This is a genomic window from Kitasatospora sp. NPDC057595 (genome assembly GCF_042800875.1).
In the GTDB taxonomy this organism is placed as follows: Bacteria; Actinomycetota; Actinomycetes; order Streptomycetales; family Streptomycetaceae; genus Kitasatospora.
Map to the genome: position 1 here is coordinate 1 of NZ_JBHVGL010000036.1, position 42,648 is coordinate 42,648.

24 protein-coding genes, 1 tRNA gene and 1 pseudogene are annotated in these 42,648 nt (G+C 70.9%); 12 read left to right on the forward strand and 14 right to left on the reverse strand.

Annotated elements, in window-relative coordinates; all coding sequences use genetic code 11:
* Nucleotides 1–772: 772 nt before the first annotated feature.
* From ACFU9E_RS33570 to ACFU9E_RS33580, 3 genes and pseudogenes are all read left to right on the forward strand, one after another.
* Nucleotides 773–985: pseudogene (locus ACFU9E_RS33570) on the forward strand (Arm DNA-binding domain-containing protein); the annotation flags it as partial.
* 9 nt (nucleotides 986–994) lie between these two features.
* On the forward strand, nucleotides 995–2,014 hold the full coding sequence (gene xerC / locus ACFU9E_RS33575) for a tyrosine recombinase XerC (RefSeq protein ID WP_380680512.1): 1,020 nt from the start codon (nucleotides 995–997) through the stop codon (nucleotides 2,012–2,014).
* Between the two features lie 60 nt (nucleotides 2,015–2,074).
* Nucleotides 2,075–2,638 carry a hypothetical protein gene (locus tag ACFU9E_RS33580; protein WP_380680510.1) on the forward strand — a complete coding sequence of 188 codons (564 nt, stop codon included), beginning with the start codon at nucleotides 2,075–2,077 and terminating at the stop codon, nucleotides 2,636–2,638.
* A 24-nt stretch (nucleotides 2,639–2,662) separates the two neighbouring features.
* On the opposite strand, the gene ACFU9E_RS33585 is transcribed toward ACFU9E_RS33580, so the two are convergent.
* From ACFU9E_RS33585 to ACFU9E_RS33595, 3 genes are all read right to left on the reverse strand, one after another.
* Nucleotides 2,663–6,823, reverse strand: a complete 4,161-nt coding sequence (locus ACFU9E_RS33585) for an Eco57I restriction-modification methylase domain-containing protein (protein WP_380680507.1) — start codon at nucleotides 6,821–6,823, stop codon at nucleotides 2,663–2,665.
* Nucleotides 6,820–9,774, reverse strand: a complete 2,955-nt coding sequence (locus ACFU9E_RS33590) for a helicase-related protein (protein WP_380680504.1) — start codon at nucleotides 9,772–9,774, stop codon at nucleotides 6,820–6,822. Before ACFU9E_RS33590 ends, ACFU9E_RS33585 begins: the two co-directional genes overlap by 4 nt.
* A 121-nt stretch (nucleotides 9,775–9,895) precedes the next feature.
* A complete protein-coding gene (locus tag ACFU9E_RS33595) occupies nucleotides 9,896–15,166 on the reverse strand; it encodes a DEAD/DEAH box helicase (RefSeq protein ID WP_380680501.1) in 5,271 nt (1,756 codons plus the stop codon).
* 223 nt (nucleotides 15,167–15,389) lie between these two features.
* Between ACFU9E_RS33595 and ACFU9E_RS33600 the strand changes: the two genes are divergently transcribed.
* Entirely contained in the window at nucleotides 15,390–16,403 is a 1,014-nt protein-coding gene (locus ACFU9E_RS33600) for a serine/threonine-protein kinase (protein WP_380680498.1), read from the forward strand.
* A gap of 179 nt (nucleotides 16,404–16,582) precedes the next feature.
* Nucleotides 16,583–18,634 carry an N-6 DNA methylase gene (locus ACFU9E_RS33605; protein WP_380680495.1) on the forward strand — a complete coding sequence of 684 codons (2,052 nt, stop codon included), beginning with the start codon at nucleotides 16,583–16,585 and terminating at the stop codon, nucleotides 18,632–18,634.
* Between the two features lie 28 nt (nucleotides 18,635–18,662).
* Here the strand turns inward: ACFU9E_RS33605 and ACFU9E_RS33610 are convergent, their stop codons facing one another.
* Nucleotides 18,663–20,117: a protein kinase gene (locus ACFU9E_RS33610; protein ID WP_380680493.1), complete on the reverse strand. Its 1,455-nt coding sequence runs from the start codon at nucleotides 20,115–20,117 to the stop codon at nucleotides 18,663–18,665.
* 207 nt (nucleotides 20,118–20,324) lie between these two features.
* Between ACFU9E_RS33610 and ACFU9E_RS33615 the strand changes: the two genes are divergently transcribed.
* The 4 genes from ACFU9E_RS33615 to ACFU9E_RS33630 all read left to right on the forward strand — a co-directional run bounded on the left by ACFU9E_RS33615 (nucleotide 20,325) and on the right by ACFU9E_RS33630 (nucleotide 30,223).
* Nucleotides 20,325–22,070, forward strand: coding sequence for a PD-(D/E)XK nuclease family protein (locus ACFU9E_RS33615; RefSeq protein WP_380680490.1), 1,746 nt, complete (start codon nucleotides 20,325–20,327; stop codon nucleotides 22,068–22,070).
* A complete protein-coding gene (locus tag ACFU9E_RS33620; RefSeq protein ID WP_380680487.1) occupies nucleotides 22,063–23,334 on the forward strand; it encodes a hypothetical protein in 1,272 nt (423 codons plus the stop codon). Before ACFU9E_RS33615 ends, ACFU9E_RS33620 begins: the two co-directional genes overlap by 8 nt.
* Nucleotides 23,327–27,094 (forward strand): hypothetical protein, encoded by a 3,768-nt coding sequence (locus tag ACFU9E_RS33625; protein WP_380680484.1) that lies wholly within the window; start codon nucleotides 23,327–23,329, stop codon nucleotides 27,092–27,094. The genes ACFU9E_RS33620 and ACFU9E_RS33625 overlap by 8 nt, the downstream gene beginning before the upstream one ends.
* A gap of 81 nt (nucleotides 27,095–27,175) precedes the next feature.
* Entirely contained in the window at nucleotides 27,176–30,223 is a 3,048-nt protein-coding gene (locus tag ACFU9E_RS33630) for a pPIWI_RE module domain-containing protein (protein WP_380680481.1), read from the forward strand.
* A gap of 124 nt (nucleotides 30,224–30,347) precedes the next feature.
* On the opposite strand, the gene ACFU9E_RS33635 is transcribed toward ACFU9E_RS33630, so the two are convergent.
* Nucleotides 30,348–30,677: an IS3 family transposase gene (locus ACFU9E_RS33635; RefSeq protein WP_380680478.1), complete on the reverse strand. Its 330-nt coding sequence runs from the start codon at nucleotides 30,675–30,677 to the stop codon at nucleotides 30,348–30,350.
* Nucleotides 30,674–31,021, reverse strand: coding sequence for a transposase (locus ACFU9E_RS33640; RefSeq protein ID WP_380680475.1), 348 nt, complete (start codon nucleotides 31,019–31,021; stop codon nucleotides 30,674–30,676). Before ACFU9E_RS33640 ends, ACFU9E_RS33635 begins: the two co-directional genes overlap by 4 nt.
* Nucleotides 31,022–31,852: 831 nt before the next feature.
* Here ACFU9E_RS33640 and ACFU9E_RS33645 point away from each other — a divergent pair.
* Entirely contained in the window at nucleotides 31,853–32,974 is a 1,122-nt protein-coding gene (locus ACFU9E_RS33645) for a tyrosine-type recombinase/integrase (protein WP_380680473.1), read from the forward strand.
* Nucleotides 32,975–33,324: 350 nt separating this feature from the next.
* On the opposite strand, the gene ACFU9E_RS33650 is transcribed toward ACFU9E_RS33645, so the two are convergent.
* The 8 genes from ACFU9E_RS33650 to ACFU9E_RS33685 form a co-directional block, all read right to left on the reverse strand.
* Nucleotides 33,325–33,398, reverse strand: a tRNA-Pro gene (locus ACFU9E_RS33650).
* A gap of 136 nt (nucleotides 33,399–33,534) precedes the next feature.
* Nucleotides 33,535–34,854, reverse strand: coding sequence for an MFS transporter (locus tag ACFU9E_RS33655; RefSeq protein ID WP_380680470.1), 1,320 nt, complete (start codon nucleotides 34,852–34,854; stop codon nucleotides 33,535–33,537).
* Between the two features lie 91 nt (nucleotides 34,855–34,945).
* Entirely contained in the window at nucleotides 34,946–35,425 is a 480-nt protein-coding gene (locus ACFU9E_RS33660) for a MarR family winged helix-turn-helix transcriptional regulator (RefSeq protein WP_380680468.1), read from the reverse strand.
* Between the two features lie 309 nt (nucleotides 35,426–35,734).
* A complete protein-coding gene (locus ACFU9E_RS33665) occupies nucleotides 35,735–36,010 on the reverse strand; it encodes a nitroreductase/quinone reductase family protein (protein WP_380680465.1) in 276 nt (91 codons plus the stop codon).
* A 398-nt stretch (nucleotides 36,011–36,408) separates the two neighbouring features.
* On the reverse strand, nucleotides 36,409–37,200 hold the full coding sequence (locus ACFU9E_RS33670; RefSeq protein ID WP_380680462.1) for a DUF1684 domain-containing protein: 792 nt from the start codon (nucleotides 37,198–37,200) through the stop codon (nucleotides 36,409–36,411).
* Nucleotides 37,201–37,390: 190 nt separating this feature from the next.
* Nucleotides 37,391–38,251 (reverse strand): acyl-CoA thioesterase, encoded by an 861-nt coding sequence (locus tag ACFU9E_RS33675; protein WP_380680459.1) that lies wholly within the window; start codon nucleotides 38,249–38,251, stop codon nucleotides 37,391–37,393.
* A 242-nt stretch (nucleotides 38,252–38,493) separates the two neighbouring features.
* Nucleotides 38,494–39,183, reverse strand: coding sequence for an alpha-ketoglutarate-dependent dioxygenase AlkB family protein (locus tag ACFU9E_RS33680; protein WP_380680456.1), 690 nt, complete (start codon nucleotides 39,181–39,183; stop codon nucleotides 38,494–38,496).
* A gap of 181 nt (nucleotides 39,184–39,364) precedes the next feature.
* Nucleotides 39,365–40,141 (reverse strand): transglycosylase family protein, encoded by a 777-nt coding sequence (locus ACFU9E_RS33685; RefSeq protein WP_380680453.1) that lies wholly within the window; start codon nucleotides 40,139–40,141, stop codon nucleotides 39,365–39,367.
* Between the two features lie 632 nt (nucleotides 40,142–40,773).
* Here ACFU9E_RS33685 and ACFU9E_RS33690 point away from each other — a divergent pair.
* Together ACFU9E_RS33690 and ACFU9E_RS33695 are read left to right on the forward strand one after the other, a co-directional pair.
* Entirely contained in the window at nucleotides 40,774–41,622 is an 849-nt protein-coding gene (locus tag ACFU9E_RS33690; protein ID WP_380680450.1) for a hypothetical protein, read from the forward strand.
* 113 nt (nucleotides 41,623–41,735) lie between these two features.
* Nucleotides 41,736–42,536: a hypothetical protein gene (locus tag ACFU9E_RS33695; protein WP_380680447.1), complete on the forward strand. Its 801-nt coding sequence runs from the start codon at nucleotides 41,736–41,738 to the stop codon at nucleotides 42,534–42,536.
* Nucleotides 42,537–42,648: the final 112 nt, after the last annotated feature.

A 42,648-nucleotide genomic window follows, 5' to 3' on the forward strand; every position in this document is an offset into this window, starting at 1 on the left:
CCGTTCCTATCATTTCGATAAGAACGGCCTCCGACCTGCAGAAATGCCGGTCGGGACGACAGGATTTGAACCTGCGACCCCTTGACCCCCAGCAGGAAGGGTTTCCCTATTCCTGCCTGAAATGCACTCACACACACGTCGTGCGTGTGCAGATTAGCACGTTTCGCGCTCCTCGTGCGGCAGCGCGCATGACGTGTGGTCCCCAGCTGGTCCCCAGGCCAGGGGCTTGACGGAGGGTCCGGGTGGCGTTCATATCTCCAGGGTAGCGCCACTCCAGCCGTGGATCCAGAGATTCCCGCGGATCGCCCAGGACGTCACCGGACAGAGGCCCGGCATCGCGGAGTTAAATCAATCCGACCCGAGCCGAAAGTCAGCCAGAATGGCCGCATCAAACCCAGACCCCATCTATCTCAACGAAATTCTCGGGGCTCGCTGTGGCGTATTCCGAGGGCCGGTCCGAGGCTCGGCGCCACCGCACCGCACGTGCTCCGGGTTGTACGAGCCCAACAGCCCACGGCCAACCGGCAGACCGCCTTCTCCTGGTCCCGCCGCCGCTCTTCGAAGCGGCGCCCCCGTGCGGGCCGACGCTGCGCGATCAAGCTGCCTTACCCACCGAACGCGCTCCGCGATCACCCTCGCGGCGTGTCGCCAGCGCGTGTCCCGGCCAGTCGATCTCGCTGTGCTCCACGCCCCGCCCCGCACGCTCTGCCGACTCACCCACCACTCCCGCAACTCTGGACACGCCATCACCACTTGGTTCGAGGAGGAGCCCATGGCGCAGTGTCCCAAGCGTGGTCGGGTGTATCGGCGGTGCGGGTGCAAGGACGGCAACACCGGGAAGCAGTTGGGTTCGTGGTGTCCGCGGCTGGCCGCCGATACGGCGCACGGCAGGTGGACGTACGCGGTGGACCTGGCGAGGGAGGACGGCAAGCGTCGGACTCGGCGACGGGGCGGGTTCGCCAGCCGGGCGGAGGCGGCCCGGGAGATGGCGCGGGTGCTGGATGCCGAGTACCGGGGCGTGTACGAGGATCGCACGCTGCGCGTCGGCCTGTTCCTGTACGAGTGGCTGGAGTCGAAGCGGCCAGCGCTGGCGCCGAACACCTGGGCAGGCTACCGGGCGTGCATCGAGCGCGACCTGGTCCCGGCGTTCGGCGGCATGCTGCTCCTCGACCTGCGGCCCAAGCACATCGACGCCTGGGTAAGCACGCAGATCGCCGCCGGCCGCGGGCGCACCACCGTTCACCACGCGGTGGCCATGCTGCGCAACGCCCTGAACCACGCGGTGCGGACGTGGCGGCTGCGCTACAACCCGGCCAAGCACTCCGTCCCGCCCAAGCCCCGTGCTGCGGTGCGTACTTGCTGGACTCCCGACCAGGCGGCGGCGTTCCTCCGCCACAACGCGGAGCACTACGCGGACCGGCTCACCGACCTGTTCGAGGTCATGCTCGGCACCGGCATGCGCCGCGGCGAGATTCTCGCCCTGCACTGGTCCGACGTCCACTTCATGGACCGCAAGCTCTACGTCCGCTGGACCCTAACCGCCGTGAACAACGGGAAGATCCACCTCGGCGAACCCAAGACCGAAGCCAGCCGCGCCTGGATCAGCCTCTCTCCCCGAGTGATGGCCGCCCTCCACCGCCAGGCAGCCCTCCAGATGGCCACCCATCTCAACAGCCGATTGGAAGGCCTGGTCTTCACCCGCCCAGACGGAGAGCCCCTGCGCCCCCAGTGGGTCCTCGAGCAACTCCGCAAACGCACCGCCGAACTCGACCTGCCTCGTATCGGCCTGCACGACCTGCGCCACACCGCGGCCAGCATCATGATCGCCGCCGGCATCCCCCTCGCCGTCGTCTCCAAGACCCTGCGCCACTCCAACCTCGCCATCACCGTCGACCTCTACGGCCACCTACTCAAGGACTCCGCCGACGAAGCCGTCGTAGCCCTGGCCGCCGCGCTTGACCGCGCTGATGCCGGACGCGAGCGGATCCCTCGGAGCTTGTGCCGGGCTGCGTAGGCCGCCTGAGCTTCAAACCAGTTGGCAGTGCGGCTGGTTGTACCAGGCGAACGCCGGAGCATGCAGGCCGATCCTGGGCGCGCCGCAGCCGACGCCGTTCACACAGTCCAGCTGATCCCCGAACAGCGAGGCATCTCCGCCGGCCAGAACGCGGAGGAGATCTGTCGGGCGGAGCAGGCCGCGCGCAGTGCCCTGGAAGGCAGGGTTCGTACCATCCTGGAGAAGCTGCTGGAGATCTGCCGGTACGTGACCACCAGGGAGGACCCCCGCAGCGGATGGCTACGTGTCGTCGCCACGGAGCACGGCCACAATCAAGGGACGAGAACCAACTCTGTCGGTGCCAAGACCCTTCGCCAAGCGCTGTCCGATCTCGATCTCGCCTTCACTTCCCTGGAAGACGACTTCAACGAGCAGGTCCAGATCGAGATCAAGGGAGTCGGCTTCTCCGAGCTCCGCAAGGACATCAATATCCGGATTCACACAGCCGAGAAGATCGTCAAAGTAATCCGCACCAGGCTCACGAAGATGCGCACCGGCGTCGCCCGGATCGGCGTGAAGCTGGACTGGAAGCCCAAGAACGAGTGGGCCGGGTTCGTCACGGACCTCGGGCAGGACGGCTTCTGACCGACCTACCCGAGGTGGCCGTATTCAGGCTTCGTGACGCGGGCCCTTCCCCGGCGGCGGGTCGAGTACGGTTCGGTACTCGTCGCCGGTCTCGCGGGCCTCCTCCATACGGTCGTAGATGTCGAGGATGAGGTCCTTGGTGCGGTAGGCGCCGCCGTGGGCGGCCTCGTCCCGCTTCTTGACAGTGGGGAATGCATCCATCACATACTCCACGTCCGCTCGGCTGATTCCGTAAGCGTGGAACATGGCCGCATCCAGCTCCCCGCGGAGCAGTTCGCGGCGCGCCTCGTCCCACCGGTAAGGAGCTCCTTCGTCCCCGTAGTCCTTGCCGAAGGCGGCCATGTCATGCGAGGTATAGGAGAGTTCCAGTACACGCGGAGTTAGCCAGTCCGCCAACCGCTCTTCCCCCGAGGCGCTGAACGGCAGCACCGCGTCCAGTGGCGGCACCGGGAACTGCATGACGTAACCGTAGGTCATCGAGGTACCGGCGACCTTCTGCCGGACGACGTAGTCGAAGGCGAACGACGCCACCACCCCGCTGAGCGCGGCGGCATCGGTTTCCACGAACATGAGCGGGAACTTGTGGCCGACGCCGAAGGCCGGGAGAGGCGTCCCGATCATGGTGCGGGTGTCCGTGGAACGGGCTACGTCCCGCCACCCCATCAGCCACCCCTTCCACCACTTGCGCTCAGCCAGCCGCGTCTCCACCCCCGCCCACATGATTCGGTTGCCCTTCTTGTCCCGCTTCCCCGAGTCCAGGTCGAACTCCGGCACCCAGTATCGAGGCATCGGAGCGAAGTCCGGATCGTCGTGTTGTTCCGGCGTCACGCGCGGGAGCGTGCCGACGTTGGCCTGGGCCTGGGTCTGGCCCTCGTACGTACCGAGGCGGTGGTCAAAGTGGTGGAGCATCTTCGCCTCGTACAGGGGCAGATAGCGGCGCGTCTTCCCCTCTTCGCCGATGCGCGTGAAGACGTTGCCGGTCAACTGCCAGCCCTCGTCAGCCAGTTCCTGCTTGCCCTTGAACAGGTGGGAGTCGTTGGACATGTGGAACATGGTCATGAACGTCAGACCCCACGGGTTGGTCCCGCCCCAGCCGTTCTCGTCCGGCTCCTTCATCAGCACCGGGACTCGGCGGTAGATCCCGAGGGTGATCTCCGCGTCCCGCCGGGTGCGGAACACCGGAAGCGTGCCCGTGTTGGGGTTGACCAGCAGGATCTCCTCCGGGGGCATGGCGAACCGCCGGCCGTCCAGGTCCTCCATGTACCGGGTGCCGAAGGCGAAGGACGCCTCGTCGACGCGCGCGCCGACGCCGGTGACGGTGAACAGGGAGAAACGCACGGAGTGGTGCACGTCCCGGCTGAGGATGAACGCCTCGTTCTCGAAGTCCAGGAACGACGCGAGCCGCGCCGTACGCACCAGGTCCGAGAAGAACGGCGCCGTCGTCGCGTCGGTGGCGATACCCGTCGGCAGGACCAGGCCCAGCCGGCCCGTCGGCGCGATGCCCAGCGAGGCCGCCTCGGCGAAGACGGCGTACGTGTTGACGTCGCCCCGTCCGGCCAGCGGAAAGCGGCCCGAGTCGCGCAGCAGATGGCTGACGCCCTCGGAGAGGCGGCGCGCGGCGATGAACTCGGTGTGCAGCGTGCAGTCCGTCTCCTCCTCGCTCTGGGCCAGCGCGTCGATCATGCGCTCGCGGACCGCCTTGTTCGCTGCGTTCGCGATCTTCTCGTCACGGGTGGCGAAGAACTCCTGTTCCTGCAGCTTGACCCGCTCCCACGGCGGATTCCCCAGCACACAACTGAACCCGCCCTTCCACCCAGTCCGCTCGTCCACCCCCGGCGCCTTCGCATTCGCCGGAACCCGGAACACCTCCGGGAACTCCAGATGCCAGTGGAAGAACCGGTACTCCTCCCGCAGCCGTACGACCTCCTCCACCGTGCCGTGCGGCAGGCTCGCGCCACCCTCCTCGGAGTGCAGCGCGAGCAGCGACCTCGTGGTCAGCGCGGGCGGCGTCACCGACTTCGTCTTCTTCCAGACGAACGCCGCGCACCACGCGTCGGCCAGCTCAAGTGCCCGGGTGTAGTCCGGGGAGGTGGTCAGCTCCCGATACGCCTTGGCCTGGTTCTGGACGTCCTCCAGCTCCTGCGAGTTCGTGCCCGTGATCGCCGAGACCTTCTCACCGAACTCCGCGTTGGACTCGGCCAGCACTTCCTCCTCCGCGAACAGCGCGTCCTGGTTCACCCCGTGGCGCAGCGCGACCTTCCACGCCGTCCGCTCCGCGGCGTTGCGCTTCCTCAGGTCGGTGACGTGCTTCGGCTCGTCGCCCTCCAGCGGCTTGAACGCATCGTCCGGCAGGCCCTCGGCCAGCAACTTCGGCGTCGTGCCCAGCAACCCGTTGCCGTGCTTGATGTGGGCGTCGAGGAAGGTGAGCGGCCGACCCGGCTCCATCGCCTCGATCCACAGGGACACCTTGGCCAGCTCCACAGCCATCTTGTTGAGGTCGACGCCGTATACGCACCGCGCGATCACGTCGCGCAGCGCGTGCCGTACGTCCTCGGCGCTCGGCTCGGGGTCGTCCGTGCGGATCTCGGCGAGGCGGCGGGCGATACGGCGGGCGGCGGCGACCAGGAAGTGGCCGGAGCCGCAGGCGGGGTCGCACACCGTCAGGGCGAGCAGCGCGTCCTCGCGCTCCTTCTTCGTCGTACCGGAGCGGACGGCCTGCTCGATGACCGGGTCGAGCGCGGAGTCGAGGAGGCAGTCGATGAGGGGGGACGGGGTGTAGTAGGAGCCGGAGGTCTTGCGGTCGTTGCCGTCCAGCTTGGCCAATACGTACTCGTTGCCCTCGCCAAGGCGCGGCTCCAGTTCGAGCAGGGACTCGTACACCGAGCCGAGCTCGTCGGCACCGAGGTGGCGGTAGTCGACCTTGCGGGGGCGGCCCAGCTTGGCGTCGTACACCTCGGACAGGGCATGTACGGCCTCGTACAGGGACTGGTTGGACAGGCTAAGGCCGTCCAGGATCGCGTCCGTGGCCGTGGGCTCGAACAGGCCGCCCAGCGCCGGGAGTCCGAGTTCCGGGCGGCCACCGGGAGTACCGAGGCCCTCGATGACCAGCCGCAGCGCCTGCCACTGGTCGCCGTGAAGGGTGCCGGTGCGGCGGGCGACGCGGCGCAGGCGGGCCGTAGAGAAGTACTTCTCGTACGTCTCGCGGGCCTTCTCGGTGGCGTCGGGGTGCAGGAGCAGGTCGCGGTCCTCGGTGACGAAGAGGAACAGCAGGCGGTAGGCGAGGCGCAGCAGGGCCGGGTGGAGGTCGTCGCGGACGTTCTTGTCGCGGGTGCGCAGGGCGTCGCGTAGGCCGGCGTTGTCGGGGTGGGCGATCAGGCCCGTGCCGATCACGGTCAGGGCCTTCTCGACGCCCTTGCGGAGTTCCTTCAGGGCGCGGGTGCCGCTATCGATGGCCTCGGTGCGCCACTTCTCCAGGGGGCAGGTCGCGGCCGGCTCGCCCTCGGCACGGGGCTCGAAGCGGGTGCGGTGCAGCAGGCGCCATAGGAGGACGAAGTCGTCGGAGCGGTCGCCGTCGAAAATCGCCTGGAGGTCGAACTCGATGAACGCGGCGCCGGTGAGGGACGCGGACTCGCGCAGCAGGCGCAGCTGGCAGCCGTTGGAGAGGACGCCCCAGAGGGTGGAGTCCGCCGAGCGGTTGAGGTACTCCTGCACCATCGACTGGGGGGCCTGCTTGGCCAGTTCAGTGGTACGCGTATCGAGGGGGACGTTCCAGCCGGTGAGGTGGACGGGGACGTGCGCCCAGCGGTGGCTGACCTCGAAGTCCTTCTCGCCGTCGTGGGAGGGCAGGCCGGGCGCGGGGACGGGGGTGAGGGCGCCGAAGCCGAGCTGCTCGAAGAGGGGCAGCAACCAGCGTTCGGTGGTGACGCCGACCGCGTGCACGCCAGGGTCGGCGTCGGCACCGTCGCGGGCCAGGGCGTCCTGGTAGGCGGCCCACACCCCGCGCAGGTAGCCCCAGGAGCGCTCGGCGGCGTCCCGTACCGAGTCGCCCTTGGCGTACAGGCGGTAGTCGGCGGGCTTGGAGCCGGTCTGCTCCTTGCCCTCCTTGATCCGGACCAGGAGGTCGTATGGCAGGAGGCCGCCGACGGTGGCGACGGTGTCGGTGACGAGGGTCCTGGCGGTGCTCATGCGCCCACTCCCTGGGAGAACGTCGGGGCCGGGCGGTAGTGGTACACGCCCAGGATGTCCGGGTCGCCCTGGGGGACGACCTTCAGGCCGGCGAGACGGGCGCGGGAGGCGGTGCGGACCCTGCGGTGCGAGGCCTCCAGGTTGCGACCCAACTCGGCCGACTGGTCTCGCAGTTCGGGCATGATCGCGGACAGGGCGGTCAGGATCTCGGCGATGTGCTCGGTGGCGAACTTCGGGTCGGTGTTCTGTGTGGCGCGGGCTTCGAGGAGGGCCACGGCCTCGTCCTCCGGAAGCCACTCTGGGGCGTCGGGCCTGCCGCGGTAAGCGACCACTCGGGCGTCCTCGGCGAGCTGCTCGCGCACCGAGCCGTCACGGGCGGGCAGGTTCAGCTGGAAGCGGTGGCGCACCAGCAGGAGCGTGGTGTTCCGCTCCACGGCCTTCGTACGGATGACTCCGCAACGGCGCGCCGGGCGCTGCCATTCCGGGACCTTGCCGGCGTCGTCCAGGGCCGCGTCCAGGACGAAGCGGGCGACGGCGGCGACCACCGGGTCCGTGCGGGTGAGGGCGGCCTCGCCGCGCGGGGCGCTGGGGGCGTCGTGGAAGACGACCGGGCGGGGGTGGCGGGGGCCGAGCGCGTGCGAGACGGTGTCGCGCAGGCCCAGCGGGAGGGCGTCGGTGTGCGCGGTGAAGCCGCCCTGCTTCGTGGCGGCGGGCATGCCGCGCAGGGCACCCAGGGCGCGGCGGGTGAAATCCCGTACCTCCTCGCCGGTACCGAGCGCGGCACGGACCTCGTCGACCTCGGCCGCCACCTCGGCCTTCTTGATGGTGAGCTGGGCGTACCGGGAGCGGTAGCGCTTCTCCCGCTCGGCGGAGGACTGCCAGGCGATCTCCAGCTGCTCGGCCACCTCCTCCTGCGCGAACAGCCCCTCCTGCTCGTACACCGGCCGCTCGCCGCGCAGGATCAGGCCCTCGAACACGGCCTGCATGGCGCTCTCGGACTCCTGCGGCACGGGCACGGAGATGCCGGTGACCCGGCGGATGCGCTCGTGCTTGCGGAGCAGGACGTTGAGGACGATGCCGTCGACCGGGTTGTCGGCGCCGTACAGGGTGAGCGCCTTGACGATGTCGGTGCGCTGACCGAAGCGGTCCACGCGGCCCTCGCGCTGCTCGTGGCGGGTCGGGTTCCACGCGAGGTCGTAGTGGACGACGGCGTCGAAGGACTCCTGGAGGTTGACACCCTCGGAGAGGCAGTCGGTGGCGACTAGGACGCGGCGCTCGGGCGCGGGGTTGCCTTCCTCGTCGGTGCCGGTCAGCTCGGCGATGCGGGTGACCCGCTGGTCGGGCGAGAGTCCGCCGGTCACGGAGGCCACCGCGACCAGGTGCTCGGTGCCCTTCTTGTTGAGGACCTTCTTGAGGTGGTCGGCCACGTAGTCGGCGGTCGCGATATAGCGGCAGAAGACGATGGGCCGGTAACCCTTGTCGAGGAGGTCGGAGACGGTGGTGATCAGCTTCTTCAGCTTGGCGTCGCGGGTCGGGCCGTAGAGCTTCTTGGCCGATTCGGCCATGGCGACCAGGCGGGCCCTCTCCTCGTCGTCGGCCTCGGTGCCGGTGGCCGCGGCTCCGGTGGCCGTGGGGAGGCGGGTGCCCGGTACAGCGTCCGCGGACTCGGGGGTCTCGCTGTCGGCCGGGTCGGAGACGGTGCGCTCCCCGGTGCGGTCCGCCTCGGCGGGGGTGTCCGCCTCCTCGACGCCGGCGCGCGTGTTCAGGGACTGCACGGCGGCGGCCGGGGAGGAGGACAGCGTGCGCAGCAGGGCGAGGGTCGACCACCAGCGCTGACGCTGCTGGAGGGCGCCGTCGGCCGCGCGTACGGTCTCGCGGGCGTAGGACAGGACCTCGTCGAGGAGCGTCTTGTAGTCGCGGTGCAGGGTGTAGGCGGTCTCGGCGGTGTCCCGGGAGGACGGGAAGTGCGCACCGTCCTGGAAGTCCTCGCGGATGTCGGCGCGGCGGCGCTGCACGAAGAACTCAGCGAGCAGCCTGCGGCCCGCGTCGGTGTCGAGGGGAGCGGCGGCCAGACGGTCGTCGAGCAGGCCGATCAGACGGCGGAAGGGCTCTTCCTTGCCGCTGTGCGGAGTGGCCGTCACGAGGAGGAGGTGGCGGTCGGTCCGGTCGGCGAGGGCGCGCAGCAGCGCGTACCGCTGCTGGGAGGAGCGGGCGGACGCGCCGACCGTGGTGTCGGAGACGCAGGAGTGCGCCTCGTCGACGATCACCAGGTCGGGGCAGTTTCGCAGAAAGTCCTCCCGGTGGCGGGGGGACTTGATGAAGTCGGTGGAGACGACGTACGCGCCGTCAGGGCGGAACACCGACTGGCCGTACGGGGTCTCGCGCACCAGACGGCCGATCGTGGACGGCAGCACGAGACGAGCGTCCACGCCGAACTTGCCGTACAGCTCGGCCCGCCACTGCTCGGCCAAGGCGGGCGAGCACAGCACAACCAGGCCTCGGGCATCACCCTGCGCCAGCAGCTCGGCGGCGATCAGCCCGGCCTCCACCGTCTTGCCGATGCCGACGTCGTCGGCGATCAGCAGCCGGACGGTGTCCTGGCGCAGCGCCATCAACAGCGGCACAAGCTGGTACGGGCGGGGGTCGACGGCGATCGAGGCGAGCGACCGGAAGGGGCCCGCGCCGGAGCGAAAGCCGATGCGCAGGGCGGTGCGCAGCAACCCGGCCGCCTGCTGGTCGCCCAGGTCGGAGGGAGTGGGCGGGGCGAAGGTGGCGGGGACGACGGTCTCCAGGCCGGGTAGGACGCCCGCGATGTCGTCGTCGGCGCCGCCGAGCGGGCGCAAAACGAGGAGGTCGGGTGTGGAGTCGGGCAGCACGACCCACTCGCGGCCCCGGGCGTGGACGAGGGAGCCGACGGCGTATTGCCGGGTCGACTGGGCGGCGGTGGTCATGCGGGCCTTCCGGGTCGGGGCGGTAGGGGTCGTTCGGGCGGGTCGGCCGGAGCAGTGGCCGGAGCACTCGTCGGCGGGCCGCGGGAGGGGGCGGGCCGATGGGGTCCGCCCCTCCCCGAGGTCAGCGGCGCGCGTCGCCGAACACCGAAGGGTAGTCGGCGACGGCCTTCGACCAGTCGTCGTCGTAGCGGATGCGGATGACCTCCCAGCCGATCTCCTTCAGCCGCTCGGCGGCCTCCTCGTCACGCAGGGTCGTCTCGGCGTGGTCGTGGTGCGGGCCGTCGACGAAGACCGCGACGGGGCCGAAGGAGGTGTCGTAGACGAAGTCCGGCTTGGACAGGGCCGCGCTCAGCCTGACCTGCTGGTGGTCGGGCAGGCGGTGGCCGTGGGTCCTGAGGTAGGCGACGAATCGCTCCTCCAGGGAGGAGTCGGCGCCCTCAATGAGCACGTCGGCCTGCTCGTCGCGGCTGCGGCCCGCATGGCTGGAGCCGACCTCGCCGCCCGCGAAGTCCATCAGCAGCTGCTTCACCAGGTGGCGGTCGATCATCCGATGGTGGCGCTGGTTGCCGAAGGAGAGCAGGCAGTCGTAGCAGCCCTTCTCGCACGGGTCGCCATTGCGCTTCTCGGCTCCCCGGTCGCGCCCGACCTGGTCGAAGTGCGCGATCTTCAGGGCCCGGCCGGCGGCGCGGGCAAGCGCGTCGGGCTCGGCCTGGAGGCGACGCAGGACGCCCGCGCCGCCCTCGGCGCTCTCGATGAACAGCAGCCGCTCGCGGGGCCCGTCATGCGGCGGCAGCTCCTCGGTGTCCAGCTCGGAGTCCTCCAGCTGGAACTCGGCCTCGATGCCCCGCTCCAGCGCGTACTGAAGGGTGATCGCGGTGTCCTTGTCGACGGGGGCCGCGAGCTTGAGGACGAGGATGTTGCGGGTGTCCTGGACGTACGGGATGACGGGGACCTTGCGCACGACCTTCTCCGCGTCGGCGAGGCCCTCGTCCTCCACCGGGGTCTCCCGGCCGGGCGCGCTCGTGCTCGGCCTGCCGGTGGAGCCGGCCAGCCACTGACCGGTGACCGGGTCGAGCCAGAAGCCGATGTCACCCTTGGCGACCGAGCGGCGGTAGCCCAGGTTGGTGAGACGGACGGTGGCGCTGTCGCCGTAGACCAGTTCGGCAAGGAGGCGGCCGGCCGCGGCCTTCGCCTCGGCGCGCAGCGAACCGTCCCGGCCGTCCTCATGCTGCTTGAAACGGTAGGAGATCTCCACCGCGTAGCCCGTGCGCTGGCGCTCCTCCTCGTCGGAGGAGATCCGGTCGCGCCGGTGGGTGAAGACAGTGTGCAGGTGCAGCAACCCGGTACGGGGGTCGCCGTACGAGGTGCCGCAGCCCAGGCAGGTGTCCTCGCGCCGCTCCTCGGGGGACAGATAACCGCAGCCCTGGCACACCTTGGCACTCTCGGTGGTCAGTTCGCCGCTGGTGTCCGGCGGCAGCTGCACCCGGTCCACCTTGAACCGGCTGCCCTCGTGGTAGATCAGCGCGCCCGGCCCGAACTCGCGGATCGCGATGAACCGGGACCGCTGGAGGTAGTCGCCGTCGTAGCCGCGGCTGGTGCGGCCGGTGCCGGGGATGTACGCGGCGAGCGGGAGCCGGGGGAAGGAGTAGCCGGGCAGGAAGCCCTCGGAGGCGAAGTAGCGGTACGGGTAGAAGTCGGACAGCACCGTGCGCTCGCCTCCCTGCCTGTTCTCCAGAAGGGCGATCTGGTTCTCCGCCTGGGCGCGGCGGCGGACGGCTTGAGCCTGGGAGCGGCCGGTCGCCGTGCGGTTGCGGATGTTGTCGTGCTGGATCTCCCGCTCCTCCAGGGCCTTGCGGTAGAGGTTACGCCAGCGTCCGCACTTCTCGTCGAAACGGCCGGGGGCCTTGGCGACGGTGTCCTCCAGCCACTGCTCGTGCCACCAGGACGTCTCGCGCAGGGCGTCGACGCAGCCCGCGAGGACGGTGCGGGCCCGCAGGAGGGCGCGCTGCTGGGCGGCCGAGCCGCCGATCTGCTCCCGCACCCCGGGCAGCAGCTCCAGCGAGGGGGTCTTGCCGTCGGTGTCGAGGATCTTGGTCATGGTGCGGCCGAGTTCTAGGCGGGTCTCGGCGAGCCAGATGGCGTGCACGTGCGAGGCGAGCAGGTCCTCGTTGGCCAGGTCGAGGCGGGGCGCGGCGACGGTGCCCGCGACCATCTGGTCGGAGCGGGTGAAGTAGTACTGGTCATGGCTGTTGCCGGTCGCGCAGTACGTGGTGACCAGCGCGGGCTGGCCCGAGCGGCCCGCGCGGCCCGAGCGCTGGGCGTAGTTCGCGGGGGTCGGCGGGACGTTGCGGAGGTTGACGGCGTTGAGGCTGGCGATGTCGACGCCGAGTTCCATCGTGGGCGAGCAGTACAGCAGGGGCAGCGGCAGCCCCTTGCTGAACATTTTCTCCCGTTCCTCGCGGACGTCGGGGTGGACCTGAGCGGTGTGCTCGGCAGCGTGCAGTCCGGCGAAGGTGGACGCGACCTCCTTGTAGAGCCCCTTGAAGAAGGCGTTGACGCGGGGGCCCCGGCCGGTGCGGTAGGTGCGGCGCAGCCGATCCACCGCGCCGTGGTCGTCGTCGCGGGTGTGCCAGCGGATCACCGGGTGGTGGATCTGGTAGCCGGGGTCCTCGCCCCGACCCTGGGTGATCCGGCTCAGGACACCTCCGTCGGCGAGGACCTCCAGCAGGTCGCGGATCACGTCCTGGGCGTCGTCGAGGGAAAGGTCGTGGCTCCAGTGCGGGAAGGTCTCCGGCTTGCGGACGTGGCGGCCGAAAGCGCCGCGGCCGGTGAGGTTCTTCTCGCTGCGGCTGCGATCAGGCCGCCCCACGCGCGGCAGGGCGACGGTCGGTGTGGGAGGTGCCGCCTCGGTGTCGGCGATCCCCCAGGCGTCGTTGAGCTTCGCCGACTCCTTTCGCAGCTCGTTGAACTTCGCCTCGGTGAAGTACGGGGTGTCCACGGCCCGCTGGCGGCGCAGCTCGTCCATGAGGACCCGGGCGAGATCGAGCCGGGTGGCGGGAGTGGCGGTGCGCAGCGGCTCTGCCGCCCGCTGCCAGCGCTCCTCGTCCTCGGCGATCTGGTCGAGCCCCGCGTACTCCAGCCCGAGCAGACCGGTCTGTTCCAGGTTGGGCATGGTGACCCGCCAGCCGCGCTCCAGGTCCAGGAAGAGCCGGTACTCGACCACCTGGGCCAGCGCGTCCCGCGTCTCCTCGGCGAGCGCCTCCACTTCGGTGGGGTTGTTGGCGTACTCGTGCGGGGCCAGCCCCATGGCCTCGACGACCTCCTCGCCCAGCCGCTTCCAGCGCAGCCCCTTATCCCTCGCCTTCAGCATCGCGCGGTACAGCGCACCCCGCAGCTGGGTGACCATCACGAAGTCGTTGAAGTGACCGGACTGCAGGCTGGCGTCCTGCCGGTTGTCGACGAAGGTGAGCAACTTGCGTGCGTCCTTGCCGAGTTCCTTCTCCGGCAGGCTCTTCAGGTGGCGCACGATGGAAGCGCTGACGACAGACGTGGCTGTGGACCGGCCCTCCTGGTCGAGCGTCATCAGCTTGGCGAAATCCCGCTCCCGCACTTCCTCGTAGCTGACCCCGCACTCAAGGCAGAACAGGAATGGGGCGGGCACATAGGCGGCGTACAGGCCGTCCCCGTCCCTGTTCACGGCCGTGCCGTCGGGCCTCACCCACACGGGCTGTGGAGCGCGCTTCTTGCGGCTCGCGGTGAGGACGGGCGTGCCCTTCTTCGGGTCGAGGGTGAGCCAGCTGTCGGGGAAGCGGCGCTGGTCGATCGCGTCGGTGACACGCTCGGGCCAGGGGTTGGCGGCCGAGAGGTAGAGGTAGCCCTGCTCGTCGTCCGCGTCCTCACGGGTGCGGAAGGAGACCGTGCCGTCGTCGCTCTGCTCGCGGGCCACGGTGAGGTACTCCTGGCCGCACTCACGGCAGAAGGACAGCGGCAGCAGGAGCTTCTCCGGCTCTCCGGGCACCCGCTGCTGGTAGGTGCGGGTGATGTGGCGGCTGTCCGCCGGCTCCAGGGAGACGTACGCCGAGCCACCCTTGGAGAGGAACTGGTGGAGGCGGAACGCGAACAGCGCGCGGTCGTCGGCGTCGCGGACCTGTGTGCCGGCCCGGAGGGTGGACCGGATGGCCTTGGCGCAGGCGATGTACGGCTCGTCCTCGGGCGCGTCGCGCGGGATGTCGAAGGCGTCCTCGCGTAGGACGCGCGCGGCGAGCTCCACGGTGGTGGGCTTGGCGCGCACCAGCAAGCGGGTGCCGTCCTCGTCGGTGGTCTCGGTCAGGCCGAAGGCGGTCTCGACCCAGTGGGCCAGAGGGTCGGCCTCAAGTGCGTCGTACTCCAGCGGAGGGTTGTTCTCCATCACGCGGGCGGCGAGTTCGGCACGTGTGGGGGTCGTGTCGCCGGTCGCGCGGACCAGGGTCTCGCCCACCACCCGGTCTGGGGAGATCTCCGTGTCGAACAGGGTGGAGGCGACCTCGGCGACCTCACGGCGGCGGGCGGCGGGGGTGCCTTTGGTGGACATGGTGGCGGAGGTGCCGACGCACTGCAGGGCGGGCGACTCGCAGGCCTCGCGCACGCGCCGGACCAGCAGGGCGACGTCGGCGCCCTGACGGCCGCGGTAGGTGTGCAGTTCGTCCAGGACGAGGAAGCGCAGGCCCTTGGCCCGGCCGATGAGACGCTTGCGCTCCTCGGGGCGAGTGAGCATCAGCTCCAGCATCACGTAGTTGGTGAGCAGGATGTCCGGGGGGGTGTCGAGGACCGCGTCCTTCTCGGACTGCTTCTCCTGGCCGGTGTAACGGGCGTACGTGACGGGCTCGTTGCCCACGCCGTATCCGTCGGTGAGGAACTTCCTCAGCTCGCCCCGCTGGCTGTTGGCCAGCGCGTTCATCGGGTAGACAATGATCGCCTTGATGCTCGGGGGGTCTCCGGGCCGCTTCTCGCTCAGGATCCGGCTGACGATGGGCACGATGTAGCCGAGGCTCTTTCCGGAACCGGTGCCGGTCGTCAGGACGTACGAGTCCTTCGAGTCGGCGGCCTCGATGGCATCGCGCTGGTGCTGGTGGAAGCGGATGGGACGGATCGTCGTGCCCCGCTTGTCCTTGCCGGTGCGGAAGATCCGCTTGCACTCGGGGTGGAGGAGGCCGAGGTCGTCGGCGAGGTGGTCGACGGTGCCGCCGCTCGCGAAGCTCGGGTTGAGCGAGAGCCAGGGGTCAGGCCACTGGTCGCCGTCGGCAAGGGACTTGGACACCTTCTCGCCGATCCGCGGGTCGTCGATCACCACCGAACCGGACGTGTATTCCTTGTAGTCCTGGATGAGCCGACGGTGCACCTCGAAGACGTCCACGTGATCCTCACTAGCTCCCGACGTAATCCCCGCATCACCGTAGCGGGTGCGGCGCGCGGGACGAACCGCCCCGCCTTCACCCCATTAGAGCAATAGCGTGTGAACTAAGTCAACGAACAAAGCGCCGCGCGGGCGGCATTCGAAGCACCACCGTGTCACACTCTTCCCGACACCAGCCCGGGCAGGGCACGGCAGGGCACGGAGGGGACGGGCCGCAGCGCGAATGGACACCGGAACACTGATCGCCGGTCGCTACCGGATCAAACGCCTCATCGGCCGGGGCGGCATGGGAGTCGTCTGGCTCGCCCACGACGAGAACCTGGGCCGCGACGTGGCATTGAAGACCATGAACGTCGATCCGGGACTCACGGTGGAGCAGCGCGCCCGCGACGCCGAAAGGTTCCGCCGGGAGGCGCAGGCCGTCGCGCGACTCGACCATACGGGCCTCGCCACCGTCTACGATCTCGGCGAGGAGAACGGCACCCGCTTTCTCGTCATGCAGTACGTGATCGGGCCCCCGCTCGACGACCGGATCGCCGAGGAGGGCCCGCTCTCCATCGAGGAGATCGCGTCGGTCGGCGTCCAGATCGCCTCCGTCCTGGGCTCGGTGCACGCTCGCGAGGTCGTGCACCGCGACCTCAAGGGCAGCAACGTCGTGATCCGCACGGACGGCGTGGTTAAGGTCCTGGACTTCGGCGTCGCCGCCTTCCTCGACCCGGGCACCACAGGCCTCACCACGACCGGTGAGCACCCCGGCAGCCTGGAGTGCATGGCACCGGAACAGGTGCAGGGCAAGCCGGTCGACCCCCGCACCGATCTGTACGCGCTGGGCTGTCTGCTGTACGCGATGCTGACGGGCGAACCGGTCTTCACGCACGAGTCCGAACTGATGCTGCCCGGCATGATCCTTGAGCAGCCGCCCGTACCGCCCGGAAGGCTCCGCGCAGGCATCCCCTCCGAACTGGAGGACCTGGTGCTCCAGTTGCTGGCCAAGGACCCCGACGAGCGCCCCGCCCACGCCGGCGAGGTGTGGCAGCGTCTCGCCGTGTGGCTACCCGAGCGCCGTACCCCCGAACAGGCACTCGTCCCATGGGCCGAAGTGGACCCGCTGCGGCCCTTCACCCACCCGATGGGGCCCGAAGCCCGGCCTGTGCGGGCATGGGCAACATCGGGGCGGAACAGCCGACCCGGGCGGACGGGGGCAACGCCAGGGCGGCACAACCAGCCGTCGCGCTGACCCGCGCGCCTGACCGACCAGAACGCGACGTACGCCCCCAAACCCGCCATGGTGCATCTGTGAACAAAGTCAATGGTCATGTACGCTGACCGATGCAGTTCAGAGGAAGGGTGGCTTGATCACACACCCATGACCGAGGGGAAAGTCCTCCCTCCACCAGAAATGCCCTGGGAGTGTAGATGTCCACGTCGCGCGCCGTACCGGTGACCTTGGCCGAAATCGCCCGCCTTGCGGGTGTGGGACGAGCCGCGGTGAGCAACTGGCGGCGGCGGCATCCGTCCTTCCCTGAGCGGATCGCCGGCACCGACACCAACCCTCAGTTCTCCTTGACCGACATCGAGGGCTGGCTGCGCGACAACAAGAAGTTGAAAAAGTCCGCCGAGAGGGAATGGCTATGGCCCGGTTTCGAGGCGCTCGGCGGGCGTGACGAGACCGGGGCCGCGATCGCCGAGGTAGGACGGCTCCTCTCCAGGCGGGCGAACGACGAAGGCGAGGAGATCCGTGCCGACACACGGGCGCTGATCGAACGGGCCGTGGATCTCGGACAGCGTGAAGGGGGCACGGAAACGTTCGCGTTTCTGCTGCGCCGTTGGCTCGACGTCCATGTGCGCCAGATCGCCACGACCCCGGAACCGCTGGCATCCCTCATGGCACAACTCGCCCTCAGGGCCGCCAACGACGTGGCGGGCGACAGCCCAGGCAGCTCCGGCGACACAACGGTCATGGACCCTGCGTGTGGCCCCGGGCATCTCCTCCTGGCCGCGGCCGACGCCGTGAGGGCGTCCGGCACAGGGGCACTCACGCTGCTCGGCAGTGACCGGGACGCCGTCCTCGCCTCGCTGGCGGACTCCCGCATGGCCCTCGCCGAGAGCGAGGGCCACGGGCAGAAGGAGTGGGCGCAGGTCTCCGTACGGGCTGCGGACTCCCTACGCGACGACCCGTTCTCCGGCACCTCCGCCGACATCGTCCTGTGCAACCCGCCCTTCAACGAACGGGACTGGGGATACGAGGAGTTGGCCACCGACGCCCGCTGGGGCCACGGCCTTCCCCCGCGCACCGAGCCCGAACTCGCCTGGGTCCAGCACTGCCTGGCACAGCTGCGGCCGGGCGGCACCGCGGTACTACTGCTGCCGCCCGCCGTCGCGGCCAGAAAGGCCGGCCGCCGCATCCGCGGCTCGCTGCTGCGCACCGGGCAACTGCGAGCCGTCGTCGCATTGCCGCCGGGCTGCGCCGCCCCGCACAGCGTCTCCCTGCACCTGTGGGTACTGCGGATGCCCGCCCACGGGGAAGGCACACCGGTGGGCGATCGGCTGCTGGTCGCCGACGCCGCCTCGCGCTTCCCCCGGGACCCGGAGGAGAAGTGGACCCCCGACTGGGCAGCAATCAGCGCTTTCGTGCGCGAGGCCGTCGAAGAGGCCGACTCCCCGCAGGCCCCTGCCTATGTGCGACAGGTGCCCGTCATCGAACTCCTCAACGACGAGGTCGACCTCACCCCTGGACGCCACATCGCCCCGTCGCCGGTGGACACGGCACCCCGACTGGCCGAATCCTGGCGGGAATTCACCGGGCTCACCGCGCACGTGAACAAGTTGGCCAGGCTGCTCGCGGCGCTCGACCTCGCCACGGCCGAGGCGGACACACCGACCGCAACCACAGTCGCCGAGCTCGCCCGAGCCGGAGCGCTCACCCTGCGCGGCGGCCAGCAGCCGCCGGAGGAATCGATCCACGCCGGCCCGCCGTCCGACGACGACATCCCCCTCCTCACCGTCCCCGATCTTCTGGTAGACGGCGAACCCCGAAGTTGGCTCGCTCCCGGCACCGCGGCGGCCGGAGAGGCCGTCATCGCCGAACCCGGGGACATCGTGGTGGTGGGCGTCGCCCGCGCCTTCTCCGCCTGGGTCAACGAGGGGCCACCGACCGCCCTTGGTCCCCAACTGCATGCCGTGCGAGTACAGCCCGAACAGCTCGACGCCTGGTTCCTAGCCGGTTCACTACGGGCTCCCGCCAATGCCCGGCAGGCCGGCACCCACACCACGAGCTCCTCCCGCATCGACGTCCGCCGTCTCCAGATCCGCCAGATCCCTCTCGGAGAACAGCGGCGCTACGGAGAGGCGTTCCGCGAACTCACCGCCTTCGAACGGCTCTTGCGTCGCGCAGCCGACCTCGGCACGAGCCTCGTCCGCGATCTCGGCGACGAGCTGGCGGCGGGGCGGCTGGCCAACCGGGCGTAGCACATCGGCTCGCCAACACCAGTCAGCGTCACGCCTCCCTGCGCCGGGGCTCGGCCAGGCGGGCCGTGAGCTGGGCGTCGACCGCGCGGCGTAGGGCCTCGACACGAGCCGCGAGTTCCGCTGGCAGGCCAGCGGCCGTCCGGCCCGCCGTGTCGACCGCCGCGATGACCGCCTCCAGTTCCCCGAAGGCGAGTCGACATTCAGCCATGCGCAGCCGAATCAGCGCGCGATCGGCCTGCTCGGCCGGCCCGTCCCCATGAATGAGACCGTCGTCGACGGCCTGATAGAGGCGGGCCGCAGCGCCGAAATTGCCGGAGAGGCGGAATCCGTCCGCAGCCCCCTGCCACACGCGACGCACCAGAGGGCGCTTCTCACCCCACTCCTCGCGGACCCGTTCTGTCAGACCGTGCAGCCGGTCGATCGCGTCGCCCGGCTCACCGGTCGCGATCTCCGATTCGGCCTGCGCGCAGAGCTGTTCCACTACGCGGGCGTCCAGCCACTCATCTGCTGGTGCGGACGCGACAGGCAGCGTGAGAGCGACCGGGCGCAGACGAGCAGCCCGGTCCCGCGGCCGACGCATGGGGGCTGTGGGGTCGGGGTGGGTGCGGGGCCGGGGCTCGGGATCGCCAACCCCCGGGGCGAACGGGTCGAGGACTTCCAGGACCTCGTCAACGGCCGGGCGCTGCTCGGGCTTCTTGGCGAGCATGCGCAGCACCAGATCGTCGATCGGCTCCGGGATGCCCGCGGCGTACGTGCTCGGTGGCAGCGGCACCTCGTTGAGGTGCTTGTCGGTCAGGCCGGACTCCGCGCCGAGCGGGAACGGGGGCCGCCCGGTGAGGAGCTCGTAGAAGATGCAGCCGAAGCAGTAAACATCCGTGCGCGTGGTGGGCTCGCGCTCCAGGAGCTGCTCCGGCGCCAGATAACCGCGGGTGCCAAGCGTCGAACCGTGCGCCGTGTAACGGGTGACGTCGGCGTGCAGCGGCCTGGCGATGCCGAAGTCGATGAGGACGACCCACCCCTCTTCATCGATCATGATGTTCGCGGGCTTGAGGTCCCGGTGTACGACCGGGAGCGTATGTGCGCAGGCCAACGCCCCTGTCACCTGGATGGCGACGGCGACCGCCGTGGCCAGGGGCAGGGGGCTGTGCTCGTCAAGGAAGGTCCGCAGACTCACTCCGGTCACCAGGCGCATGGCGATGTAGGGGACACCCTGGTGCGATCCGCTCCCGTACAGTTCGGTGATTCCCCGGTGGTCGAGCGTGCCTAGGAGGTTGGCCTCGCGCCGGAACCGGGCGTTCCTGACGGCGAGTTCGGCATCTCGCTCGTACGGGTCGAGGCAGTACAGGGCCTCGGAGTCGTGGCGCAGGAACTTCACCGCCGCCTCCCGCCCCCCGGACACCTCTCGGGCCCGCCAGACCTGGGCCATCCCACCCTTGCCCAGAGAGTTCTTCAACTCGTAGCGCCCGTCGACCAGATCACCCACGCCGGGCCTGTACGTATCCGCGTCCACCACTGTGCCCCTTCGCACCACTGCGCATCAGACCCACCAGCGTAGCGTGAAAGATTCTGAACACGGGTCGTCCATGGACTCAGTTCACAAATCTATTATGCTCAAGTGGTGCCCGGACGTCCTCGGACTCCCGTTGCCCTGGGCACCCTCCTGCCCATACCGCCTGCCAAGGAGGTCACCATGCGAAATCCACCCGGCGTCGCCGGCCACGACTGGTTGATCAGGGCGAGCCCCCGGATGGCCCGGCCCGATGACGCAGCCTGTCCCACCCACCGACGCACCGCCATGCGGCCCCTGCTCGTCGCCGACCCGACGGTGCCGTTCCGGCGGCCACCCCGCGAGGAGTTCGGGTTCGGCCCGCTCTTCACCGCCCTCGACCTGGTGGAACACGACGGATGGCCCGTGGAGCGGGTACGCGAGGAACTCCGGGGCACCCGCGGTCCCTTCCGGGGATGGGGCGCCCCGGTCCACCTCGCCCACCTGGCCTGGACCGCCCACGCCCTGGAGCGCTACGTAGCCGCCCGTACCCGCGAACAGGCAGCCGCCGTCGAGGCCGGGCTGCCTGAGACCAAGCCGGTGAAGCAGGCATGGACGTGGCGCACTCCCCGCACGGACACTCCCGACGCCCGTGGCGCCCGGCAGTACGAGCACACCCTCTGGGGCCGCATGTACGCCTCCTCTGACGGAAGGGTGCGCGACCTGTGGCTGCCTTCCATGGGCCGGGCCAAGACCGGCCGCCCCGACGCGGAACTCGGGGCCGTGGCGCAGGTGATGGCCTTCGGCGTGCCCACACCTCGCCGCAAACAACGCGCCCAGCCCCCGCCCACCGCGACCGAAAGCACCTGCCCGCCCGAATTGGTCCGTGTCTTCGACATCGGGTGCGCCGACGGGTCCGTGGAGGAGCTGCTCTCCGGAGGCCCCGACGAGGCGAGACAGCGGTTCAGGACCGACGCTGCGCCTGCCTTCGTCACGGCTGCCACCGAACCCGGCGTGCGGCCCGGGGAGAGCTGTGTCAACTGCAAGGCCATCGCCGGCTGCGCGGATCTGAAGCGCACCCCACGGCTGTGGGGCGGGCGCCCTCCGGCTCTCGCACGCGAACGCCGCTCCATCTCCGTCTGGGACCTCCGACTGCACGCCGAGTGCCCCGCCCAGTATCACCTGGTGCGACGACTGCACCTCAACGACCTCTCGGCCGAGGACCGGGGGGCCCGGCGCGGCAGAGCCGTCGACGCCTGGCTCGACGCAGAGCACGCCGAACGCCCGGTGCGCGGCTGCCGGGACCGCGAGATCCCCGAGCCGATGGCGGTACGGGCCAGGGCCGGGCTCGACGACACCTCCGCACGCGAGGCTGCCGGGATGCTCGCGGAACATCGGCTGCTGTGCCCCCTCAACGGGCTTGACGCCGACGAGCAGGTGCTCGTACAGCATCGGGTCACGGCCTACGTGCCGGAACTCGACATAGTCGTCCTCGCCGTACCCGACCTGGTGTACACCCACCGCGGCCGGTGGATCTGGCGCGAGACCAAGACGTCGGCCCGACCGCTGTGGGAACGCGATTCCCTGCTCCGCACCTATCCCCAACTCGCCCTCGGTGTCCTGCTGTTCCACGCGGGCGCGCTCGGCGACGACCCGCGCCGCTCCTGGGTCGAACTGGAGCATCTGCGTGAGGTCCGTGGGGAGAGTCGACTCGAACCCATCGACCCCGGCCGCGCCGAGATCGTCGACGAAGCCCGGGCCGTCATCGCCGAACTCGCCCAGCCCCTCCTGGACGACACTACCTACGAACCGAGGACCGGACGCCACTGCCACGGCTGTCAGGCCCGGACGTGGTGTCGGCCCGGCATCGCCTACGTCATTGACCATCCGCGCCCGTCGAGCCCCGACACGCAGACCTCGCCGCGAGGGGACACCCCGCCCCATGCCTGACCAACAACTCGTACCGGACTGGCTGTCCAACCCCGATGTCGTCCTTCTGCGGGACGTGGCCACCGCCGTTCTGCACCTGGCGGCCGTCGACCGTCTTGACTCCTTCGCTCTGCCCTACCCGGCCGGCGCGCAGCGGGCCCTGGATGCCCTAGTGCTTCAGTGCCTGCGCAGCGGTGCCAAGCCCCCGGCCGGTGTGCCCGAGATGATGCGCTGGGCCCGCGCCCGTCCCTTGGGCAGTTGGCCCCTCGACCGGCTGCCCGCGGACCTGTTCGACACCGCAGACCGAATGATCGACGAGGATTCCGGAGAGCCCACGCAGCTCTGCCACGAGCTCGCCGTGCGGGGATATGGGGACAGCACCGGACGGCAGTACGACCGCCTGGTGATCCATGAGGCCCTGCGCGCCTGCCGGGCCGTGTCGTCACCCGAGTCGTACACGGCCTTCCGTCGCCTCCTGGTGAATCGGCCCGTCCTCACCGAAGCCGACTGGGCCGAGGTGAGCACTGACCTCTTCCTCGATCCCGTGCGCTTCCTCATCGAGGAGATCTACGCCCCCGTCCCCCTCGGGTTCCGCCGGGACGGCGCGTACCTGTGCTGTCACCGCTGCCTGACCCTGCTCCATCCGGTGTCCGACACCGAGTGGTGGTGCGAGCGCGACCAGTGTCGGCACCAAGGTCCCCCGCCGCACGGCCGGGAACTCGTCGCGTCGGAGGTGGGCGAGCTGCGTCAACTGCGGAAACCTCTGAGGCAGTTCGTCACCGGGCCGGGACGTGCCGAGGTCTCCCTGGAGGACGAGCTACGCGCCTTGGGCCTCACCGTCGAGATGTGGCCCGGCTTCGACGCGTACGACCTTCGCATCACCTTCCCCGACGGTCACGTGTGGGCCGTCGACGTCAAGGACTGGGCACACCCCGCTTTCCTCGGACGCACCGCTACGGCCGTCCGCCCCGAGCCCCCGTACGACGAAGCCTGTTGGGTGGTGCCCGCATTCCGGGTGCGTGCCCGCCGCGACTACCTGGCCATGTATGCCAGGGAGCGGGGCCCGGGGGCCTGCGGTCTGCGGCTGCTGACGGACGACCAGCTGAAACGGGCCGCGCGGCTGCGGCTGTCCAACGAACGCGGGCCGGACGCGTCCATCGCGCCCCTGCAGACCGTGCCTCCGACAAGGGAGCACGACGGGGCCCGCACGGCGTCGTCCTGGTCCGAAAGTCAGACGGCGGCGGCGACCGACGGCGCCGGGAAGAAGGGAGCAGACCATGCGTGACCGCAGCAGCTGGTACCAGCCGGTCGTCGCCGCACTGAGGCCTTGGCCCGAAGAACACGCCGGGACCCGGCCCGCTCTGCTCTGCCAGGTCGAGCTCGCTCTGCGGCTGATGGAGACCGTGGCGCCCGGTCACGCTGCCGACGGGGCGTGGACGCTCCTCGGCGGCTACGGTCTCGCCTTCGCGCGGGCCTCGAAGCTCCCCGCTGACACCACCGAACAGGTCGCGCTGGCCGCGGCCCGACACTTGCTCTGGCCGATGCGCCGCGGCCGGATGTGGCAGCAGAGCCTGGAGGCCTACCTGGAACTGCCCGAACGGCTGCGTGCGTACCGCGTCCCGGCCGGGGAGCCCGCCCATCGGCTCCCCCTCAAGGTGGCGGCCGACCGCTTCACCACCTACGACGACGCGCTCGCGAACCTCCCCAGCTTCGCCACGAAGGTGCTTCCCCCTGCGGAGGCGGGCGAACACCGCTTCATGGACCGCCGTCACCGGCGCACTTCCGTCACGGTCCCCGCCGATCTCGTGCGGGACCCCTTCCCCGGCCACCCCCTCACCGCCGAACGCCCGGCCACCGCAGGGCCCCTCGACGTGCCACTCGACGAACTGGCTGACATCGCACGGTGGATGGACGCGGAGGAGCAGCGGCGGGGGCTCAAGGCGGGGAACTGGGAGCAGCGTCTCGCCCAGCTCAACCTCGACACCCGTGCCCCGGACGGGACAGCCTTCGAAGCCGCGTCCGCGCTACCGCTCGATCGGCTCACCCACCTCGTCGGTATGGTCGGCGCCGGCAAGTCGACCTTGATGACCCTGCTCGCCGCCTGGGCGTACCACAACGGCCTGCGCATCACTCTCGTCGTCGGCGATGTGGCCGAACAGCTGACACTGACCGAGCTGTTCCGCACACTCGGCCTGAGCGCCGCCCTGGTGCTGGGGGGCACGACGCGGCCCCAGCACACCCAGCGGCTGCACCGCAGACTCGCCGCACGGGGAGAACACTCCCTGCTGGCTCACACCGAACCCGTCTTCGCCCACCTCAGCACCGCCTGCCCGCTGGACGCCCTGCGCGCACTCGACACGTCCGAGCCGCTGCGCTACGCCGACGCGCCGTGCGGTGCCCTTCACCCCGCTCGGCGCCAGGAGACCGCCGAGGAGCCCGCGGCCGAGCGGGCGGTACGCGAGCTCGAACGAGCCCGAGGCGCCGTCGACGGGGAGGGCGCCACGGACAACACCGAGGCCGACGAAGAGGACCTGGGCATCCCGCACGCCTGCCCGCTGTGGAGCGTCTGCCCCCGACACTCCGCCGCGCGTGACCTCGTGGACGCGCGGATCTGGGTGGCCAACCCGGCCAGTCTCGTCCAGACCGCGGTTCCGCGTCAGCTCAACGCCGAGCGCCTGCGCTATCTGGAGCTGGCCTGCCTGCGCAGCGACATCGTCGTCGTCGACGAGGCCGACCGCGTACAGATGCAGCTCGACCAGATGTTCGCCCCGTCGGCCACCCTCGTCACCACCGGTGTCTCCGCCTCTTGGCTCGACCAGCTGCAGACCCACGAAATCGCCGAACTCGCCCGGCAGGGACGGCTGCAGCTCTCCAACCAAGACGTGGAACGGTGGTCCGCCGCTCTGGACGTCGTTGGTTCCGCCGCGGACCGGCTGTACGCCATGCTCATCGACGACGGAGCGATGCGGGACTGGGCGCAAATCGACTACTTCAGCGCGTGGACGCTCCAGGAGAAGCTGCTGCACGCCTGGTACCCGCTGACGCGAGGCCAGGCCGCCGGGCGACCGGACAGCACGAGCGAAGGGGACATCGAGGACGAGAGCGCACTCTACGAGGATGAGGAAGGGCTCGGGGCCGATGGCGACTCCCCTGTCCCCGACGCTCCCTGGGCGCAGCGACGCACGGAGATCACCGGGTTCTTCGACACGTTCCGCGACGATCCGCTCGGCGGACGCGGCCCCTATGGAACCCCCGCCGACGAGCTCACCGCCCTCGCCCACGACGTCCTGCACACCCTCGACGAGAAGCAGACACGGCGCCGGGTACGCGCGCTCCTCGACTCCTTCCTCGTAGGAGCGCCGAGCCCGGAACAGCGCCCTGTGCCCGCCGCTGAGCGAGGCCAGAAGCCTGCCCCCGAGGACGTACCACTCACTGTGGAGTGGCGGGAACTCAACGCACGGCGTCTGGAGTTCACTCTCGTCCTCGCCGCCCTGCATCAACGCCTGGACCGGGTAACGTTCTTGTGGCCCCAGGTGGAGGCAGCGCTACGGCTCGACTCCGCGGCCCACGAACTGACCCGCCGCCCGCCCCTCGACTACGCGCCACTGCTGCCCGAAGCGCCCATGGGTAACGTCCTGGGCTTCCAGTACCTGGTGGACGAACGGGCCGCCGCCCGCGACAAGGACGGGCACCGCACCGGCACCCTGCGCTTCTTCCGGTGCGCGGGCGTGGGCCGGGAACTGCTCCTGGGTCTTCCCCAGCTAGGCGCCGACCCAGGTCTCGGCAAGGCAGGCCCACACGTGCTGCTGATGTCGGGCACCAGTTGGGCCGGCACCTCTACCCGGGCCCATGTCCTCGCCCCCGTCCGCGCCGTACTGAAACCGCAGCGCAAGGCTCTCGCTGCCATCCGGGAGACCGTGTTCCGCACCGAGTTCCTCTACGACGCCGCCGGACAGCCGATCCGGCTCTCCGGCCAAGACCCCGACCAGCGCGAGGACGTCCTGCGCCTGATGATCGACCGGCTCGCTCGATCCCGGAGCGACGGCAACTCCTCCCCTCTCCAGAGCGAACTCGCCCGAATCTCCGACCAGCGCCGCAAGCGTGCTCTGCTTCTGGTGGGCAGCTACACGGAAGCCAAGGTGGCCGCCACAGCCCTCAACGAGATCCCGCGCTGGCGTGGCCGGGTACGCGTTCTGGTCGCCGACGACGCCGAACTGGAAGCCGCCGTCGACGGGGCGGCGCCGACGGGGCGCCAGGCGCCGAGCACGGGATCAGGTGCGGGAGCGGTCCGGCGTGGGGACCTCGCGTCCTTCGCCGACGACCCGGACGCCGAACTGCTCGTGGCACCCCTCCTCGCCGTGGAACGAGGACACAACATCCTCACCGTCCCCCAACGGCCCGGCGAGGAAAAGGTGGCGGCGTTCGGAACGGTGTTTTTCCTGGTCCGCCCGCACCCCCGCCCTGACGACCTCTCCCTGGCGGTCTTCGCCATCAACGACTGGGCGACGCGGTTCGTACGCGGTCAGCTGAAGCTGCCGGACGCAGGGACGTTCAGCGAAATGGTCACCCAGGCCGGGGACCTGAACGCGGCAGGTAGTGCCTTCAGGACCACCGCACGCGGCGTGTGGCGGCACGTACTGTCACGGCCCTACATCTACTCCTCGCTCTCTGATGACGAGAAGAAGTCCTTCGTCTGGGACCAGCTCGTCACCATCTGGCAGGTCATCGGGCGCCTCGTCCGCGGTGGCGTACCCGCCCGCGTCGTGTTCGTCGACGCGACCTTCGCACCGCGACTCGCCGAGGCACAGGCCCCCTTCACCGGCCAGAACCGGCGTCCACGCCGCGCAGGCGACCCCGGGCTGCTGGTCAGGCTACGGGACGTTCTGGCGCCGTACTTCGCGCACACCGACACGGACACTGGCACCGTCGGGTACGGCGCGCGCACCGATCCCGCCGACGCCGCACTCGTCAAGCTGCTCTACCGCCCGCTGTACGAAGCACTGTGCGCCATGGGGACGTCACCCAGCCCGCGGTCGGTCGACTGAAGCACGCCAACCACCGCCCTGGGCAGCACTGTTAGCGGGCAACCGCACCCGCCACGTACGGACATCGCAGGGAGAACCCACATGTACAAGAACATCCGCCGATCCGCGTACCACCTGGCCGAGGAGGGCACCCCCTGGACCGAGGACTTCCACGCACTCCCTTTCCCCGAACACTGGCACGCCGGACTCCTCGAACTGCACAACCACGGGCGGGACGAGGAGAAGCGGCAGCCGACGCTGCCCACCCGCCGACTCGACGGTGTGCTCCAGACCCTCGCCCCCGACGTGATCGTCCGCCCCCGGCCGCGGACCCCCGTGGAACCGGGACCGCAGGCCCCCGAGGACTTCTGGATGTATGTACCGGCCTCGGCGCCCGACCCCCTCCCGGGCCGTTCCATGCAGCAACTCCTCGACGCCTGGCTGCGTACCCTCGGCCCCAAGGACTCCGCACAGGATCCCAGGTTCCGCTCGCTGTTGCTCGCGAGCAGCACCGAGCTGAAGCAGAACCTGCCCAAGTGGCAGCCCGTCAGAGGCGTCGAACTCCTCACCACCCCGACCGCCCGGGGCGGCACTGCCGCCCCGGAACCGCGCCAGTTCCAACTCGCCACCGACGCCCTGGCACGCCGCATCCTTACCCTCGACCCCTTCCCGTTCGAGGGCGGGGAGCTGCGGTTCCGGGCACTGCCCCGCGGACCTCGCGACCAAGGCGCGGAACTCATGTCGCAGCCCCTGTGCCGGACCGTCAAACGCAAGGAGTGGTGGTTCTCTGTCCTTCTGAACATCTCCCTGCACACCACGCCGTTCGACCCTAGGCCGCGTCTCCACCTGCACTGGGGCGTACGCCGCTGGGCGACCCACCCTCGGACTACCACCAAACGCCTCAACCTGCCCTACCGAGAGACCACTACTGTCTACCTGCGGCCCACCATCCCATGGCTGCCCGGCGCACCAGCCACCGAGCGCTACGCGCTGGCACGCCTGCGCCGCGACCGGGCCGCTGACACCTTCGTATGGTCGGAGAACGACACCGCCGGCATCCTGCGCGGACTCAGCCTCGCCGGCAACTTCCCCGACCCCGAACAGCTCCTCACCGAACCGGTCTCCTGGATCGGCGAGGGCCGCGGCGTCCGCGCCGCCGTGGTCCACAGCACCAGAATGGGCAAGCACGAGATCGGCACCGGCTTCATGCCCAACCAGCGGGCCCGGCTCACCGAATGGGCCGAGCAGGCCCTCCCTGAAACACTGGCCCGGGTACCCGACCTCACGCGCGGACGCGGCAAGGGCATCGGCGCTCCGAAGAACCGGCGGCCCAAGCCCAGGACCGACGAGGCCAAGAAGACCGAGCTGGTGCGCGAGACCCGGGCACGGCGCGTGACACTAGCGGCACAGGCAGGGATCGCCTCCCACGGCCCGGAACAGGCCGACCCGCCCGTGGTGGAAGCCCGGCTGCTGTGGCAGTCGCCCGAGGTACGCGGCGAGGCAGTGGAACAGTTCGCCAAGGCCCTGGGCCTCGACGGCGACGGCGGCGCCAGTGCCGCCCACGTCACGGACCGGGACTTCGACGAGGCCACGCCCGGAGCACCGGTGGTCCTGGAGTGGCGGACGGCGGAGGTCACACTGCGGCTGCGCTGCCTGCCCCTCGCCGACGGACTGGGCGACCGGCTCGTGCCCGACCCGGCGGTCAAGGGCAAAGGCGCGGCACTCGCGGCGGCCATCGCTGAACGGCGCCGCGCCCTACGCGCCTGGCTCCGCGCGGACGGCGCGGACCCCTCCCGTCCCGAACTCGCCCTCGTGGAAGTCGCACACCACAGTACATTTCGCCCGGCGTCGACGGACCCCAAGTTCGCCATCCGCCTCGGGTGCGCCGACGCAGGCCTGCTGACTCAGTTCGTCGTCACCCCGTCCACCGATCGGCAGATCGACAATGCAGAGAGCCTCGACCACCGCACGTACAGCTCGTGGCTCGACGGACTGCGCCAGCTCGGTGTCCGCGTCCTGCCCCAGCACACCCTCGGTGACGATCTTCCGGACTCGCTGCAATACGCGGCGGTGTGGATGGTGAAACGTCGCAAGGACGGCCCGACCCGGTTGCCCAAGCACCTGCCTGTGGCCGTCCTCGTCACCCCGCTCCCGGCCGGGGAAGGCCTTGCAGCCGTACGCGGCTGGGATGACACCGCGGGGGAATGGGTGCCCTACCCTCAGTTCCTCCTCGGTCTGGTGAAACAGGCGGAGATCGGCCCCGAAGCGTTCACGGAACCCGAGACTTCAAACGATGACGCACGCCCCGATGCCCCTCGGGTCACCGGCAAGCAGTGGCGCAGTAACCTCGCCCAACAGCGCAGGGAGACCGCGGCCTTCCTCCAACGTGTGCTGCACTCCCTCCGAGGGCAGCCCACCGCACTGATCACCCATGCTCAGAACAGCCGACTCCACTGGCCATGGCTCCAGGACGGCCAGATCGAACGCGACCTGATCAAGCCCGGCCACGCCCCTGCAGGCCGACTGGACGACGAACTCCGCCTCGTGCGCGTGCGCGGGTGCGGCGGTCGCGAGAGCGCCCAGTGGTGGGGCCTGGCCGACCCGGGCAAGCCCCACGGGCAGCCGGCCGGCTTCTGGACACAGAATCCCCAGCAGCGGTACGGGGACGGGGCTTCGTCGCGCGAGCGGGTCTTCTACAGCACCACCGAACGCCCCGGAACCCATGCGATCTCCCCCGCACTCGACCGCCTCGCCACCCGGGTCAACGCGGCAGGCAACCTCACCTCACAGGCGGGCACCAGCGCCTGGAACCCGACCCTGGTGGAGATCGCGGTACTGGGCTGCCACGAGGACGACGACTCCGCAGCCCCAGTACTGGAAAAGTCCGACGACCCCGAGGCGCTGGCCCTCGCCATGCACCAGCTCCGCCAGGCCCCGGATTACGCCGCCGCCCTGTCTCTCCCCCTCCCCCTCCACCTCGCGGGGCAGGCCCAGGCATACGTCCTCCCGACACTCGCCGACGGCGACCAGACTTTGAACGAGGAGTCGCACACACCCGCCGGAGACCAGATCAGGGAGGACCCAGACCTCGCCGACGCGGCCGGACTATCCACGACGCCGGACGACGAGGCCGAGACGGCCCACAGCTGACGAGGGGATCGGCAACTACGCAGTGCCTGACGATGGAGGACACCGGTATCCACGGGACCTGTGTTCTGACCGGGCGTTTCGCCGTGATGACGGGGTTCAGGTTCCGCACCAGGTCGGGGTGGTTTCACTGGTGAGGCGGCGGGTCATGAGGCCGATCATCGCGACATGGATCATGGTTTTCCGAGCAGGCGGGTAGGGCTTCGTAGTGGTTGACCCGAGTCCCGGTCCCGCGTAGTTCCGCGGCCACCCTGGGCGAGCCGTAGGCACCGCCGGAATCGGCGTGGATCCGGCGGATCCGTTCGGCCAGGACCTCGTCCTGGCACCTGCGGTCGGCTCTGGCATCGGCACCGCTGAGCCACTTGTAGTAGCTGGAGCGGTTGACGTCCAGGACCTGGCACAGCCGCTTCACCTCGTAGGCGTCCCGGTGGTCGTGGATGAACTGGAAGCGGCTCACCAGTTCGTCTCGCCGGCGAAATACTTGGCCGCCCTGCGCAGGATGTCCCGCTCGGTGGCCAGCTTCTGCTCGTTGGCCTCGAGCTCGGCCACACGGGCCTCCAACTGCCGGGTCCGCTCGGCCGGATCGGCGGCCACGGCCGGTTGTCCTGCCAGGGCCGCCTTCCCACCCGACCTGGGGACGGTGGGGACGACACCGCGGCGTTCGCGGTCCCGCAGCACCCACTCACGCAGCGTCGCCCTGTTGATGCCCAGGTCAGCGGCAATGTCCTTGTACGTCGCTCCGAGCGTGGACTCGTACAGGGCCACGGTATCGGCCCTGAACTCGTCCGAGTAATCCTCCATCGCTATCGGCGGTGTTTTCGCTTCCTCCGGATCAAGCAGATCCAGTATCAGCGTGCCCCCCCATCAGGGCGAAGGCCCGAGCCGTGGAAGCGTTCGCTGTCGCACAGGCTGCTCGATCACAAGGCCAACTGTGCAGTGCTGGGCGGCGATCGCCGATGCGCGATTGCTGGCGCAAGAAGTGAAGGTAGACAACCTCGCGTGGCGCTGCAACGGGCGACCCATTTCAGACTGGGCAATATCAATATCGGATCGTTGACCGTCGGAGCCTGCCTCGCCCACTCCTCTTCATTCCCACATTGGTGATGGTGGCGTCATAGCCGCCAACTACTGCTTGTTCGATGGCTCGACCAGATCGAGGCGTGGCTCCAGATGGGCTCGGGCCCGTGCGGAACGCCGACACCTGGCGGCGCTGTACCAATGCCGACAACGCAGCGTAACGGGAATCGGCCAGGGCGCGCCTTCGTAGGCGACATCAACCACCGAGGGTGACAGGGCGCCAGCGTTGACCTGCCAGGAACCGCGCCGCGCTGCACGAGGCGCAGCCATCAAGTCCAGGTGCGGGTGCTCACCGGAAGTCGCAGGTCAGGCCACAAATTCCGTGTTGGTGATCGCATGGTGGTCGCAGTCGGCCATCCAGACGTGAAATCTGTAGCCTCGCGGGCTGATTGAGAAAGTCAGGACCGCAGGAGGCAGGAGAAAGTGGTGCGCAGTTCGGGGCGGCGGCGGGGTCGGGTCTACCGTCGGTGCGGGTGCCGCGACGCGGCTCGGCGCCAGCTCGGCGCCGGATGCCCGCGCCTGGTCGAGGAGGGGCACGGCACGTGGACCTTCGCCGTGGACATCCCCTCGCTCAGCGGTCGCAGGCGCACGGTGCGGCGCGGCGGTTTCGAGGACGACTTCGCCGCCGAGAGCGCGCTGCGACGCTTCCTCGAAGGCCGCCAGCTGGGCTTCGACGCAGACCCGCACGAGACGGTGGCCGCCTACCTCACCAAGTGGCTGAAGTCGATGGAGTTCCTGCTCAAGCCCACCACATACGCCCGCTACCGCACCTACGTGCTCTGCGAGTTGATCCCCGTGTTCGGCAAGATGCGCCTGGAGGAGCTCGCCCACGACCACATCGCCGCCTACACACACGAGCAGCTCGAGTCCGGCCGCGGCCGCCAAGCCGTCTACCACTGCCTGGCCACGCTCTCCAGCGCCCTGGGGACCGCCGTCCGCACCCACCGGCTCCCCTTCAACGCGGCTCAGCCCCTGCCCATGCGCCGGCCCCGTGCCGACGAGCGCGTGCCCTGGAACGCGGAGCAGGCCGTCACCTTCCTTGCCCACTGCCGCGACGTCGACCCCGCCTTCGCCGACCTCTTCGAGGTCATCATCGGAACCGGCCTGCGCAAGGGCGAGGCGCTCGGGCTTCAACGCCAGTGCGTCCGGATCGAGGACCGCGTCATGTACATCCGCCACACCCTCTCCGCCATCGACAACCACGAACTCGTCCTGACCGCACCGAAGACGAAGAAGAGCCTCAACTGGGTGCCCCTGTCGGAGCGCGTCGCCGCCGCCCTCCAGCGCGCCATGGCCAGGAGCACCTCCACCGGCAACGACCACGTCTTCCAGGGCGCGGACGGCAAGCCCCTTCACCCGGCCGCGGTCCGCCGGCGCTTCCACGAGCTGCGCGAGCAGGCCGGCCTGCCCCACGTGACCATCCACGACCTGCGGCACCTTGCCGCGACCCTCGCCCTGGAGGGCAACGTCTCCATGGCGGTCATCTCCAAGACGCTGCGGCACTCCACGCTCTCGACCACTGCGAACATCTACAGCCACCTGACCTGGGAAGTGGCGATGGCCGCGGTCCACACCATCGAAGCCAGGCTCTGCCTCGTCGAAGCCCGCGCGCGCGGCGTTGACGTCCTCGCCCTCAGCGGCCCGGCACCGAATCCGCTCTTCAGCCACGCCGCCTGACGGCGCTACAGCCACGCCCTTCGCCAAGGGGGCGCACAACACCGGTCAGCCGGTCCACGGCTGACGTCCACTCAAGCAGCCGCTCACAGACGGCTGCCGCGGGTCTCACAAGCATGCCCGCCCGCAGAAGAATCAACGTCACTCCGACGCGGAACCGCGTCCGAACGGCCTGCCCGCCGCGCTCAACTCGCCAACGAAGGAGGAGCCAGGCGCCCTGAGACGCCCCCGAGTACAGGTAGCGCCCTCCGAGTGCGACGTGAACGGGCGTTCACGACCACACTGCGACCACCAACCATGAAGGCCGTCTCCGCCATCCGGCGGAAACGGCCTCTGACCTGCAGTGATGCAAGTCGGGACGACAGGATTTGAACCTGCGACCCCTTGACCCCCAGTCAAGTGCGCTACCAAGCTGCGCCACGTCCCGTGGTCTCGTGGCCCTCGGCGGAGCCTGGGGGGCTCGGCCTTCGGGTTTCTCGACCTTGTCGGCCGGTTGTCCCGGCGACGAGGAAAACAATACAGCACGTCGGGGGGTGCTCGCTGCAGGGTTGTGGGGGTGGGGGTCAGGGGGTTGGGTGGCGGGCGTCGTAGCGGAGGAAGGCGGGGCGGCGGGCGGCGAGGAGGAGGATGGCGGCGACACAGGCGAGGCCGCCGCTGACGACGGAGACGGCCGGGCTGGTGAGGGAGGCGACGGCGCCGGACTCGAAGTCGCCGAGGCGCGGGCCGCCGGCGACGATCACGATGAAGACGCCCTGGAGGCGGCCGCGCATCTCGTCCGGGGCCGCGACCTGCATCATCGTGTTGCGGAAGATCATGCTGATGGTGTCGGCGCAGCCGGCGGCGGCGAGCAGGAGGAGGCCGAGCCAGAGGTTGCGGACCAGGCCGAAGGCGGCGATGGCCAGGCCCCAGGCGATCACGGCGGCCAGGACGGCGGCACCCTGGCGGTTGATGCGGCCGACCCAGCCGGAGAAGAGGGCGCCGGTCAGGGCGCCAACAGCGGGGGCGGCGGCGAGCAGGCCGACGGTGCGGGCGTCGCCGCCGTAGAAGGTGACGGCGAGGGCCGGGAAGAGGGCGCGCGGCATGCCGAAGATCATCGCGGCCAGGTCGGCGAGGAAGCTGGTGCGCAGGTTGGGCTGGTCGCGCAGGAAGCGGAGGCCGTCGAGGACGGAGGCGCGGCCCTTGCGCTCGCCGAGCGGGAGCATGGCGGGCAGGCGCCACATCGCGTAGATCGTGGCGCCGAAGGCGACGGTGTCGACGAGGTAGGCGGCCTGGACGCCGTAGGCGCCGATGAGGACGCCGCCGAGCATGGGGCCGACGGTGAGGCCGAGGTTCATGCTGACGGTGTTCAGGGCGTTGGCGGCGGGGAGCTGGTGGGCGGGGACGAGGCGCGGGATCATCGCCGAGCGGGCGGGCGAGGCGAGCGCGAAGAAGCCGGCCTGGAGGGCGACGGCCGCGTAGAGGACCACGACGAGGCCGAGGCCCGCGAGCGCCTGGGCGGCCAGGACGGCGGAGACGGCGGCGAGGCCGGCCGCGCCGATCAGGCCGAGGCGGCGACGGTCGGCGGTGTCGGCGATCGCACCGCCGTAGAGGCCGAAGGCGACCAGCGGGACGAGGGAGAAGAGGCCGACCAGGCCGGTCGCGAAGGTGGAGCCGGTGAGGTCGTAGACCTGGACGGAGACGGCGACGGCCGTCATCTGCTGGCCGATCGAGGAGACGGACTGCCCGAACCAGACCCGCCGGTAGTCGGCGTGGTCGCGCAGCGGGCTCAGGTCGGCGAAGGCGCCACGGGCGAACCGCCGGTACCAGGCCGGGGAGGGGGCGTCGGAGGGGGTGGGCGGTGCGTCCCCGTCGGCCGCGGAATTGGCAGGATGATTGGTCGACACAGTGCTCCATCGTCGCGCCGCCCGCCCGCGGCGCGGACACCGGGGTGCGTTTGCGGCGGCTTGATCGCGACTGCGCCGCCGCCCCGCCCCGTCAGCGCGGTCCGACGTTCTCCAGGATCCGGTCCAACAGCGTCCCGAGCTGGGCGACCTCCCGGTCGCTGAGGCCCTTGAGCATCTCCTGCTGGCTGTTGACCGCGACGGAGGAGATCCGGTTGTACATCTCCTCCCCGTCGGGCGCGATCTCCACGGTCGCCGCCCGGCGGTCGACGCCGGTGCGCTTGCGCACGACCAGGCCGCGCCGCTCCATCGACTCCAGGTGGCGGGAGAGCGTCGGCCCCTCGATGCTCAGGTACTGGGCGAGTGCTCGCTGGATCATCGGACCCTCCAGCTTCAGGGCGGCCAGCACCGTCCAGGCCGCGAAGGTCGCCCCCGACTCGGCGAGGCGCTCCTCGAAGAACGCCCGACAGGACTTCGCGGTCAGGTGCAGCTTCGGCGCGACGCTGCTCCGCAGCCACGTCGGGCCGGCGTCCGCCTCGGCAGCGACCCGTTCTTCGCTCGGCCGGCCGGGCATCCGAACCTCCCATTCGTCACGAAATCCTCTGCGAAGCGTAGCGCCGGCCGGTACCTCGACCAGCCCCGGGCGGTGGCCCACACCCAACCCCGGTCACTGTCCCGCGGGGGCCGGCGGCGGACGCTCGCGGCGGCGGACGTTCAGAGCGGGAGGACCCGGAACACCGGGATGTCCCGCGCGGCCTGCTCGAAGCTCTCCAGGTTCCGGTCCGGCACCACGCCGTTCTTGACGAAGGTGCGCCCATCGGGACCTGGGTCGGGAAGTGCCGGGCGATCGGCCCGCGCTCGTTCGGCGGCACCTCCACCAGCTTCACCCGCTGCGCCCTGCGACCGCGGACCAGGACCCCCTCGCCGCCGCCCTGACGTTCTTCACCCAGTCCGACCCGGGGAACGCCTGCAGGATGTACACGGCACCGCCGACCTCCACCGGGGCGACCGGATCGGTGTACTCCCGGCCGGACTTGCGGCCCTTCACCTTCAGCAGCCGCATCGGGCCGACCGGCAGGCCGATCCCGTGGAAGACCTCCATCATCTTGTTGCCGAACCTCTGGAACCCGGTGACCCGGATGCGGGCGGCGGTGGACATGGTCGGCGCGCTCCTCTGCTGGAGGGTCCGGCCGGGGCGGGACGTCCGACCGGTAGTCGCTGATCACCGGCATCGCGGGCGGTCGGCCGTAGGCCGTCACCACCACGCGCACTGCGAGGCTGTCAACGCGAACACGGAGGGTAACTCCTCTACCGCACGCGGCCGGTGGGACACGCAGCACGCAACTGCGGGAGCCGAGACGGGCGAGCCGTGCGAGGCCTACGAGCAGGGGCGGGCGAGCCGTCGTGCGGTGTGAGCGCAAGTACGGGACGCGCCGGGCAGCGGCGCTCCTGGGCGCCGTGCCCGGTGCGCGCTCGCCGCCCTGGACCCGGGCGGGACCGCAGGCGGCCCCGCCCGCCGGTCGGGCGGCCGAGCTGTGGAGCCGTGGAGCTGTGGAACTACCGGGTGAGGACCTGCTTCTCGCCCGCCTCCACCGCGAAGTCCAGCCGGTTGCCGGGCGGCGGGAACGGGCAGATGAAGTGGTCCGCGAAGGCGCACGGCGGCAGGTAGGCGCGGTTCAGGTCCAGGACCGTGCGGCCGTCCGCGTCCGGCTCGGGCAGGGTGATGAAGCGGAACCGGTAGGTGTCCTTGCCACTGGTGGCGTCGGCGATGACGCCGCTCAGGCTGCCGCCCGACCCGCTGACCGTGAGGGTGCGGTGCTCACCGGCGACGGTGAACTCGATCTTCCCGGCGACGGCCAGCGGGCGCTCCTTGCCGTCGGCGTTCGGGACGACCACCGTCTGCGCCTGCTCGCCCTCGAACGGGGTGAAGACCGCGGGGACGGCCCACTCCGGCGCGTAGGGGTAGGCGGAGATCCCGGCGAACGAGGCCCGCCGGGGCGCCGCCGGGTCGAAGACCCGCAGCGCCAGCTCGCCCTCGCGCTCGATCGGCACCAGCAGCAGATCACCCAGCGCGGCGGTGTCCGCCGCCGGGTCGGTGTCCGGCCGCAGCAGCACCTCACCGTCCACGGGAGCGGACGCGCCCGCGACGGTGAGGCCGTCGGCGGCCGCCGCCCGGACCCGGATGCCCTCCGCGTCGGTCCACCAGACCCCGGGCAGCCCGGGGATCTCCGCGGGCTCGGGCTCCAGCCAGTGCGTACCGGTGAGCGCCAGCTGACCGTGCGGGGTGCTGACCGTCGCCGCCCGCCGATCGCTCCAGTGCTTCCATTCCTCCGCGGCCGTCGCCGTCATCGGCTCGCCCTCCCACTGTCGTCCAGGGCCCGCCGGGCGGGCCGTCCGTTTTCCCCCGTCACCCCATCGAACGCCGAACACCCGGTCCGGGCATTCCCGGCTCCGGATCCCGCCGTACGACCGTCGTACGACCGCCACACCGGTCAACACACCGGTCACACCGCTCAACGCGGCGGACACACCCTCCCGGTCAGCCCTTGATCCGGCGGAACAGGCCCTCCTGCACCACCGACACCACCAGCCGGCCGCTGCGGTCGAAGATCTCCCCGCGCGCCAGGCCCCGGGCGCCGTGGGATATCGGGGACTCCTGCTGGTAGAGCAGCCAGTCGTCGGCCCGGAACGGGCGGTGGAACCACATCGCGTGGTCGAGCGAGGCCATGTCGAAGTGACGGGTGCCCCAGAGCGGCTCGACGGGGGCGCGGACGGCGTCCAGCAGGGTCATGTCGCTCGCGTAGGTGAGCGCGCAGACGTGGATCAGCGGATCGTCGGGCAGGTCGCCGTTGGTCCGCAGCCAGACACCGCTGCGCGCCTCGACGCCTTCGAGCTCCTCGGTGCTCCAGCGCAGCCGGTCGACGTAGCGGATGTCGAACGGCTGGCGCCGGCTGATGAACGGGGGCAGCTCGCCCAGTCGGGACCCGACCTCGTCCAGCGCGCTGGGCAGCGTCTCGGGGGCCGGGACCTCGGGCACCGGGAACTGGTGCTCGATGCTGTCCGGCTCCGGGGCGTGGAAGTCGGCGGTCAGCGCGAAGATCGACCGCCCTCCCTGGATCGCCAGCACGCGGCGGGTGGTGAACGAGCGGCCGTCCCGCAGCCGGTCCACCTGGTAGACGATCGGCACACCCGGCACGCCGGGACGCAGGAAGTAGGCGTGCAGCGAGTGGACCGGCCGGTCGCCGTCCACGGTGCGCCCCGCAGCGACCAGCGCCTGCCCGGCGACCTGCCCGCCGAACGTGCGCTGGAGCGCCTCCTCGGGGCTGCGCCCGCGGAAGATGTTCAGCTCGATCTGCTCGAGATCCAGCAGCGCGACGAGATCGTCGACCGGGGTACCCATGGAACACGTCCTCTCCGGGCCGCCGCCCGGCCGGAGGTCTTCCGCCCGGCTGCCGCGAACCCGTTCTCTCGAATTCTCCAGCTCAATCGAATTCCTCAGCGAGCCGGGGCATTCCCCGCACGGGGACCGCGGACGCCGATTCACTCGAACGAGGTCGAACATGACGGACCCGAGCGGACCCGAGCGGGCCCCAGCGGACCTGAGCGCGCCCGAGCGGACCCGAACGCACGGCCCTCCGGCGCTCAGAGCCCCGACTGCCGCACGGTGACGTTGAGCCGCCCGGTCAGCCCCAGTGCCGGGTCCGCCGTACCGGGCAGCGTCTTCGTCACACCGTGGTAGGCGAACCGGGCCGGCCCGCCGAACACCAGCAGGTCCCCGCTGCGCAGCTCCAGGTCGGTCCACGGCCTGGTCCTGGTCTCGGTGTTGCCGAGCCGGAAGACGCACGAGTCGCCGAGCGAGAGCGAGACCACCGGGGCGTCCACCCGCTCGTCGCGGTCCTGGTGCAGGCCCATCCGCGCCCCGTGCGGGTAGTGGTTGACGATCGCGATGTCCGGCGCGTACCCGGCCGCGCCCGCGATCCCGCCGACGCCCGCGCCGTACGCCTCGGCCACCGCCCGCCGGGCGAGCAGGCCGAGCGCGGGCGGGAACGGCTTGACGGGTGTGCCGTCCTCGGCGGTGCGGGAGTAGCCGTACGGGTACCAGTGCAGGCCCAGCCCGACCATCCGCACCGACATCAGCCCACCGGTGGGCATCCGGACCGTGTGCATCCCGGCGGGCGGACGGGCCCACTCGCGGCAGGCGGCGACCAGCCGCAGCTGCGCCGCCGCGTCCAGCCAGCCCGGGAGCAGCACCGCACCCGGTGCGGGCTCGGACCGCCCGCGCCCGCCGGTCGTCGCGTCGAAGGAGCCGCCGAACAGCTCGCCCTGGGTCACTCCCCCATCCTCGCGCACCCCTCCGACAACGGGGCCCTCCGGCAAACGCGTCCCTCCGACCACGGGCCCGCAACACCGGAGCCAGGCCGGAGCGACGCCGGAACAACGTGGGAGCGGCACCCGCACGCCGACGGCCGCCTCCCCGCGCTGCGGCGGGAAGGCGGCCGGGAAACCGGTCGGATCAGACGGTGAGGGTCTGGCCCGGGAAGATCAGGTTCGGGTTGGCGCCGATGACCTTGGCGTTCTTGCCGTACAGGTCGTGCCAGTCGACGCCCTGGGCGGCGGCGATGGTGCTCAGGGTGTCGCCGGCCTTGACGGTGTAGGAGCCGTTGGCCTGCTTGGCGTCCTGCGCGGTCCAGCTCTTGGCGGCCTTCGGCGCGGCGGCGGCCTTGGGGGCCTCGGCGGCCTTGGGGGCAGCCTTCGGAGCCTCGGCGGCCTTCGGGGCGGCGACGGCCTTCGGGGCCTCCGCGGCCTTCGGCGCGGCCGGCTTCGGGGTCGCGGTGGCGGCCGGGGCGGCCGGCTTCGCGGCGGGGGCGGCGGTGTCGACCGCGGCCGGGGCGCCGCCCTTGGTCAGGCCGGCCTTGACGGAGCAGACGGGCCAGGCGCCCGGGCCCTGCGAGGCGAGGACCTTCTCGGCGACGGCGATCTGCTGCGCCTTGGTGGCCAGGTTGGCCTGCGAGGCGTAGGCGGTGCCACCGAAGGCGGCCCAGGTGCTGGAGGTGAACTGCAGACCGCCGTAGAAACCGTTGCCGGTGTTGATGGCCCAGTTGCCGCCGCTCTCGCACTGGGCGACGGCGTCCCAGGTGGAGACGGAGGCGGCGGAGGCCGAGGTGGCCGTGACGAGGCCGGCCACCGGCAGGGCCGCGACAGCGGCGCCCGCCACGACAGCCATCCGGACGCGGTTGCGCTTGGTGGCGGCGGTGGTGGTGGCAGCGGCGGACTCGTTACGGAAGGTCATGGGGTTCCTCTCGACAGCCCCGGGCGGGCATGCGGAACCAAGCCCTGGAAGGGGACTGGAATCGCTCGCCGCGTCCGTCGGGCGGCCGGAGACGTGTCGGACGTCCCGCGCCGCCCCTGGCCACCCGCCTCGCACCGGCGACCTGTTCGAGCGGTCGCATCGGCGGGCACGGCCGGCGCCGGGTGAACCGGCGGGCTGTGCGTCGGGGGTGAACCCGGGTGGTGCTCGTTGCACCGCCAAAGAAGCTACGAGTCGGCCGCCGGGGATCCAAACAATTTGGGGTCTCCCCAGCTCAGCGGGGCATTACCGCCGGTAACCGCCTGGCATTCGCGCCCTAAATGTCCGTTTTAGGCGTCATTTCCTAGATCAAACCTCCACAGGCCGTGGCTCACCTCACACTTCGATTCCGGCACTCCCGCCAACGACATCGACACATTGCGATGCCACCGGCACCCTCCGCGATCGAATCCGAGGCAATTCCCGTCACCCCGACCCCCCACCCGTGACCCCGGCCACAAGGGTCCGTTGGGCAGGACGGCCGGGCCGCCCCCGCCGCCGGCTCGAACAGGGCCGGGCCTCGGCCACCCCCGTCCACCCCGTTCGACCCCGACACCGCACCGAGGAGAAACCCAGTGCCGCGCATGCTCGACGTCAGCGACGAGGTCCGTTCCGAGATCGGCGACGACGAGGCCGACCGCCTGCTCGGCGGCGCCCACGCGCCCGACAGCTACGAGTGCACCTCCTGCCGCACCCCCGGGGACGCGCTCCAGGAGCCCACCAGCACCGTGCTGTTCGTCGGCGAGGAGACGGCGGTGCTCGCCTTCGCACACGCCCGCTGCATCCCCTCCCAGGTGGTCCCGGTCTCCGAGGAGCAGCTGGCCGGCGCCGTCCGCAGCATCAGCCAGGCCCAGGTCGACCCGGCCGCCGGACCGGACACCACGGCCCGCCCGCAGCCTCCGCTCCCCGCCCCGGCGGCCGACCCGGCGGCCGGGCGGCCCGGCGCGCCCGGGCAGGCCGCGATCCTCGGCATCACCTGCGGGCTGGTGCTGCACGGCGACACCGGCCACGCCTCCCTGGTCGTCGAGCCGACCGGACCGGTCGGCCGCCCGGGCAACACCACCGGCGAGGACGAGTTCCTCGACCTGCTCCAGGACGCGGGCTTCCAGCCGGTCACCGACCTCGACAAGACGCCGGACCAGCTGCCCGGCTGGTCGGTCCTGGTCGCGATGGGCAAGCTGCACGCGGTCCTCCAGCCCGCGGCGGCCGGGGGCAGCACCGGATGGTGGCAGGCCCACCAGCCGCTGCAGGTGACCGACGCCTGGCGGTTCGCCGCAAATCACCTCGGCGAGGTCACCATGTACGCCGTCCCGGCCGGGACGGTCGGCCGGCAGCCGCGCGAGGACCTGCTGCGCCAGGCGCTGGAGCGGGCGGTGGCGCTCGGCCAGGTGGTCGCCGCCTCCCTCCCGCTCGCCGGCACGTGAGCCGTCCCGCGGGCGCACGAGCCCGCGGCGGGACGGCCGGAAGGGCCGGGAGGGCCACTTCCCGGCCCTCCCGGCGCCCGCATCCCCCGGCCGCCTCGCTCGTTGGGCCCTGCGTGTACAGCTACGACGTCCCCTCCTCCCGGCGGTCCGCCACCGCCTCCCGCGCCATCCCGGGCATGCGCCCGTCCTACGACGCGGAGCACCCGCACTCGGCGACACCCATCTACGACGAGCTGTACTCCGAGTACCGCCGGCTCTTCCGCGCACTGCCGGGCGACCGCTCCGGCGAGGAGGACCTGACGTTCACCGGCTTCGCCGTCCGCGACACCGCTCCGGCCCGCACCGACCCGCGCCCGTACCCGCCGCAGCACCAGGCGTTCCAGACGTACGCGGGCCAGGCGATCGGCATCCCGCAGTTCGTGCCCGGCCGCCCGGGCGGACCGGACCACGGCCGCGCTCAGCCCGACCAGCCGGCCTTCGACCATGCTGGCCACGACGGCCACGGCGGACCTGCCGGCCATGGCGACCACGACAGCCGCGGCGGCCGCACCGGCCACCCGACGGGCCCTCAGGAGCACAGTTCCGCCACTCACGCCGGCCGGAGCGGCGGAGGCAGCGGCCGGCCGGCGGGCCCTTACACGACAGGCTTCCACCCCGCCCCCGCCCCCGGCCGGCCGGCGGGCGCCCAGGCGGGCACCGGCCAGGGCTGGGTCGCGAGCGGCTACCTCGGCGCCGCCCCTCCGCCGGTGGCCGCGCACGTCCCCGCACCGCCGCCGGTGACGGTTCCGGTGCCGGCCCCCGCCCCGGCCGTCGGCGCCGCCTTCGGCCACGCCGACCCGGGCCCGCCCGGCGGTGGCGGCCGGCACCGCAGCCTGCTCTCCCTTCCCCCGGGCCGCAACGGCGAACAGCACTGACGCCCCCGAGGCGCCCCGGCACGGCCACCCGACCGGGCCACCGCACCCGGGGCGGTCACCCCACGCAGGACGGCCACCACAGCCGAGGGCCCCGTCGGCCGGTCCCATGACC

Bases quoted from the DNA above. Each gene is read 5' to 3' on its own strand.
- ACFU9E_RS33580 (WP_380680510.1), top strand. From the start codon at position 2,075: ATGCAGGCCGATCCTGGGCGCGCCGCAGCCGACGCCGTTCACACAGTC.
- ACFU9E_RS33585 (WP_380680507.1), bottom strand. From the start codon at position 6,823: ATGAGCACCGCCAGGACCCTCGTCACCGACACCGTCGCCACCGTCGGC.
- ACFU9E_RS33590 (WP_380680504.1), bottom strand. From the start codon at position 9,774: ATGACCACCGCCGCCCAGTCGACCCGGCAATACGCCGTCGGCTCCCTC.
- ACFU9E_RS33600 (WP_380680498.1), top strand. From the start codon at position 15,390: ATGGACACCGGAACACTGATCGCCGGTCGCTACCGGATCAAACGCCTC.
- ACFU9E_RS33605 (WP_380680495.1), top strand. From the start codon at position 16,583: ATGTCCACGTCGCGCGCCGTACCGGTGACCTTGGCCGAAATCGCCCGC.
- ACFU9E_RS33615 (WP_380680490.1), top strand. From the start codon at position 20,325: ATGCGAAATCCACCCGGCGTCGCCGGCCACGACTGGTTGATCAGGGCG.
- ACFU9E_RS33620 (WP_380680487.1), top strand. From the start codon at position 22,063: ATGCCTGACCAACAACTCGTACCGGACTGGCTGTCCAACCCCGATGTC.
- ACFU9E_RS33625 (WP_380680484.1), top strand. From the start codon at position 23,327: ATGCGTGACCGCAGCAGCTGGTACCAGCCGGTCGTCGCCGCACTGAGG.
- ACFU9E_RS33630 (WP_380680481.1), top strand. From the start codon at position 27,176: ATGTACAAGAACATCCGCCGATCCGCGTACCACCTGGCCGAGGAGGGC.
- ACFU9E_RS33640 (WP_380680475.1), bottom strand. From the start codon at position 31,021: ATGGAGGATTACTCGGACGAGTTCAGGGCCGATACCGTGGCCCTGTAC.
- ACFU9E_RS33660 (WP_380680468.1), bottom strand. From the start codon at position 35,425: ATGCCCGGCCGGCCGAGCGAAGAACGGGTCGCTGCCGAGGCGGACGCC.
- ACFU9E_RS33665 (WP_380680465.1), bottom strand. From the start codon at position 36,010: ATGTCCACCGCCGCCCGCATCCGGGTCACCGGGTTCCAGAGGTTCGGC.
- ACFU9E_RS33670 (WP_380680462.1), bottom strand. From the start codon at position 37,200: ATGACGGCGACGGCCGCGGAGGAATGGAAGCACTGGAGCGATCGGCGG.
- ACFU9E_RS33675 (WP_380680459.1), bottom strand. From the start codon at position 38,251: ATGGGTACCCCGGTCGACGATCTCGTCGCGCTGCTGGATCTCGAGCAG.
- ACFU9E_RS33685 (WP_380680453.1), bottom strand. From the start codon at position 40,141: ATGACCTTCCGTAACGAGTCCGCCGCTGCCACCACCACCGCCGCCACC.